Raw genomic sequence first — 57,671 nt, 5'->3', positions numbered from 1 at the left:
CCAGGCCATGGCGGCCGAGCAGGGCCCGAGCCTGTTGCAATCGAAGTGCATGGGGTGCCATACCCCCGAAGGCAACGACAACTACAGCCGCATCAGCCACCAGCGCAAGACCCCGGAAGGCTGGCTGATGAGCATCGCCCGCATGCAGGTGATGCATGGCCTGCAGATCAGCGACGATGACCGTCGCACCCTGGTCAAGTACTTGGCCGACAAGCAGGGCCTGGCGCCCAGCGAAACCGAAGGCGTGCGCTACGCCATGGAGCGCCGACTCAATACCGTCGAGCACTTCGATGACCAGACCAGCCAGATGTGCGGCCGCTGCCATTCTGGCGCGCGCGTTGCGCTGCAGCGCCGCCCGGCCAAGGAATGGGAGCACTTGGTCAACTTCCACCTCGGCCAATGGCCCTCCCTCGAATACCAGGCCCAGGCCCGCGACCGCGACTGGCTGGACATCGCCCTCACGCAGATGGTCCCGGCCCTGGCCAAGCGCTATCCCCTCGACAACCCGGCCTGGGCGCAATGGCTGAAGACCCGGCCCAAGGCCGATGGCCTGCCGGGCCAGTGGGCTTTCAGTGGGCACATGCTGGCCAAGGGCGATGTGCGTGGCGTGATGAGTGTGACCGCTGATAAAGACGACACCTTCAAGGTCGAGGTCAGGGGTACCTACGCCGACGGCACGCCATTCAACGGCAGCGGCTCGGCGATTCTCTACAACGGCTATGAGTGGCGTGGCAACGTCAAGGTGGGCGACAGCACTCTGCGCCAGGTGTTCGCAGCCTTGGACGGCGAGATGACGGGGCGCATGTTCGAGGCCGATCACGACGAGCGAGGCCTGGATTTCACCGCCGTGAAGGCGGGCAAGGCACGTCTGCTGGCGGTACAGCCGGCGTACATCAAGGCCGGCAGCGAAAGCGAGATCACGCTGGTCGGCAGCGACTTGTCCGGCAAGCCGGTGCTGGGGGCGGGGGTCGAGGTGACCGAAGTGCTGGAGTCCACACCGACCTTGGTGCGGGTCAAGGCTCGGGCTGCGGCCGATGCCGCACCGGGCCAGCGTGAGGTGGCCGTCGGCGCGCTCAAGGGCGCGAACCTGGCGGTCTACGACAAAGTCGAGGAGGTCAAGGTGGTGCCTGCCTTCTCCATCGCCCGCATCGGCGACAACGGCGGCTCCACGCCCAAGGTCCAGGGCCGCTTCGAGGCCGAGGCCTGGGGCAAGGACGCCAGCGGCAAGCCCCTACGCATCGGCTACCTGCCGGCCAGGTGGACGGTCGAGCCGTTCAACGAACGTGCCGACGAAGACGAGGACGTGAAATTCGCCGGCAAGATGCAGGCCGACGGCATCTTCATGCCGGCCGGCGCCGGCCCCAACCCCGAGCGCAAGATGATGACCAACAACGCCGGCAACCTGAAGGTCATCGCCGAACTCGAGGACGGTGGCCAGAAGGGTGAAGGCCACATGATCGTTACCGTGCAGCGCTGGAACAACCCGCCCTTGCCCTAAGGGGGCGGTTGTCGCGCATGCAATGAAAACGGGCTGAAGAATCATCGAGAGGTCGCCATGGGCGCACTATTGAACCTGGTCGAACGCAACCTGCACGAAGTGCAGGTCGATGCCGACCGCATGCTCTTCCATATTCCCAGCAGCTCGCTGTTCGCCGCCGACGCGGTGACCGGCGGCATCATCGATACCCTGCGCCAGCAGGGCTGCTCCGTCGAGGAACTGGTGCAGCGCCTGGGCCAGCGGTTCGCCGGGCAGGATATCGAGGACACCCTGCGCGAGCTGATCGCCCTGGAGCTGGTCAGCGACGGCTCGCCGCTGACGCCGGAGATCGCCCTGCGCAAGGTCGAGCGCACGGCGCTGAACACCGTGGTGCTCAACGTCAACACCGGCTGCAACCTGAGCTGCACCTATTGCTACAAGGAAGACCTGGACAAACCCTCGGCCGGCAAGAAGATGAGCGCGGCCACCGCCGAAGCCTCGGTGCAGATGCTGCTCGAGGAGTCGCCCGACGAGCAACGCTACAGCGTGGTGTTCTTCGGCGGCGAGCCGCTGTCCAACCGGCCGTTGATCGAGCACATGGTCGCCTACTGCGAACGTCTGTTCGCCGAGGCGGGCAAACAGGTCGAGTTCATCATGACCACCAATGCCACGCTGCTCACCGAGCAGATCGTCGACTGGCTCGATGCCCATCGCTTCGGCCTGTCGGTGAGCATCGACGGGCCCAAGACCGTGCATGATCGCAACCGCATCACCGTGGGCGGGCAGGGCACCTACGACGTAGTCCGGCGCAAGGTCGACATGCTGCTGTCGCGCTACCGCAGCCGCCCCGTCGGCGCCCGGGTCACCTTGACCCGGGGCATCACCGACGTGGAGACCATCTGGAACCACCTGTTCAACGAACTGGGCTTCGCCGAGGTGGGCTTTGCCCCGGTGACATCGGGCGACATGGCCAGCTTCAACCTGACCGGCGAGGAACTGGTGCAGGTTTTTTCCAACATGAAGGCCTTGGGCCGGCGTTACCTGGAGGCAGCGCTGGAACACCGCAGCATCGGTTTTTCCAACCTGCACCAGCTGATCACCGACATCCATGAAGGGCACAAGAAGGCCCTGCCCTGCGGCGCCGGGTTGAAGATGCTGGCCGTGGACCACGAAGGCGAGCTGAACCTGTGCCATCGCTTCACCGGCTCCAGCCTGCCGACCTTCGGCAACGTGCACCAGGGCGTCAAGCAGGCACAGCTCAACGACTTCCTGTCCCAGCGCCTTGACCGCAGCGGCACCGGCTGCGAAAGCTGCCGCATCCGCAACCTGTGCTCCGGCGGCTGCTACCACGAGAGCTATGCGCGCTACGGCGACCCCACCCACCCGACCTACCACTACTGCGAACTGATGCGCGACTGGGTGGACTTCGGCATCGAAGTCTACAGCCGCATCATGGCCGGCAACCCGGCCTTCATCGATCGCTACATCACCCCGCGGAAGGCGCATTGACATGAAGCACTTGAAGCCCCTGAACAACAAGGCCCGCATCCTTGACCAGGCCGCCGCCGAAGACCGTATCGAAGAGGTGGTGGCCATGAGCGCGGTGGCCGGCTGCACCGCCACCACCGATCCGGGCTGGGAAGTGGATGCCTTCGGTGGCGTCACCTCGCTCTGCCAACCCATGGAGGCCGACCTGTATGGCTGTTCCGACCCCTGCTGGTGGCCGGCCCAGGTGCCGGACATGATGAGCACCTACCAGGACTGGAACGCCCAGGCGACCAACTCCCAGGATGACTGGCGCAACCTCGGCACCGTGTTCCCGAAAGACAAATGACCGGCCCGACAAGAACGACAAGGGGAAACCGCATGAAAGCTGGATTCTGCGCACAGCTCGCGCTCACCGTCGCCGCCTGTGCCGGCGCCTGGATGGCCCAGGCCGCCGACACGGGGCCCGCCCTCAAGGCCGGCCACGAGTACCTGATCGCTACCAACTACCCGAACAACCTACATGTGGTGGACGTGGCCAGCGACTCGCTCTACAAGACCTGCCGCATGCCCGATGCTTTCGGCCCCGGCACGGCGATGATGGCGCCGGACAAACGCACCGCCTACGTGCTCAATAACCATTTCGGCGATATCTACGGCATCGACCTGGATACCTGTGGCACCACCTTCCACGCCAACCTGTCCAGTGTGCCCGGCGAAATCGGCCGTTCGATGTTCTCCTTCGCCATCAGCCCCGACGGCAAGGAGGTGTATGTCACGGTCAACCCGACCCAGCGCCTGAACGACCATTACGTGGTCAAGCCTCCGCGCCTGGAGGTGTTCCGCACGGCCGACGGCCTAGGCGCCAAGCCCGTGCGCAGCTTCCCCATGCCGCGCCAGGTCTACCTGATGCGCGCAGCCGACGATGGCAGCCTGTATGTCGCCGGGCCAGACATCTACAAGATGGACGTGAACACCGGCAAGTACGAGGTGGCGCTGGCGCTGCGCAACTGGAACCGCCCAGGCTACAGCGCCCCGGATGTACTGTATTTCTGGCCGCACCAGACGGGCCTGCACGAGTTCTCCATGCTCTACACCGTGGCCAGGTTCAAGGATGCCAAGCAGGACCCGAACGAAGCCGCGCTGCTGTATGGCTACCTGAGCGTGGACCTGAAGACCGGCAAGACCCACACCCAGGAGTTCGCCGACCTCACCGAGCTGTACTTCACCGGCCTGCGCTCGCCCAAGGACCCCAACCAGATGTACGGCGTGCTCAACCGCCTGGCGCGCTACGACATCAAGCAGCAGAAGCTGATCGAGGCCGCCAACCTGGACCACACTTACTACTGCGTGGCCTTCGACCGAGCTGGCAGCAAGCTGTACCTGGCCGGGACCTTCAACGACATCGCGGTGTTCGACCCGCAGACCCTGAAGAAGGTGAAGAACATCAAGCTGCCAGGGGGCGATATGGCCATCACCACCACACAGGTGTTCGTCCGGTAGTCCTGTGCAGGCAGTGCTGCCCTCATCGCGAGGCAAGCCCGCTGCCACATGGTCAGCGATGAACCTGTGGGAGCGGGGTACCCGCGAAGAGGTCGATCGATGAACGCCAGAACAAGAAGAGAGCACCCATGCCTCAGCCAAGCTACACCCAAGGCAATCCAGACAAAGCTTTGCTCAGCCAATGCATCGGCGACGCCTTCGACACCACCGTCGCCCGCTTCCCCGACCGTGAAGCCTTGGTCGTCCATCACCAAGGCCTGCGCTACACCTGGCGTACCCTGGCCGAGGCCGTCGATCGCCATGCACGGGCGCTGATGGCCTTGGGCGTGCAGGCCGGCGACCGCCTGGGTATCTGGGCGCCGAACTGCGCCCAGTGGTACATCACCCAGTTCGCCAGTGCCAAGCTCGGCGCGATCCTGGTCAATATCAACCCGGCCTACCGCAGCAGCGAGCTGGACTACGTTCTGGGCCAGTCGGGCTGTCGCTGGGTGATTTGTGCCGGTGCCTTCAAGACCTCCGACTACCACGCCATGCTGCTCGGCCTGGTGCCGGGGCTGCAGGACAGCCGCCCCGGCGAGCTCGAATGCGCGCGCCTGCCGGAACTGCGTGGGGTGGTCAGCCTGGCCGACGAGCCGCCGCGTGGGTTCCTGGCTTGGCAGGCGCTGCAGGTGCGTGCAGACGAAGTCAGCGGCCAGGCATTGGCCCAACGCCAGGCAGGGCTAGGGGTGAACGACCCGATCAACATCCAGTACACCTCCGGCACCACCGGTTTTCCCAAGGGTGCGACCCTCAGCCACCACAACATCCTCAACAATGGCTACATGGTCGGCGAAAGCCTGGGCCTGACCGAGCATGATCGCCTGGTGGTGCCGGTACCGCTGTATCACTGTTTCGGCATGGTCATGGCCAACCTGGGATGCCTGACCCACGGCAGCACCCTAATCTACCCCAACGATGCCTTCGATCCCTTGGCCACCCTGCGCGCCGTGGCCGAGGAAAAGGCCACGGCCCTCTATGGTGTGCCTACCATGTTCATCGCCGAACTTGACCACCCGCAGCGTGGCGACTTCGACCTGTCCAGCCTGCGCACCGGCATCATGGCCGGCGCCACCTGCCCGATCGAGGTGATGCGCCGGGTGATCGGCGAAATGCACATGGCTGAAGTGCAGATCGCCTACGGCATGACCGAGACCAGCCCGGTGTCGCTGCAGACCGGCCCGGCAGACGAACTGGAACTGCGCGTGACCACGGTGGGCCGTACCCAGCCACGGCTGGAGAGCAAAATCATCGATGCCGATGGCGCCACTGTGCCCCGCGGTGAGATCGGCGAGCTGTGCACCCGTGGCTACAGCGTGATGCTCGGCTACTGGAACAACCCCAAGGCCACCCTCGAGAGCATCGACAGCGAAGGCTGGATGCACACCGGGGACCTGGCGGTGATGGACGAGCACGGCTACGTGCGCATCGTCGGGCGCAGCAAAGACATGATCATCCGGGGCGGGGAGAACATCTACCCGCGGGAACTCGAGGAGTTCTTCTTCACCCACCCGGCAGTGGCCGATGTGCAGGTGGTCGGCATCCCTTGCAGCAAGTATGGCGAGGAGATCGTGGCCTGGATCCGCTTCCACCCTGGGCACACGGCCAGCGAGGACGAGCTGCGCGAGTGGGCAAAGGCACGCATCGCGCATTTCAAGGTGCCCAGGTATTTCCGCTTTGTCGATGAATTCCCCATGACGGTGACCGGCAAGGTGCAGAAGTTCAGGATGCGTGAGATCAGTATCTCGGAAATCGGCCGGTAAGTTGCGTAGTTCGTGCCAGCCCAATCGCGGGGCAATTCCGGTCCCACAGTATGTAACGTTGCGGTGAGCCTGTGGGAGCAGGATCTCGCGATTGGGGCGGCCCAGGCAGCTTATTCTTCCAGCCGTTCGGGGCAGTTGAAATTGCTCAATCTGGCATCGTCCTCGGCACACTCGTACCCCTGCACCGACCCGCGCAACAGCGCCTTCTGCAAACTGCGCTCGCCCTCCCGCCAGGCCTGCTCCAGCACGGGCAGCACCCTGCGCGGCAACACACTGAACATCGGCTGCCAATAGCCACCTTGGCGCACCATGGCCGGGCTGTCGTGCTCGACGGCCAAGCGCAGCAGGCCCTCGATCAATGCCCGGTCGACCAGGGGCGCATCGCAGGCCAGCAGAACCACCCACTCATGCCGCGCCACCGCGAGCCCGGCGATCACGCCGGCCAACGGCCCGGGGAAATCCGCCTCGGCATCGGACACCAACTGGTCGGCATAGCCCCGATAGGCCTCGTGGTTGCGATTGCAGGAAATCACCACATCGTCGCACAGCGGCCTCACCGCCCGTTGTACGTGCGCCACCAGCGGCTCGCCCCGCCAGGGCAGCAGGCCCTTGTCGCGGCCGCCCATGCGCTGGCCGCGACCGCCGGCAAGAATCAACGTGGAGCAAGGGGGCAGGGCAGTGGACATGAAAAAGGGTTCCAGGCAGTCGATGCCGGGAACCCTCCCATGTCAGGCCAGTGTTGTCCAGTCAGGCTTGGTGGGTCACCGTCTGGCTGTCCTTGGCTTGGCGTCGCCGGGCAAGGCGCATCACCACCACGAAGAACACTGGCACGAACACCACCGCCAGGGTGGCGCTGAGCATGCCGCCGATCACACCGGTGCCGATGGCCTGCTGGCTCGCCGAGCTCGCCCCGGTGGCGATCGCAAGCGGCACCACGCCGAGGATGAACGCCAGCGAGGTCATCACGATCGGCCGCAGGCGCAGGCGGGCGGCCTGTACGGCGGCGTCTACCGGGTCCTGGCCCTGGTCCACCAGGCTCTTGGCGAACTCGATGATCAGGATGGCGTTCTTCGCCGACAGGCCGATCAGGGTGATCAGGCCGACCTTGAAGAACACGTCGTTGGGCATGCCACGCAGGGTGACCGCCAGGACCGCTCCGAGCACGCCCAGGGGCACCACCAGCAACACGGCGGTGGGGATCGACCAGCTCTCGTACAACGCCGCCAGGCACAGGAATACGACCAACAGCGACAGGGCCATCAGCAAGGGGGCCTGGCTGCCGGACAGGCGCTCCTGCAGCGACAGGCCGGTCCACTCCAGGCCGGCGCCGGCCGGCAGCTGGTCGACCAGGCGCTGGATCTCGGCCATGGCCTCGCCGGAGCTGTAGCCGGCGGCGGGCTCGCCGGAAATCGACACCGCCGGGTAGCCGTTGTAGCGGGTCAGTTGCACCGGGCCGCTAACCCACCGGGCCTGGACGAAGGCGCCCAGGGGCACCATCTTGCCGCTGCTGTTGCGCACGTGGATCTTCAGCAGGTCTTCCACCTGGCTGCGCTGGTCGCCCTCGGCCTGCACCACCACCCGCTGCATGCGGCCCTGGTTGGGGAAGTCGTTGACGTAGTTGGAGCCCACGGCAGTATCGAGCACTGCGCCGATGTCGGCGAACGAGACACCCAGGGCATTGGCCTGGCGGCGGTCGATCTCCAGTTGCACCTGCGGGCTCTCGGCCAGCGAGGCCTCGCGCACGTTGACCAGCACCTTGCTCTTGCGGGCGTTGGCCAGCAGCTCGTCACGTGCCGCCATCAACGCCGCGTGGCCCATGCCGCCACGGTCCTGCAGGCGGAACTCGAAGCCGGTGGACTCGCCCAAGCCGTCGATCGGCGGCGGCAAGACCGAATAGGCCACCGCGTCCCTGAGCTGACTGAAGGCTGCGGTGGCCCGGTCGGCGATCGATTGCGCGCTGTCGTCGGCGCCGCGCTCGGACCAGTCCTTGAGCGTGGTGAACGCCAATGCTGCGTTCTGCCCGCTGCCCGAGAAGCTGAAACCCAGGATCAGTGTGGTGTTGCCAACGCCTGGCTCTTCGGCATTGTGCGCCTCGATCTGTGCGGCCACCTGCTCGGTGCGCATGCGGCTGGCCCCGGGCGGCAGCTGGATGTCGGTGATGGTATAGCCTTGGTCCTCGGTGGGCAGGAAGGCGGTCGGCAATTGGCTGAAGCCGTAGCCAAGCACCGCCAGCAGCGCCCCGTATACCAGCAGGTAGCGGCCGCTGCGCGCCAGGGCGTGTTCCACCCAGCGCTGATAGCCGTTGCTCATGCCCTCGAAGCGCCGGTTGAACCAGCCGAAGAAGCCCTTGCGCTCATGGTGCTCGCCCTTGGCCACCGGCTTGAGCAGGGTGGCGCACAGGGCAGGGGTCAGGCTCAGGGCGAGGAATGCCGAGAACAGGATCGACACCGCCATGGACACCGAGAACTGCTGGTAGATCACGCCCACCGAGCCTTTCATGAAGGCCATCGGCAGGAACACCGCCACCAGCACCAGGGTGATGCCGACGATGGCCCCGCTGATCTGGCCCATGGCCTTGCGCGTGGCCTGCTTGGGTGGCAGCCCTTCCTCGGCCATGATCCGCTCGACGTTTTCCACCACCACGATGGCGTCGTCCACCAGGATGCCGATGGCCAGGACCATGCCGAACAAGGTCAGCACGTTCACCGAGAAGCCCAGCGCCAGCATGGTGGCGAAGGTGCCCATCAGCGCCACCGGCACCACCAGGGTCGGGATCAGCGTATAACGCAGGTTCTGCAGGAACAGGAACATCACCGCGAATACCAGCAGCATGGCCTCGAACAGGGTGCTGATCACCTGCTGGATCGAGACCTTGACGAACGGCGAGGTGTCGTAGGGGATGTCATAGTGCACGCCCTCGGGGAAGTAGCCCGAGAGCTCCTCCATTTTGGCCCGCACCAGGGTCGCGGTCTCCATGGCATTGGCGCCGGGGGACAGTTGCACGCTGAAGGCAGTGGACGGCTTGCCGTTCAGGCGCGTGCCGTACTGGTATTCCTGGGCGCCGATCTCCACCCGGGCGACGTCGCCGATGGTCACCGTGGAGCCGTCGGGGTTGGCACGCAGGACGATCGCGGCGAACTCCTCGGGCGTGCTCAGCTGGCCCTTGACCACCACGTTGGCGGTGATTTCCTGGGTGCTGCGCCCCGGCAGGTCGCCGATGCTACCCGGAGCCACCTGGGCGTTCTGCGCGGCGATGGCCGCGGCCACATCGTTGGGCGTGAGGTTGAAGCCAATCAGCTTCTGCGGGTCTATCCACACCCGCATGGCGCGCTCGGAGCCATACAGCTGGGCCTTGCCCACGCCCTTCAAGCGGCGGATCTCGTTCATCACGTTGCGTGCGAGGATGTCCGAGAGGGCCGTCTCGTCGAGGCTGCCGTCCTCGGAGGTGAGGGTGGCCAGGAGCAGGAAGCCCGTGGACACTTTCTCCACCTGCAGGCCTTGCTGGGTCACCGGCCGGGGCAGGCGTGACTCGACCACCTTCAGGCGGTTCTGCACATCCACCTGGGCCAGGTCCGGGTGGGTGCCCGGCTCGAAGGTGGCGGTAATGGTCGCGCTGCCCAGGCTGCTCTGGGACTCGAAGTACAGCAGGTTGTCGGCACCGTTGAGCTCCTGCTCGATCAGGCTGACCACGCTTTCATCCATGGTCGCCGCCGAGGCGCCCGGGTAGACGGCGTAGATCTCCACCTGGGGAGGCGCCACGTTGGGGTACTGGGCCACCGGCAACTGCGGAATGGCCAAGGCCCCGGCCAGGAGAATGAACAGCGCGACCACCCAGGCGAACACCGGGCGGTCGATGAAGAACTGCGGCATGGATCAGGCCCTCACTGGCCGTTGTGCTGGACGATGGGCAGGCCATCCTGGGGCAGGGCGACCTGGACCTGGTCGCCGGCCTTGACGTGTTGCAGGCCCTCGATCACCACGCGCTCGCCGGGTGCCAGGCCCTCGCTGACGATCCAGCGGTCGCCCTGGGCGTTGCCGAGCACCACCTGGCGTTCGCTGATGCGTTGCTGTGGGTCGACGACCAGCACCTTCGGCACCCCGGCGCTATCGCGCAGGATGGCCCGCTGCGGCACGCTGATGCCTTTGGGTTGCAGGGCCTGCTCAAGGCGCACGCGCACGTAGCTGCCGGGCAACAGGTCCAAGTCCGGGTTGGGGAACTCGCTGCGCAGGGTGATCTGGTTGGTGCTCGGGTCGACGCTGATGTCGGAGAACAGCAGCTTGCCCGGTAGCGGGTAGGCGCTGCCGTCGTCCTGGATCAGCGTGGCCCGGGCCTGGTCCTGGCCGACCTGTTGCAGCTCGCCGGCGCGCATGGCACGGCGCAGGGCATTGAGATCGCGGGTCGACTGGGTGACGTCGGCATGGATCGGGTCCAATTGCTGGATGATCGCCAGCGCCGTGGTCTCGTTCTGGCCGACCAGCGCACCTTCGGTGACCAAGGCCCGGCCGATACGTCCGGAGATCGGCGCGGTGACCGTGGCATAGCCAAGGTTCAGGCGAGCCCGTTCAAGGGCGGCCTTGGCTTGCGCGACTTCGGCGTCGGCCTGCAGGAAGGTGGCCCGGGCGTTGTCGTATTCCTGGCGGCTGACCGCCTTGTCGTCGACCAGCTCGCGGTAGCGCTGTTCCTGCAGGCGGGCCTGGTACAGGTTGGCCTCGGCCTTGGCCAGGGTCGCGCGGGCGCTGTCGTGGTCGGCCTTGAACGGCGCAGGGTCGATCAGGAACAGCACGTCGCCCTGCTTGACGTCACTGCCCTCGCGATACACACGCTTGAGCACCACGCCGGCCACCCGGGCACGGACCTCTGCAGTACGGGGGGCGAGGATACGCCCACTGAGTTCGGTGCTGATGGCCAGGGGCTGGACCTGCACCGTTTCCACCCGCACCTGGGGCGCGGGCGCCTGTTCATCCTGGTCGGCGGCGTCGTCGCAACCGGCCAGCGACAAGGTCAGCAGCGCCAGGAGCGCCAGTGGGCGCAGGCGAAAGGGAAGGGAAATGGACATACGGATCTTCCAGAAATGACAGTGCCTATGCTAAGGCAGCCGCTGCGCGCCTGGCTGTGAAGCTCTGTAGGGCGAATGTGAAAAAGTGTAAGAATTGGCGTTGATCGTGCGTGGATTCTATATCCTGCCTCATCGCCAACCCTGTTCCTTCTTCACATCTATGCCGAACATTCTCCTGGTCGAAGACGACAGCGCCCTGTCCGAACTGATCGCCAGCTATCTGCAACGCAACGACTTCCATGTCCGGGTGATCGCCCGGGGCGACCATGTGCTGGAGGAGTTCCGCCGGCAACGGCCGGACCTGGTGGTGCTCGACCTCATGCTCCCCGGCCTGGACGGCTTGCAGGTGTGCAGGTTGCTGCGCCAGGAGTCGCAGACCTTGCCGATTCTCATGCTCACGGCCCGCGATGACAGCCATGACCAGGTACTGGGCCTGGAGATGGGCGCCGACGACTACGTCACCAAACCCTGCGAGCCGCGAGTGCTGCTCGCCCGAGTGCGCACCCTGTTGCGTCGCAGCAGTGTCAACGAGCCTCGGCTGGACAGCGACCTGATCCAGATCGGCGGGCTGCGCATCGACCTGGCTGAACGCGTGGTGACCTGGCGGGGCGACGAAGTGGAGTTGTCCAGCGGCGAGTACAACCTGCTGGTGGTGCTGGCGCGCAACGCCGGCGAGGTGCTCAGCCGCGACCGCATCCTCCAGCAACTGCGAGGCATCGAGTTCAACGGCACCGATCGTTCGGTGGACGTGGCGATCTCCAAGCTGCGGCGCAAATTCGACGACAACGCCGGCGAAGCCCGCAAGATCAAGACCGTCTGGGGCAAGGGCTACCTGTTCAGCCGGGTCGAGTGGGAGTACTGACACGTCATGCTCAAGATCCTGGTGCGCCTGTACCTGGTGATCATCGCCGCCTATGCCGGGGCGATCCTGTTCATACCCGACTCCATCGTCGCGCTGTTCCATGACCGTTTCATGGCCTACAACCTGGAGCAGACCAAGGGCGTGCAGTCGTTGATCGTCCGCCAGTTCCGCCAGGCACCGCCCGATCAATGGCCAGCGGTCGAGCAGCAATTGGCGCAGAGCTTCGCCCCCCTGGAGGTGAAGCTGCTGCCCATGGCCCAGGCGGGGCTTACGGTGCAGGAGCAGGCTCGCCTGGAACATGGCCTGAACGTGGTGCGTATCGGCGACTGGGGTTATTACGACACGGCCCTGGCCCCGCTGGACTCGCAATGGCTGGTGAGCCTGCACACCCCCCCCGACCCGATCGACATCAACCTGCTGTCCTGGGGCGTCACGGTGCTGATCGGTGCTGCCCTGCTGGGCTGCCTGCTGCTGTGGGTATGGCCGCATTGGCGCGACCTGGAGCGCCTGAAGGAAACCGCCAGGCGCCTGGGGCAGGGGCAGATGTCCGAACGCACGCACATCTCGCCACGCTCGAACATCGGTGAGCTGGCGGGGGTGTTCGACACCATGGCCAGCGACCTGGAGCGCCACGTCAACCAGCAGCGTGAGCTGCTCAACGCAGTGTCCCATGAGTTGCGCACCCCCTTGACCCGCCTGGACTTCGGCCTGGTGCTGCTGTTCGACGAAGTGCCACCGGCCAGCCGCAAGCGCCTGCTGGAACTGGTGGGGCATGTGCGCGAGCTGGATGAGCTGGTGCTGGAGCTGTTGTCCTACAGCCGCCTGCAGAATGCCGACCAGGCGCGTGAGCGGGTCGAGGTGTCGTTGCTGGAGCTGGTCGACAGTGTGCTGGGTGGGTTCGCCGAGGAGCTCGACGGCCGGGGTATTCAGTGGGAGGTGCGCGCCGAGCACAACCTGCCACGGTTCGTCCTGGACCCCAGGCTGACCGCCCGCGCGGTGCAGAACCTGGTGCGCAACGCCATGCGCTACTGCGATGAAAGCCTGCTGCTGCGCCTGCGCCGTGAGGACGATGGCGCCTGCCTGTTGACCGTGGAAGACGACGGCATCGGCATCCCGCCTGAGGAGCGTGAGCGGATCTTCCAGCCGTTCTACCGCCTCGACCGCAGCCGCGACCGCAACACTGGCGGCTTCGGGCTGGGGTTGGCGATCAGCCGCAGGGCCATCGAAGGGCAGGGCGGGTCCTTGACTGTGGCGCAGTCGGCCCTGGGGGGAGCGCAGTTCAGGATTCGCCTGCCGGCGGGATAGCCTGTAACGCCCCAATCGCGGGACAAGCCCGCTCCTACAGGGATTTCGCCGCGATCTGGGTGGAAGCTGGCGACAGCCTGCGATAGGCTGCAAAGCAGCCCCAAGCCTTCAAACGGTGGAACCCCTCCAGACTCAAGGGGCCGCTTTGCGGCCCATCGCAGGCTGCCGCCAGCCACAAAGGTTGCACGGCCCCAACGGGCTGTGCGGGGCTGTGGGAGCGGGCTTGTCCCGCGATAGACCCTCGCTCAATTCAACGGCAGCGCACGCGCCCAAGGCCGGTAGCGCAAGGCGAACACCGCTTCGGCATGGCATCCGCCCACCAGCGCCGGTTGCGCCGGCTCGGCGCGAAATGGCTGGCCCGGTGCGCTGATCTGGCGGAATGCCTCGCGCACGATGCCCACCCGGCAGGGCAGGGCCTGTTCATAGGCTTGGCGTACTTGCGCCGGCAGGCGACCGGTGCCCGCACCGTCCTGCCACCATACAGTCAAACCCAGCTCGGCCAACTGGCCCAGCCAGGCCGCGTTGACCCGCGGCGCCAGGTGCCCGGCGCTGAAGGCGCTCAGGTGCAACGGCTGGTCCAACTGCCGGTTGAAGGCCTGCAACTGACGATGCAGCGCGTCGCGGCGGCTGGCTTCGTGAAAATGCAGGTCGTCCAGCTCCAGGGGCAGGTACCAACCGGCGACGGGCAGGTCCCAGTGCTGGCGGACCTGGTTGTACTGGGTCAGGGCGCGGCCCAGTTGAGCCTTCCAATAGTTGGCCAGGCCTTCGCCATCGAGCTCTTCCAGACGTTGGTAGTAGGCCGGGTCCATATACAACCCCAGCACCAGTTCCAACCCCTGGGCCTGGGCTTCGCGCAAGCTGTTGGCCAGCCAGCCCTGGGCGCCGCCGAAGTCGCTGTCGCCGTAGGCGGTCCACTGCACGATGAGGGTCTTGCCTCCCTGGGCCTTGGTGTCCCGCCACACCTGTTGCCACTGGCTGGGCGTCACGGCAGCGTCGCGGTTGAGTGGCTGGTAGAACAGACGCTGGTCGGCCACGGCCGGCAGGCACAGGGCAAGCATGCAAATCATCAGAATCGTGCGCATCAGAAGGTCAACTCCACACCCAGCAGCACGCCATTGGCGCGCTCGTAGAGGTTGCCGCCCAGCGACTGCTGGTATTCGGCGCGTACTTTCAGCGAGCCGCGGTAGGCGTTGTAGCGGTCGTCGTCGAACCACCACTGCCAGCGTACGCCCACGCCCGTGCGCAGGTCCTGGCGCCAGTCATTGCTCGGGTCCTGGCTGGCGAACTCGAGGAAACCATAGGGCATGACCGTCTGTGGTGAGTTGCCAGGCAGTTTCCAAGCGTGGCCTTGCTGGTAGCGCGACAACCACGCATGGTCGCCGGCGCGGGTCCACCAGGCGGCATCCAGGTAGAGGAAACGCTCGTTCCATTGGTCCTCGTCCACTCGCCAGTCGTTGCGCCAATCGCCCTGGTCGAGGAACGAAGCGGTGGCCCGCAGCAGCAGGTCATTGCTCGATTCGGCATGGTGGCGCAGGTCGCCCCAGTTGCCGCCCACCTTGGCCGGGCTGAGCAGCTCCCCCAGGCTCAGCCCGGTGTAGTGGTCGCTATCGACCTGGCGCTGGTGATAGAGCTCGGCATACAGGTTGAGGTTGGCCTGGCCGAACGGCTTGTAGCGCAGGCCGACGCCGGTGCCCAGGCTCTGGGCGTAGTCGGTGCGGCTCTGACCGCCGAACAGCACGCGGCCATAGACCGACAGGGTGCTGCCATTGCGGCTGGGCTCTTCGCCCAGGGCATGGTCCCACATGGCGATCTGCACGTTCTGCGAACGGGCCCGGCGCTCGGTGCTGCGTGCCCCGTTCTCGAGGAATTTGTCGTTGGTCGAGGTACCAGCGGGCGACCAGGTGCTGGCCAGGGTGACCGTGTCCCGCCGCGACAGCGTTTCGTGGGCGCGGCGCTGGCGGTACTTGCGGGACTCGAGGCTGCCGTACTCGTCGTCACCGTCCACCAGGTTCTGTTCCACGTCGATGACTCGGCGCAGCTCACGGCGTGCCGCGGCGCTGTCCTCGGCTTCGTCGTAGCGCAGTGCCAGGGTCTCGCCCAGGCGGTAGTCCTCGGGGAAATCGCGGGTGGCCCGCTCCAGGTAGGGAATGGCGGCCCGGCGTTGCTGCCTGTCCGCCGAACCCGCCAGGCGCATGCCATAGTCGGCACGGTAGCGTGGCTGGTCGGGTGCCAGGCGCACGGCCTCGGCCAGCCAGGCCATGGCCTGGGCACTGTCGCCGGCTTGCTGTGCGGTGTTGGCCGCCGCGTAGTAGTGGTCGGCGCGGGGCGCATGGGCCAGGGCCTGGCGCTGGAATTCCAGGGCCTCGGCCGGGTTGCCCTGGCGCTGGGCGATGGCGGCGCCCAGGGCCCAGTCGTCGGCGCTCTGGTGGGCGGCTGCGTCCCAATGAGCACGGGCTGCGCTGGCATCGCCGGCATTGAGCGCGCCCTGGGCGGCGGTCATCCGCGCATTGTCGTTCCAGGCGTCGGCAGGCAGGTTGCGCCAGATAGGCGCGGCGGCTTCGGAATCGCCGGCAGCTTCCAGGGCATAGGCCAACGGCAGGCGGCTGCCCGGGTCGCCCAGGCGTTCGGCGGCCTGGTAGTAGACCACTGCCTGCCCGGGCTGGCCGGGCATGGCGCAGCGCCCCAGGGCGCGGTACTGGCCGGCCTCGGTGGGCGTGGGTACCGCCTGGCGCACGGCGTCGCATTGGCCGGCCTCGGCCAGTCGGCCCAGCAGCTGGGCACGGGTGCCAGCATCGACTCGGGGCACCAGGCCCAGCATACGCCGTGTATCCAGGGGCGCGTCGTTGCGAGCGTAGAGGTTGGCCAGGCGTTGCAGCAGGCTCGCTGTCAGGTGGCCCTGGCGGCGATCGTAGGCGGGTACCAGTAGCTGTCGGGCGCGCTCCGGGTGGCCTTGTTCGAGCAACAGATAGCTGGCCTGTTCGAGGGCGGCCAGGTCGCCGGTCTGGCGATAGCGCTGCTCCCATTGCGCGGCGGTGCGCGGCTGGGGCGGGGCAGGCGGGTCGCCATACAAGCGCTGCTTGAGCACCGCATGGGCATGCGGGTCGGCGCTGGCACTGCAGCCTGCGAACTGTTCTCGGGCCTGTTGCGGGTCGTGACGGGAAAGCCAGTCGACGGTTTCCAGGCAGGGCCGCTGCAGTTCGTTGCTGAGCGTGCGCACCAAGGCGGCGTCGTCGCCTTCACGGGCCAACTCCCACAATTGTCGGCGTTGTGCGGGCTGTTGCAACTGCTCGCTGGGCAGAGCCTGCAGCCAGCGTTGCGCCTGCTGGTTGTGGCCGACGGCGATGGCGCGGTTGGCCATGGCCAGGCGCGCCTCGTTGGCGGCCTTCTCGGACGGCGCGCTGGCCAGCAGCTTCTGCAGGCCTTGTTCGTCGATTTGCTGGATATAGGCATTGGCCAGGCGGTGCCAGTCTTGCACCGGCAAGGTGCCTTGCTCGGCCAGCGGCTGCAATTGCTCGATGGTTTCGCCCCAGTTGCGCAATTGCTCGGCGAGGTTGGCGCGGGTCAGGCGCAGGACCATGCCGTCGTCCCGCGGTGGTAGGTGGTTGAGCCAGTCCAGGGCGCGGGCAGCACCGCCGAACTTGGCCAGGCTCAGGCTATAGGCCTGCCACAGGCGCACCCGCTGGAGGCCTTCGCTGCTGGCGAGCCAGCCTTCGACCTGGCTGGCCGGTGGCGGGTCCTGCTCGATCCAGGTCAAGCGCAGCTCGAGCAAGGCATCGACATGCTCGGGGGTATCGTCGAGCTGCTCGGCGAGCGCCTCGGCCTCCTTGTAGCGGCGCTGGTGGGCCAGGGCCTGCATCAGCAGGGCCCTGGCTTCGTCGTTGTTGGGCACCCGCTGCAGCACGTGGCGGGTCAGGCGTTCGACTTCCTGCCAGTTGTCGCGCTGCGCTTCGCGGTAGCTGCGCTCCATGAACGGGTAGCTGCGAAAACGCTGGAAGTCGCTCATCGGCGCGGCCAGCGTGGGCAGGGAGGCGGTGCACAGCAACAGGCCAGTGAGGGTCAGGGAAAGACGGGGCTTCATGCCACCTCCCGGGTCAGGTCATAGGCGGCCTGCTGCTCGCTGGCCTGTTCGGCGAGGGCTTGCTGCAGCACGTCCTCGGTGATGATGCCGCGGGCGACCAGGTGCTGGCCCAGGGTCATGTGCTCGGGGTCGAAGTCGATCAGCGCCTGGTTGAACAGGGTCACCGGCACCATGCCGCGTACTTGCAGCAGGGCGCCGAGCATGACCAGGTGCACGCATACCCGTTCCAGCAGCGCGGCATCGTCCTGGTTGCGCTCCAGCACAGCGAGCATCTGCCGGGTTTCCTCCTTCTGCCATGGGCTGGGGTAGTGATGGTGCAGGCCTAGAGCGACCCGGCCCTGGGGCGCCAGGCGATTGCTGACCGGGCGCTTGAGCTGGCGGCTGATGACCCCGAGCGAGACCTGGCTGACCGGGCTTTCACTGGCCAGTACCAGGGTTTCGCCGTCCTCGGCGACCGGGAGTACGCCGTAGTGGGTAGCCAGGCGTCGGGGCAGCTGGGCGATCAGTTGCGGCGAAACCTTGAATGGGTTCAGGGGAGCCCAGGGCATGTCCATCTGCTCGGCCAGGGCCTCGACCAGCTGCTCGCTGGTGAGCCAACCGCGCAACAGCAGTTCGCGTCCCAGGCGACGGCGCACCGGGCTGGTGATCGCCTGTTGCAGCTGCTCGTCGGTGATCAGGCCCTTGGCTACCAGGCGCTGGCCCAGGGGGATGCGGGCGGGCGAGGCGATGGCAGGAAATTCATGGGTGGTCTTGTCCCAGGCCACGCGCCGCGAATCGCCCATTTCCATGACTTGGCGCAGGGCCCGCAGGTTGGCGAAGAAGTTGACGAAGTTGCTCCACATCATGCGCGGTGCCGACAACAGCCCTTCGCCGATGCCGTAGTAGCGGGTGACGAACCAGCCGCGCTGGAACAGACGATTGATCAGCAGCAGGCCGTTAAGCCAGAGCAAGGTGGACAGCAGCCAGCTGTCGCCCAGGATCGACATGAAACGCCACGACTCAGGGGCGATGGTGGTCACCAGCCAGATGGCCAGCAACACCAGCAGCAACAGGTTGACCAAAAAACTCAGCAGGTAGGCGAACAGCCCACGGCGGTCGCGCCAGAGGAAGTAGTTGAGCGCGCCCTTGCGGCTCCAGCCCAGGTTACTGGTGCCCTGGAACACGATGCCGACGATCCAGCGCGACTTCTGGCGAATGGCGTGTTGCCAGTCGCGCGGGAAGTGCTCGCGCACGCAGATCACCTGGGAGAACCGCCGGCTCATGCCCCAGCGCCATTCCTGCTTGAGGGCCAAGGCCGGGTCGGTGATGGAGTAGCGGGCGAAGATGCACTTCATGCCCTTGTGCTTGAGGCGAAAACCGATGTCGTAGTCTTCGGTCAGGCTCTGCACGTCGAAGGCGATGCCGTCGCCATCCTCGAGCAGGGCGCTGATGGCGCGGCGGCTGAAACAGGTGCCGACCCCGGCGCTGGGCACCTGGCCGGTCAATGCCTCGCGTACGATCACGTCCTTGCCGTGGTTCTCGGCGAACTCATCGACGTAGTGCCCGGCGGTGAAGCCTTTCCATTCCGGTGCATAGGGGTAGACCGGGATCTGGATCATGTCCTTGTTCGGCAGCAGGTAGTTGAACAGGCGCAGTTCCATGGGCGAGATCACGTCTTCGGCATCGTGCAGGATGAAACCGGCGAACTCGATGCGTGCGTCCTGCTGGAAGCGCAGGATCGCGTCGATGATGTTGTTCAGACAGTCGGCCTTGCTGGTAGGGCCGGGGCGCGCGCAGACCACCTTGTGCACGTTGGGGTAGTGCAGGCACACGGCATCGACGTCGGCCTGGGTCTGCGGGTCGTTTGGGTAGGTGCCGACGAAGATCTGGTAGTTCTCGTAGTCGATGGTCGAGGCGGCCAGGCGCGCCATCTCGCCGACCACGCCCACTTCGTTCCAGGCCGGGACCATGATCGCCAGGGGTTTTTCCGGTACTTCGAACAGGCGCTTCTCGTCGGCCGGCTCGAAGCGGTCGTAGATGCGAAAACGCCGGATCAGCTTGCGGCCCCAATAGCAGATGTCGATGAACAGGTCGTCCAGGCCCAGCAGGAACATCAGGCTGGCCAGGGCGATGGCGAGCAGCTTCAGGCCGAACAGCACATAGACGAGGAAGTCGACGAAGGCCAGGCTCATGCGTCGCCCCGCCCGACGGCTTGTTCATCGAACCAGCGGCTCAGGCGCTCGGCGATGCGCTCGCTGGCGTGGCCGTCACCGAAGGGGGTGTACACCCTGGCCATGCGTGCGTAGGCCTCGGGGTCATCGAGCAGCAGGCTGGTCTGGGCGACGATCTGATCGGTATCGGTGCCCACCAGCTTGACCGTGCCGCCCTTGAGCACCGCCGGGCGCTCGGTGACCTTGCGCAGTACCAGCACCGGCTTGCCCAGGGCGGGGGCTTCCTCCTGCACGCCGCCGGAGTCGGTGAGGATCACGTCGGCACGGTTCATCAACCAGACGAAATGCGGGTAGTCCTGGGGCGGTACCAGGTGGATGTTGCCACGCCCGGACAACACGCCGTAGACCGCCTGCTGGACCTGCGGATTCAGGTGTACCGGATAGACGAACTGCACGTGGGGGTAGCGCTCGCCCAACTGGGCCAGCGCCTTGCAGATGCGCTCGAAGCCCTGGCCGAAGTTCTCCCGGCGGTGGCCGGTGATGAGCACCATGCGCTGGTCGTTGTGCAGTACGGCCAGCGGCGAGTCGGCGGCAGGTTGCCAGTTCTGCGCGGCCAGGTGGTCGCGCATCCACAACAGGGCATCGATCACCGTGTTGCCGGTGACTTCGATCTGGTCGGGGTGCACGCCTTCGCGGATCAGGTTGGCATCCGAGTCGCGGGTAGGCGTGAAGTGCAGGTCGGCCAGTACGCCGGTCAGGCGACGGTTGGCTTCCTCAGGCCAGGGCTGCCTGAGATTGCCGGTGCGCAGGCCCGCCTCGACGTGGCCGATGGGAATCTGGCGGTGGAAGGCGGCGAGGGCTGCGATGGAACTGGTGGTGGTGTCGCCATGGACCAGGACGATCTGCGGCTTGACCTGTTCGTAGGCTTTGTCGAGCTTGTCCAGCAGGTCGCGGGACAGGCCGTTGAGGGTCTGGCTGTGGGTCATCACCTTGAGGTCCTGGTCGACGCCAAGGCCAAAGGCGGTCAGCACCTGCTCGAGCATTTCCCGGTGCTGACCGGTGGAGCAGATGTGCAGGTCGATCCCGGGCCATTGGCGCAACACGCGAGCCAGGGGGGCCATCTTGATCGCTTCAGGGCGGGTACCGAATACCATCATGACGGTATGTGCCATGGTTTGAATCCTCCGTTCTATTCCCTGGACGAAGTGACGCGCGCTGCAGCACGTCAAAGACAAGCAGTCAAATGTGGGGTTGTCCAATATCGACACGCGCCGACGCCAGACGTTCGGAGCGCAGCAGCATCCAGGAGAAGGGCGCGTATCAGCCCGATGCGCTGGAATGCCAGGGAAGGGTGGTCATATGCTGAAACGGTTATTCTAGTACGTTAGTGCGATTTTCTCTACGAGATGTATTACAAGCTTTTACTTGTAGCGTTCAGCTTGTAACTTTGTACGCTTTCTTACCAAGGAGCCGTTCATGCAAGGCAAGGCACGCAAGGTGGTCCAGGCCATCCTCTATGAAGTCATCGCCGTGGCTTGCGTAGCGCCGGCCCTGTCGCTGATGTTCGATGCGGGCATGGCCCATTCGACGGTGCTGTCGATCCTCATGTCGGCCATCGCCATGAGCTGGAACATGGGCTACAACTGGGCATTCGAACGTTGGGAGGCGCGCCAGGACAAGCGCAGCCGAACCTTCCTGCGCCGGCTGCTGCATGCCTTGGGCTTCGAAGGCGGGCTGGTGTTGATCCTGCTGCCGCTGGTGGCCTACTGGATGGATATCAGCCTGTGGGCGGCCTTGCTAACCAACCTGGCGTTGTTCCTGTTTTTCTTCGTTTATGCCTTCGTGTTCCAGTGGGGCTTCGACAAGGTCTTCGACGTTCCGGTTTCTGCCCAGGAGGCCCGAGAAGGTTCGCAGGGGTGTTGACTCGCTACCTGGCGGCAGGATAAGTTTCCTGCCCATGAACAGATTCCCGCAGCGTCGCGCCATCAGCATTATTACCGCCATTATTCGCTTGGCGGGCTAGCGCGTACGTGCACCGAACCCGCCCTGGAGGCGGGTTTTTTCTTTCCGGCTCCTGGGTACTTGAAACCATCAGGAGTCATCGATGACCAGCCTTAGCGTCAGCCTTCGTAGCACCTCGCCCCAGCAACTGCTGTCGGAGCAGGTTCGCCGCATTCTCAGTGCCCCTGTGTACGACCTGGCCATCGAGACGCCCCTGCAACCGGCCCCGGCGCTGTCGGCCGTCCTTGGCAACCAGGTGCTGCTCAAGCGCGAGGACTTGCAGCCGACCTTCTCGTTCAAGATCCGGGGTGCCTACACTCGCCTGTCGCGGCTGACCCCGGCGCAACGGGAACGGGGGGTGATCACCGCATCGGCGGGCAATCATGCCCAAGGCGTAGCGATGGCGGCATCGCACCTGGGAATACGCGCGACCATCGTCATGCCCACCACCACGCCGGAGCTCAAGGTCCAGGGCGTGCGCTCGCGCGGTGGCCATGTGGTGCTGCATGGCGAGAGCTTTCCCCATGCCCTGGCCCATGCCTTGCAACTGGCGGACAGCCAGAGCGCGACCTTCGTGCCGCCGTTCGACGACCCGGACGTGATCGCCGGCCAGGGCACGGTGGCCATGGAGATCCTGCGCCAGCACCCGGGCGCATTGGATGCGATCTTCGTCCCGGTCGGTGGCGGCGGGCTGGTCGCCGGCATCGCCGCCTACGTCAAGTACCTGCGCCCGGAGGTGAAGGTGATCGGGGTCGAGCCGGAGGACTCCAACTGCCTGCAAGCGGCCCTGGCTGCCGGCGAACGGGTGATCCTGCCGCAAGTGGGGTCGTTCGCCGATGGCGTCGCGGTGGCGCAGGTCGGTGCCCATTGCTTCGAGCTGTGCCGCCATTTCGTCGACGAAGTGGTGACGGTCAGCAGCGACGAACTGTGCGCCGCGATCAAGGACATCTACGACGACACCCGCTCGATCACCGAGCCGTCCGGCGCCCTGGCGGTGGCCGGGATCAAGAAGTACGTGGCCCGCGAAGGGGTTGGCGGACAGACGCTGGTGGCGATCGATTCCGGTGCCAACGTCAACTTCGACCGCCTGCGCCATGTGGCCGAGCGTGCCGAGCTGGGCGAGCAGCGCGAGGCGATCATCGCCGTGACCATTCCGGAGCGCCCGGGCAGCTTCCGGGCCTTCTGCCAGGCCCTGGGCAAGCGCCAGATCACCGAGTTCAACTATCGCTATTACCCCGGCAAGGAGGCGCGGCTGTTCGTCGGTGTGCAGACCCACCCACAACACGACCCGCGCCAGGCGTTGCTGGCCAGCCTGCGCGAGCAGGGCTACAACGTGCTCGACCTGACCGACAACGAGCTGGCCAAGCTGCATGTACGCCATACGGTAGGCGGGCATGCCGCGCCGGGGGCGCAGGAGCGGGTGCTGCGCTTCGAGTTCCCCGAACGGCCGGGAGCGTTGCTGGGCTTTCTCGAGCGGCTGGGCAAACGGTGGAACATCAGTTTGTTCCATTACCGCAACCATGGTGCGGCCGAGGCGCGGGTATTCGCGGCCCTGGAGGTGCCTGGCGAGGAGCTCGCCGGGTTGCCCCAGGCCCTGGACGAGATGGGCTATCGCTATTGGGACGAGACCGAGAACCCGGCTTACCGGTTGTTCCTGGGCTGAGTGTCGGGCAGGCTCGGCCCCATAGCAGGGCAAGCCCGTTCCCACAGGTTCGGTGGTGTTCGCTGACTGTGCGTTGCGCTGGGTCAATACTGTCCCGCGCCAGCAGGCGGATCCTCAAGGGTAGACAGACCTTCCAAGAGGATCCGGCCATGAGCAGCACCTTCTTCATCCCCGCCGTGAATATCATGGGCATCGACTGCCTTGACGAGGCGATGGCGGCCATCGCCGGCTACGGCCTGCGCAAGGCCCTGATCGTCACGGACCAGGGCCTGGCGAAAGCCGGCGTGGCCGAGCGTATTGCCGGCTTGCTGGCCGGGCGCGACATTGATTCGGTGATATTCGACGGCGCCAAGCCGAACCCGAGCATCGCCAACGTCGAGGCCGGGCTGGCCTTGTTGCAGCGTGAGCGTTGCGATTGCGTGGTGTCCCTTGGCGGCGGCTCGCCCCACGACTGCGCCAAGGGGATCGCCCTGTGCGCGACCAACGGTGGGCGGATCAGCGACTACGAAGGCGTCGACCGCTCCAGCAAACCGCAACTGCCGCTGATCGCCATCAATACCACCGCCGGCACCGCCAGCGAGATGACCCGCTTCTGCATCATCACCGACGAGGCGCGCCACGTGAAGATGGCCATCGTCGACCGCAATGTCACGCCGATCCTCTCGGTCAATGACCCGGCGCTGATGGTCGGCATGCCCAAGGGGCTGACCGCCGCCACCGGCATGGATGCCCTGACCCACGCCATCGAAGCCTACGTATCGACTGCCGCCACGCCGATCACCGACGCCTGCGCGCTCAAGGCCGTGTCCCTGATCAGCGCCAACCTGCGCCAGGCCGTGGTCGATGGCAACGACCTGCAGGCACGGGAGAACATGGCCTATGCCCAGTTCCTCGCCGGCATGGCGTTCAACAACGCATCCCTGGGCTACGTACATGCCATGGCGCACCAGCTGGGGGGCTTCTACGACCTGCCGCACGGGGTGTGCAACGCCATCCTGCTGCCCCATGTGCAACGTTTCAACGCCAAGGTCAGTGCCGCGCGCCTGCGCGATGTGGCCAAGGCCATGGGTGTGAAGGTGTGTGGGTTGGACGCAGAGCAGGGCGCAGGTACAGCGATTTCAGCCATCGAGCACCTGGCGGCGGCGATTGGCATTCCGGCCGGCCTGGCGGAGCTCGGGGTCAAGGTGGAGGACGTACCGGTGCTGGCGGCCAATGCTCTGAAGGATGCCTGTGGCTTGACCAACCCGCGGCCGGCGAACCAGGCAGAGATCGAGGCGATCTTCAAGGCGGCGTTCTAGCCAGGGCAGATGGTGTTCGGGCCAGGATGGGGTGGGCGGAAATCGCGTGCCGTGCGGGCGGCGCGCGATTTACCAATCCCGGGCCTCTCACGTCGAGCATAACGGCGGTCACCGCTCACGCATAAAGAACCCTGCCACATACTTGCGGAACGTCTCCAGGCTCTTGAAGTCGGCATAACGCTTGAAATTCTCTGCATCCGGTTCAGGGCCGATGGGTTGCGCCAGCAGGGACACCGACAGCACCCGGTCCTGGTCCGACGTGAGCACCAGTTCATCCATCACCTGGCCACCGATGACCGGCCGGCGCATCAGCACCTTGACGCCTTTGCCCGCCATCCAGTCGATCAGCGACACCAATGCCTTGAGCGGCTCGCGCTCTTCGTCGCGGTACACCGGGAACAGATGCCCGCGCGACAGCACCGGTACGCTGGCGACGTGGATCAGCTCATAGAAATGGCTGCCGGCGGTGGTTGGCGAATAGAGCGCCAGGGCCAGCAACGGCCCGCTGGTGCGGCCACCGTCCCAGAACAGATGGTGGCCCTGGAAGTCGAAGCCGTCCTCGGTGCGGGCGTTGAACAGCTTGCGCCCCTTGACCTGGTCGATGCAGTCGAGCAGCAGGCCATGACGGCGGTGGTTGCCGAAGGCCGTGGCGTCACGCAGGCGGGACTTGAGCATCATCATGTGCTTCATGTCCAGGCGGGTTTCCAGGTAGTTGCTCGCCGGTACCCGCTCCACCAGCGGGTAGCGACCGGCCACGCCGCGCAGGTCGGCGAACTGGGCCGTGAGGTCCTTCTTCAGGTGGGTGGCGTAGACGTTCAAGCCACTGGCTTCGATCCAGGTCAGCAGCAACGACAGCAAGCGTTGCTGTTCACGGCGCTCCGTCGTGGCGCCGGGGCCGCCGACACCCGCCCGATTGAAATCACCCAGCAGGCGCAGCGGGGTATCCGGCGGCAGCCAGGCGGCAGGCACGGCGGTTTGCTCGCTACGTTCGCCGGTTTCGCGCTCGACCTTGGTGAACGGGCAGCCGGGGGTATGCTCAGGGGTGTCCGGGTTGTTGCGCAGGAACAGGGTGCCGGTATTGCCGTTGAGGCTGACGTTGAGCACTGGCATGGCATCCCGGCGGCAGTCGCAGGCCAGCCACTGGTTGGCGCTGCGTACCTTCATCAGCCACTGGTTGGCCTGCAACAGGCGCGGGCCGGCGAGGGTACCGGAGGCAAAACCGACCAGCAGTTCCTCCTCGGCCGGGGTGAGGCTGCGCACCTGCGCAGCGTTCTTTTCGATGATTCGCATTCAGCAGCTCCAAGCTACGAGCCTCAAGCTTCCGGCAAAGTCAGGGCGCTTTCAACCCGAACGCCTGAAGCTCGCAGCTTGTGGTTCACTGGCCGCCGAACAGCTTGGCGGCGCGGGCGCGGATTTCCTCTGGGCTGAGGTCTTCCTTATGGGTGGAGACGAACCACAGGTTGCCGAACGGGTCCTTCAGCGTGCCGCTGCGGTCGCCGTAGAACTGGTCCTGCACCGGGCGCAGGGCCAGGGCGCCGGCGGCGACGGCCTGGTCGTAGATTTTGTCGCAGTTCTCGACATACAGGTGCAGGCCGACGGCAGTACCGCCCAGCGACTGGCTGGCGGTGAGCCCGCCTTCCATGTCACAGGGGTCCGCGAGCATCAGCGAGGAATCGCCGATCTTGAGCTCCGCATGGCCGATGCGGCCGTCGGGGCCTTCGAGACGGAACATCTCCACCGCACCAAAGGCCTGCTTGTAGAACTCGATGGCCTTTGCTGCGTCCTTGATGCCCAGGTAGGGCGTGATGCTGTGTTGTCCTTCGGGAACAGGTTTGACCGCCATTGCAAGGTTCCTCCTTCAGGTAAGGTCAGTACCGACCCGCCGCAGATATATCCGCGACAGGCTTCACGCATTTACCGAGGCTGTATGTTTGTACAGTTTCGGCAAATGCGCAAATGCCTTTTCCCTATTAGAGGCTGCTCGGCTAGAAGATGTAGTCGGTGGTCAGGAAACTCGACTGGCGGTTGCGGATGATCTCGCTGATCAGCGCCTTGTTGGCTTCCTGGAATTTGGTGGCCACCAGGGTGCGGATAGAGAACACACGCAGGGCGTCGTGTACCGACAAGGTGCCTTCGGCGCTGTTCTTGCGGCCGTTGAACGGGTAGGTGTCCGGGCCACGCTGGCACTGGGCGTTGATATTGATGCGGCCCACCTGGTTGGCGAAGGTATCGACCAGCATGCCGATGGTCTGCGGGTCGTTGCCGAACAGGCTCAACTGCTGGCCATAGTCGGAATCGAGCACATAGTCGATCACCGTCTGCAGGTCGCGGTAGGGCACCACCGGCACCAGCGGGCCGAACTGCTCCTCGTGGTAGACGCGCATGCTGGGCGCCACCGGGCAGAGCAGGGCCGGGTAGAAGAACGAGCCGCGGCTGGTGCCGCCTCCCTCGTTGAGCACGCGGGCACCCTTGGCCGTGGCGTCGGCCACCAGGCCGTCGAGGTAGTCGACCTTGCCGGGCTCGGGCAACGGGGTCAGGGCCACGCCCGGCTCCCAGGGCATGCCGGGCTTGAGCGCGGCGAGCTTGCGCTGGAACTTCTCGAGGAACGGCTCGACCACATCTTCGTGCACGAACAGGATCTTCAGCGCGGTGCAGCGTTGGCCGTTGAACGACAGGGCGCCGGTGACTGCTTCTTCGACGGCATTGTCCAGGTCCACCTGGGGCAGGACGATACCGGGGTTCTTGGCATCCAGGCCCAAGGCCGCACGCAGACGGTGCGGGCGTGGGTGCAGTTTCTTCAGGTCGCTGGCGGCCTTGTGGGTGCCGATGAAGGCGAATACGTCGATCTTGCCGCTGGCCATCAGGGCGCTGACCGTCTCGCGGCCACGGCCATAGATGACATTGATCACCCCTGGCGGGAAGCTGTCGCGGAAGGCTTCGAGCAACGGGTGGATCAGCAGCACGCCGAACTTGGCCGGTTTGAACACCACGGTGTTGCCCATGATCAGCGCCGGGATCAGGGTGGTGAAGGTCTCGTTGAGCGGGTAGTTGTACGGGCCCATGCACAGCGCGACGCCCAGCGGTGCGCGGCGGATCTGGCCGAGCGTGCCTTGCTCGAGTTCGAAGCGGCTCGACCGTCGGTCGAGGTCCTTGAGGGCATTGATGGTGTCGACGATATAGTCGCAGGTGCGGTCGAACTCTTTTTCCGAGTCCTTGAGGTTCTTGCCGATCTCCCACATCAGCAGCTTGACCACCGCCGTGCGCTGTTCGCGCATGCGCCCCAGGAAGGCTTCGACGTGCTGGATACGCTCGGCCACGCGCATCGTCGGCCAGGCGCCACGGCCCTTGTCGTAGGCCTGTACGGCGGCATCCAGGGCGGTGAGGGCAGTATCGGCGTCGAGCAGCGGGGCACTGCCGAGGATCACTTGCTGTTCGCTGTCGCCGTGCTTGAGCCAGACCGGGCTGCGTACCGTGGCCAACGGGCCGTCCCAACGCCTGAGCTGGCCACCGACCAGGTAGTCGCGTTGCTCCAGGGGTTCGCCCAGGCGCCAAGCCTCGGGGATAGCGTCGGGGGCGGGAAACAGCGAATCGAGCAGACGGTCCATGGGTACTGCACCTCGTTTGTTCTTGGGTAGGTGAATCGCTTCAGCTGCGAGCATGCACCCACTGGAAGAAAAACACCAGTCTGGCTCAAATTTGCCTTTGCCGGGCCGATACACAATTAATCGCCGCCGATTTCCGCCCAATGAAAACTCTCCACGTATCCCCTGACCAGCCGCCGTCCTGCAAAGGCAGGCTGCGGCGCACTGTGCACCGCTTGCTGCCGGTCGGCTTCGCCCTGGTGGGCATCGGCTTGTCCGTCGCGCTCGGGCACCTGGACATGCGCCGCGAGCAAAGCGAGCAGCTGGCCAACATTGCCGCACGCCTTTCCGGAGTGCGCAGCGCCCTGGAGGCGCAGCTGCGGGCGGCATTCGCCGAGGCCGAAGGCATCGCCCAGCTGATCTCCACCGATGGGCGAATCAGCCCTGGGCATTTCCACGGGATGGCTCAGGACGCGCTCGAGTCGGTGCCCTACATGCACCACATCGCCCTGGCACCGGACGATGTGATCAGCGCGGTCTATCCCGAGCAAGGCAACCAGTCGATCCTAGGCCTGGACTATCGTCGGCTGCCTGACCAGTTCCCCATGTTGCAGTCGGCCCGTGAGCACCGCGAGGCCGTGCTGGCCGGCCCGGTCGGCCTGTACCAGGGTGGGCGGGCATTGATCTATCGGCGGCCGGTGTTCGTCTCCGGCAAGCGAGGGGTGAAGCTCTATTGGGGCAATGTGTCGATCGTCGCCGATATCGACAGCCTGCTATGGGCCGCAGGCCTGCGCCCGGACATGGATATTCAGGTGGCGCTGCGCGGGGCGGACGGCAAGGGCACGGATGGTGCGCTGATCTGGGGCGATCCGCAGCTGTTCGACGACCCGCTGCTCAGCCAGCTGGTGACGGTGCCAGGAGGGCACTGGCAGATGGCCGCCGCGCCTCGCGATGGCTGGCCGGTGCTGGGCCTGTTCGCCTCGCCGCTGTTTCTTTTCGCCCTGACCTGCACGGGGCTGTTCAGCCTGTTCGTTGCCCAGCTCAACGGCAACCAGCGCCTGTTGCAGCAGCGCAACCGCGAGCTCCGCCAGTCCCAGGCGCAGCTCGAACGCCTGGCCCACTACGACACCATCACCGGCCTGCCCAATCGCGTGCTGTTCCAGAAACAGCTGGCAGAGGCCATTGCCAGGGACCATGGGCTGGCCGTGCTGATCCTCGATATCGACGGGTTCAAACAGGTCAACGATAGCCTGGGCCATCCGATGGGCGACCTGCTGCTGCAGCAGGCCACGGCGCGCTTCCTGCAGGAGCTGGACAGCGCCGACCGGCTCTGCCGCCTGGGCGGCGACGAGTTCGTGTTCATGCTTCAGGGCAGCCAGGGCCAGGTCAGCCACCAGGTATGCGCCTTGCTGCGCTGCCTGCAGCGGCCATTCGACCTCAACGGCAATGCCGCGCTGGTCACCGGCAGCATCGGCCTTGCCCGCTGCCCGCAGCATGGCGAGACGGTGGACAGCCTGCTGCGCCATGCCGACACCGCCATGTATGCGGCCAAGGAGGGCGGTCGCAATGCCTGGCGGCCTTATCACCCGGACATGACCGAGCGCCTGCAGCAGCGCCTGGAGCTGGAGCGCAACCTGCGCCGGGCCTTGCAGCATGACGAGTTCGAGTTGTGGTACCAGCCCAAGCTCGACCTGTTCAGTGGTCGCGTGGAAGGGGTGGAGGCATTGCTGCGCTGGCGTGACCCGGAACGCGGGCTGGTGTCGCCGGCCGAGTTCATCCCCCTGGCCGAACGCACCGGCCTGATCATTCCGTTGGGTGAGCGCGTGCTGGAGCTGGCCTGCGCCCAGTTGGCCGCCTGGCGCGCCGCCGACTGCCTGCCCGGGTCGATGGCGATCAACGTGGCGGCGTTGCAGATCGAGCGCAGCGACTATGTCACCAGCCTGGCCACGACCCTGGCCCGCTACGACCTGCCGGCGAGCCTGCTGGAAGTGGAGATCACCGAAAGCCTGCTGATGGAAAGCCAGCAGCAGGCCTGCGCAGTGCTCGCACAATTGCGGGCCATGGGTGTGGCCACGGCAGTGGATGACTTCGGTACCGGCTATTCGTCGCTGGCCTATCTGCGTGCCCTGCCCATCGATCACCTGAAGATCGACCGGGCGTTCATCAAGGACCTGCCAGGCGACGATGATGCCCAGGCGGTCGCCTGCGCGATCATCGACCTGGGCCACGCCCTGGGTTTTCGGATCACCGCCGAAGGTATCGAGACCCAGGCGCAATATGACTTCCTGCGCAACGCTGGGTGCGACCAGGGGCAGGGCTACCTGTTGGGGCGGCCGATGCCGGTGGAGGCGTTCTCGCGATGGCTGGCCGAACGTGGCGACAATCAGCGGCAAGGCCACCTGCACTGAATCTCAGGTAGCCTTCATCTACGATGCCGCATCGGGTATCGCAGCAGGTTGCTTGCCTCGCTTGTTCGCACCTTTTGCACGACCGTTACGCAGGTGCGGCTTCAGCCAATGCCAGCAACGCATGGCCAGGCCCAGGCAGATACCGTCGAGTCGCCAGCTGAAGCTGTTCAGGCGCCACTGTTCGACATGGTCGGTCATTCGCTCGTGCAATTGATGGCTGGAATTGTCCAGGCTCACCCTCGAAGCGTCCAGCCAGCGCCAGCCCTCGTCCAGGCCCCAGCGAAGCCACTCTTCGAGCAAGACCCGGCCGCTGCCCAGTTCATGGAATTCGGGCAGGAATGCCAGGTTGTAGTCGTAGAGCCGCCCATGTTCGAGCAGGCCCAGACGGTAACTGATGCATCGACCGTCCACTTCGTGCAGCACCACCCGTACCAGCCCATGCTCAGCCATGGCAGAAAGTCCCAGGTACATCCATTGTCGGCGTCGGTCTCCTGAAAAGATGCCGACGCCATCCTCGCCTTTCCAGCTGGCCTGCTCGACGCGGCTGAGGGCATCGAGTACTTCATTGATGGTCTCTACCGTCGGGGTGACCCGCCGTTCCCGTGCGCCACAGAGTGCAAGACGTTTGCGCGCACGGCGCAGCTTGTAACGTGGCGGGCCGCTTACTTCCTGACGATCGGATTCCTGGATACGGTGCGTCGGAACCTTGCAAGACAGCTGCCGTTCGAAGTGCGAGCTTGCCAAGGCCCACTGTCGCTGCCAGTCATCAAGCTCGCCTGCTAGCTCATTGAGCTGCAGCAGGGCATGGGGCAGCTTCTGGCGGATGGCCCGCAGGACGTGGTCGGCGAAGCTGGACGGAAGGTCGATAAGTAATGCGATGCGGTCGCTCAAGGGATAGCCAAGATGCCGGACCACAGGGACGCGCAGCAGGCCGAAACGCACCTGCTGTCGAACCAGCGGCAGGCACAGGCAGAGCCGGCCATCGCGATAGCCGAGCAAGATTTGCAATTGTTGGCCTGCGTCCAGGCTGGCCTCGGCGGCTTGCTGCCAGCCCAGGTGGTTGAACGGCGTGCTGCGGACTACCCGCAGCCGCAGGGCTTCATATTCGGCCGCCGGAAAATGCCCATCCAGCAGCGAGTCGCACCACCTCAGTTGCAAACCCACGGTCAGGACACCGTGAACGCAGCCGAAGGGGTTGCCGGTTTGCGCAACGGTTCGAGCCGTGATCCGGTGTAACGGGTTTCACGGAAGAACTTCCAGCGACCGAACAGACAGTGGACATGGGTAATACGGCCTTGCTCGTGGTAGTCCATGCGGATGTGCAGCTTCAGGGCGGGAATATTGCCTTCTTCGCAGACATCGACCACCTTGGTGCAGCCTTGGGCCGCCATGGCTTTCCACAAGGCCAGTTGCATGTCCACGGAAAGCTCGGTACCCCAGTACCTGCGGGTCAGCTCGCCGCCAAACTCGAAGAACTCGCCGGGCTGCACCGGGAACCAGCAGCCATAGTAATGCCTGTCGTGGTAATGGCGAGTGCTGCCCCAGATGAACCCTACGGTGTCGCCTTTCTCGTCCACGCACATCAGCCCCGTGTAGGCCTCGGCAATCAGCTCGCGCATGGCTTCGATGTAGTGGCCGAAGTAGCGTGTGAACGCTTGGACGTTGTGTACGGTGATGGGCAGGACTTGCACGGGTGGGTAGGGCTTGAGGTTGTGGGGCGGTACCGGGCTGACCAGGTCCCGCTCCATCCAGAGCAGTTCGCGGTGTTGGTAGATGTAGCGCTGGTATGCACTGGCGAGGCTGTTGCGCAGCCCCTTGCGCTTGATGCTGTTACGGATCTTGGTCAGCGTAGCCATGGTGTCCTCCCGACGTTGAGCGTGGTGCGTCTCATGACGCGGTCCAGGTAAGTGCGAAGAGTGTCTGACCGGGAAGCTGGAAACGGAGCTGGCCGTTTTCGCAGCTGAACGGTGCGTTGTCTTGTCGATCATGGGGGCCGAGCAACTCAAGGCGAGTCCGGGCGCAAGTTCCCAATGCAACCTCGACCTGCTGCAGCCGCTCAACCTTGTTCACCCCCAACAGGCTGCGCTGCCTGTCGTCGGCCATGGCCAGCGCATCGACCTCGAAGGCGTCGTTTTCCAGGCTCAGCACGGATGCCAGCCAATGACGCTGGATGAACTGCTGGGCCAGGCCTACCGGCTTGAGTACGAATCGGTCGTTGGCTTCCATGCGCACCATGCCCTTGGGCCATTCGGTTTCGTCGGCGACGTGGAACCAGTTGAGCAGGGTCAGCAGGCCATCGGCCGACGCATTGAAGACCACGGAACTCCACCAGACAGCGGCATAGTGGGTGTCCTGCTCATAGGGGCTCAGGCTTGATCCGCTGGACAGGTTGGTCTGGTCCAGCAGCAGCGCCTTGGTTGGACGACCTCTGCTGTCCAAACCGACCAGGGCCGCGGCCTGCCGCACGCTGTCGCGATAGGTGCGGGTGGCCAGGAGGTCGCGGACCATCCATTCGTGCCAGGCGAGTGCGTCGATCGTGCTGCCTTGCTCGCGGAGCAACCGGCGCGCCCAGTCAATGCCACGCCGCGACTTGCTGTCGTGAGTGAACGGGCCACCGAGCAGTCGCGAAGACGCTGGCATGGCAATTCTCACCCCGGCCTCACGTGCGCCGGGGAACGCCCGTACCTGTTCGGCCAGGCCCCGGAACAGGTTGCGATACGTGGTGTAGTCGGGGTAGTTCAGGTTGGGCTCGTCGGCGAAGCTCAAGTAATGCAGGCCTTTGCCGCCCAGCCTGGTCGTCGCGGCCAGCCAGGCATCCAGGCCCTTTTGCGTGGTCTGGTCGACGGCCAGGTCGGCGCGTCGCCCCGTAGCCGCGAGCAAAGTGATGTCCAGATTGATGGAGAAGCGCTGCTGGTAGAGCTGGCGCCAGGCATCCTCATGGGTGGGCCGCTCGGCCATGACATCGGTCATGCTGTAGAAACCGGCTGCCTGAGGGTGCAGGGCTGCCAGCACCTGATAGCTGGAGGGCGGTGGCATGGCATAGGGGAGTGCAACGCCCAGTGCGGGCGAGGGACCGAGCTTTCGCTCGTGCACCTGTAACTTCACATGACCTTCGGCTTGCACCAGGTCGACGAGATCCTGGCTGCGTTGGGCGAACAAGTTGGCCGTGCCGTCAAGCCAGAACGCCGCCTTGCCTCGACCCAGCAGGCGCAGCCGCCAGGTTTCGTCGCGATCGCTGGCCGGAAGCGGCTGGCGGTCGAACTGCCAATAGGCCGGGTGACGCTTCAGTTCGACCACCACCTTGCGCCCGTCACTGACGCGTTGGGCCTGGAGGCGGCGTATACCTGCATGGTACTTGCCTGCCAGCACGGCCTGCTCGCCGGCCTTGACTCGGAAATACAGTTCTACACCCGGCCCGACCTCGGCGCAGAAGTGTACCTTGGCCGGCGCGAACAGAGCTCGGGTAGTTCCTTGGTGCTTGATCTGGTAGCTGCGAAAACTGTACCCGGGGATCTCGAGCCGGTAGGGGCCGTCGTCCGGTCGCAGTTGCCAGGATTGGTCGCCACGCACCTGTTCGGCCGGAATCGGGCGGTCCCCCCGCAGCTGTCCTCGACCGTCGATCAGGTAGATACGTTCATTGTTGGCATCTGCTTGCCAGGCGGGTGACCAGCTCAGGCGCAGTTGGTCCTCCTGGCCGGGGATCAGGTACAGGCTGCCATCGCGGACGCCGTCCCATTTCAAATCGGCGGCCTGGGCCCATTGGCAAACCAGGAGGCAGAACATCAGCAGACACCTCATGCCGGCCTCCGTTGCAACATCTGCAGCAGCGGGGCGATGTCGCTGGGCAGGACCACCAAGGTATGGCGCAACAAGGTGCCGCTCAGTCGGCAGTACAGCACCAGCATCGCCAGGGCCACCGCGAGGTAGGCGCAGGACGAGGCGACCGCCGCACCGACGATGCCCCAGACCGGTATCAGAAGGACGTTGAGCGACAGGCTCAGCGCCGCGCCGGCGCCCATCATCAGTGACACCGTACCGGGGCGGTTCCGGCCCAACAGGTCCAGGCGCAGGATGCTCGCCTGGCATAGGCCCAGCAAACCCGGTAACAGGGCCAGCAGTGCAGGGTAGGCCGGTAGGTAGTCATCGCCGAACAACAGGCTGATCAACCAATGCCCGCACAAGGCCATTGCCAGGCAGGCACACAGCATCACGGTTGCGGTCAGGCGTAGAGCGAGCGGTGTCAGGCGCTGCATGTCGCTGTCCTGGCGCAGCAGACGCTTCATCAACGGCGTAGTGACCGCCTCGGGAATGACCAGCAACAATTCCGCCGCTGCACTGGCCATGGCGTAGTGGCCCAGAGCGGTGCTGCCAAGGAAGGCGCCGATGAGCAGGTAGTCGGCGCGCAGGATCAGTTGCTGGAACAGCACGTCGGGGTGACTCCTGCCGCCATAGGCCAGCAGTGCCCGCTGTCCGCTCCACTCCCAGCGCAGACGCAGGCGTTGTTCGCGAGCGAGCCAGTACAGGCCCAGCAGGACGACCAGGCCAAGACCTGCCAGCCAGCTGATCAAGGCGGCTTCGAGGGCTCGGTCGTGCCACATCCAGAACAGCCCGATGAACAGCAGTAACGGAAGCAGCGATTCGGCAAGGCGCAAGGCGTTGAAGGCATCGACGCCGCCGCTGGCATTGTGCAAAGTGAGCAAGCCGCTCTTGAGCACGGTGACAGGCACTGCCAACAGCAACAGCCAGATCAGCAGGCCGAGCTGGAGCGTCACGTCCAGTTGCGCGCCGAACGTCCGTACCAGGAAGATGCAGGCAAGGGTCAGCAGCCCGGCGAACAGACACCCGTAGAGCAGCACCTGGGTAAGCAGCAGGCCCATGTCGCCGCGCTTGGCGGCCCGGTAGCCGACGGCGCTGTTGAGCCCGCCGCAGGTGGCGGCTCCGATCAGCTCGGGGAGGGCGCTGAGCAAGGCGAACAGCCCGCGCTCGCTGGGGCCCAGAATCCTGGCGAGCAGCACGTTGCGCAACAGGCGCAGCACGATCATCGCCAACTTGGTGGCCACGCTCAGCAACATCTGGCGCAGATACGGGCTTCGGGTCATGGCCTGGCTCCGCGGCTCAGTCGCCAGGCCAGCAGGGAGGGGCTGCTGGCTGTGTGATGGCTGACGCCGATGCGCGGCAGCGCAAGCGGGTCATCGTGCCTGCTGCAGATGCCGGTACGCGTACTCAACGCGAACGGATAACCCTGTGCCGCGACACGGGCACGTACCCGTTGGTCATGGTCACCGTTGGGGTAGCAATACACCGGTAACGGCTCTCGGCAGCCATGAGCCAGCGCCGCGTGACTGCGCTTGAGTTCCTCCTCCAGGCGCTGGTCGTCGAGCCCAGGCAACAGTGCATGGCTTGCACCATGGGGGCCGAAGCGTACCAGGCCCGAGTCTTCCAGTTCGCGGACCTGTGGCCAGTCCATTGCCTGGGGCACGGACTCCGGCGGGCATGCATCGGTGAGGTGCTGCAGGGCAGCGTGGCTAAGGTATTTGAGGCTTTCGAGATAACCGGCCAGGACTTGGCTGCGCAGGTGCTGGTGGTTGGCCGCGAAATAGCCGGTGGGCAATGGATGGCCGAGCGCGTGCAATTGCCCGGCCAGGCGACGGCGGGCGGATTCGCCGTGGCTGCCCCACAAGGTTTCGCCGATGCTCTCCCACCAAAAGCGCTGGCTGCTGCCGATGTAGTCGGTGGAAAGAAAGATGCTCGCCGGTACGCCATGGCGGCGCAGCAGGGGGAACGCGTTGAGCGCATTGTCGCGCCAACCGTCATCGAAGGTCAGAGCCAGCTTGGGGCGAAGGCCCGTCTCGCCCTCGCGCCCGAGCAACGCCATCAGGCTCACACACTCGAAATGCCGTTTCAGCCAGCGCAGCAGCCTGTCCAGCGCCTGCATGCCGACGCACAATTCATTGCGATGCGGTAACGCTGCGCTGGCATCGTCGGGCAACACGCGATGGAGCATCAGGATCGTACCGCTCTCGCGCAACTGGGCGCGGTGGCTCGGTGATCTGAGGTACAGCCAACCACGGGCCTGCTTGAGAGGAGTCTTGATCGACATGGGCCTGGCTCATCGGTTCTGATCGGGATTCCATTGGGTGTAGCGTTGCCCGCGCAGGTATTGCCACAGCCCGACGGTCATGCCGGCCAAGGTGACCAGGGCGAACGCGGCCAGCCGGAATGGCCTGGGCAGGCGGCGGCGACGATCGAACAAGCCCACGACGGCAATGGCATAGCCACAGAGCTGGAGGGCGAGGGCGATTCGATAGGGCCCGGGTTCGATTGCCAGCCAGAGGTTGGCGAGCAGCAGGGGCAACAGCAAGACCGGCGCAAGCCGGCGGATCAGCTTGTGGCTGAGCAAGGCGATGGCATACAGCCCATGGCGCAACGGATTGAGCAGATCTCGCCGGGCCGCCAGGCTCAGCAGGCCGCCAACCGTTACCCGCTGGCGCCTGCGGAACTGTTTGTTGGCCTCGTCTACACCCTGGTCCAGCACCACGGCTTCCGGCACGTAGACGATTCGCTTGCCTGCCGCGGGTGCGCAGGTGCTGATGAAAAAGTCGTCGTTGACCTGGGCGGGAATCGCCTGATACAGCTCCCGTCGCAGGGCGAGCAAGGCGCCGTCAGCCGAAACCATGCACCCGGTCCGGTTTTCAAGGTTGCGCACCCAGGCCTCGTAATGGCGGTACAGGCTATCGCCCACGCTCAAGCCTTTGCCGGGGCGGGGAATGATCATATGGCCTGCCGTCGCACCGACGGTCGGATCGCTGAATGGGGCCAGAAGCAGGCCGAGTGTATCGTCCGCCCACTGGTTGTCTGCATCAGTGAATACCAGGATCTCGCCACGGCAGACACTTACGGCGTGGTTCAATGCCCCCTGCTTGCCCAGGCGAGGGAGGTCCAGTACACGCACGCAGGGGCCGGGTACGGCCCGGGCCAGCTCGACGGTGCGGTCCGTGGAGCCGTCGCTGGCGACCACTACCTGCAGTTCGGCTGCTGGATAGTGCTGGCGCAACACGCTGGCAAGCTTCTGCTGAATATGCCGTTGTTCGTTGTGCGCGGCGATCACCACGCTGACACGCAACGCAGGCAGAGGGGGATAGCGACGCTGTGGGAACAGCGGTGCAGCCAGGGCCAGCAGCAATGGGTAGCCAAGCCAGGCGTAGACCGGCAAGGCCAGGCAAGACCAGAAGATGACCTCAGCCACGGGCGGGCCTCCTTGTCTGAAGGTTGAACAGACTCAGGGCCAGGGCACCTCCCGCCAGGTGCAGGCGGATCCAGTGCAGGCCCCACAATTGCAGCAACAACAGCGAGTCTCCTTGCCTGAAGCCCTGGCGCAGGCTCAGGGCCAGGGCCGGCAGTGCGCCGAGCGCCAGCAATAGCAGGGCCTGGGAGGGGTGCCCCGCTCCGAGGGCCAGCAGGCTCGATCCATCCACCACCCACAAGGCCAGCGAAGACAGCGGAAAGCGCAGCAGACGCAGGTTTGGCCCATGCTGACGCAACAGTTGCAGATGGCTGCCTTGGCGCCACAATTCCTTGCGCAGCCACTCGCTCCAACTGTGTTCATAACCCCAATGCAGCACGCTCGGTTGCCTGGCCATCCGCAAGCGTGCACCTGCCTGTCGCAGGCGCAGCGTGAAGTCCCTGTCTTCGCCGGTTCGCAGCTGTTCGTCAAAACCGCCGACCCGTTCGTGCCAGCTTCGCAGCATCAGCAGGTTGGGCGCCGGCAGCCAGTTTCTGTCACGCAGGTGGTCATTGGCAGGCAGAGTGCGGCGTTGCCAGGCGCGGGCGTACCAGGGGGCCTTGCCTGGGGCGACGCAGCTCAGGGCCAGCACGTCGCCTTCCCCGTCGCGATACAACGCCATCAGTACCGTGAGCCAGTTTTGCGGCACTTCGATGTCGGCATCGAGAAATGCCAGCCAGTCCCCTTGGCTGGCCTCGGCCCCGCGGTTGCGCAAAGCACCGATGGTCACACCCGGAACGACCAGCACCTTGGCGCCCAGGCGTTGCGCGATAGCTGCACCACCGTCGCTGGAGCCGTTGTCCACGACAATCAACTCATGTGCCAGGCCACTGAATCGGGCTGCTCGCGCGACGGCCTGCAGGGTCCGTTCGATGTGCCGGGCTTCGTTGAACATCGGCACGATGATGCTGACCTTGGTCATCGTTCGGCCTCCACCCAGTCTCCCTGCTCGGCCTGGCGCACCAGCACGCTCGAGAGGCCCAGCATCATCCAAAGGAACTTGTGGCTCGGGGCACTGAGAAACATCAGGAACATCCCGATCGCCAGCATGCTCACGGTCAGGTGCGTCATCAGGTCGGCTCTGTCGAGGTTGCCCGAGCGGCGCCAGGCCGCGCGTGCCCTCCAGAGGTTGTGCAGGGCCAGCACGATCATGCCGATGAAGAGCAGAACGGCGGGTATGCCGACCTCCGTGACCAGTTCGAGATAGGTATTGTGGGCGCGCCGGTAGAGATCGGTGGTCTTGGCCTTGACGGGGGCGAAGGCCTTGGCGAAGCCCGTACTTGCATAATGCAGCGGGAAGGTGCCAGGCCCGGTACCGAGCAAGGGGTTCTGGCTGATCATCGTTTTGCCTACGACCAGGTAGGAGGCACGTCGCCCAAGCGATTCGTCCTGATGCGCATTGACGCCGGCCTTGAGCTGCGCCAGCGACTGGATGCGTTCGACATACCCCTTGGGCATGACCACTGCACCCAGGGGCAGAACAATGGCAAGGCCCAGCATGGCAAAGCCCAAGTGACGAGGCCGGATAGCCGACAGTCGTTCACGGTAGTTGTGCAGCAGGATGGCGAGGCTGATCAACAGGACGACCAGGCCGGAGCGAGACTCGGTCTTGGTCATACCGGCCAGCAGCAGCAGGCAGGCTGCGCCCCACAACAGTCTGGTCGGCCAGCGCCGCGCCTGGATCGCCAGCCACAAGGCCAGCGGGACTGCAATGCTGATCAACAGAGCGAAGGCGTTGGGGTCGAGCATGGCTGAGGCCCGTCCCTGCTCCTGGTACCGGGTGGAGAAGATCGCGAACAAACACGTGATGCAGACGCTGACCGTGATCAACCGGGCCCAGGTCGCCAGGTGAAGGTCGCGGCCCAACAGCAGCGTGATGACGAACACCACCAGCCCCACCAGCAGTTCGCGCAGGTAACCCAGCGATAGCGCCTGGTCCTCGCTGGTCCAGAGGCTGAGCAGGCACAGGGCGAGGAAGGGCAGCAGCAGGCGCCAGTGGCTACTGCCCAGGCGTTCCATCGGCATCCTGCGCACGGCCAGTTGCAGCCCAAGTACCAGCACCAGGCCGATACCGACCAGTTTGGCCAGCGAGACCTGGCCGTCTTTGAGCAGGCCTTCCAGAGGCACCAGCGCGGCAATGGCGAGCAGCCCCCAGGCTGGTTTGCGGTAGAGCAGCAGGGCCGCCGCCAGGCCAACCACGCCAGCGGGTGCGAGATAAGGATAGGGACTGGCCAGCAAGCCCAGGCACAGCAGGGCCGTGATGCCCACCAGCGACAAGGGGATGATCATAGGGCAACCTCCTTGACGGCACCTTGGTATACCCGGTGCCAGTGTTGTGCCAGGGTGGGCAGGTGAAAACGCTCGCGCTGGACCTGTCGGGCTCGTGCTGCCAGCTCCTGCGCCTGGCCGGCATCGAGCATCAAGGCTTCCAGGTGCCGGGCGATTTCACTGGCTGCCAGGGGGGCGGCCAGCAGCCCGCTGCGGCCATGTTCGATGACATCCGGAATCCCGCCCACGGCGAACGCGACCACGGGTACGCCGGCCTGCATCGCTTCGAGCAGGATCATGGGCGTGCCTTCGGTGCGGGAGCTGATTACCAGAGCGTCCAGGCGCGCCATCCAGTGGGCCATGTCGCGCTGGTAGCCGGGCAGCGTGATGCGCACACCAAGGCCGGCCGCATCGATGCGTGCCTGCAGTGCCGCGCGATCTGGCCCTTCGCCCAGCAACACGGCATCGACATGGCGGTGCTGCAGGCACAGGGGCACCAGTGCGTCGAGAAACAGGTCCGGGCCTTTTTCGCCCGAGAGGCGCCCCACATAACCGACCCGCCAGCGATCGGTGGCATGCCGCGCGGGCAGGGCGCGACACTCGGGCAGCCCATTGGGAATCACATCCAGCTTGGCGTCAGGGACACCCGCCTTGCGATGGATAGAGGCGATGCTTCGGGCCACGCACACCACTCGCCTGACCGTTGGGGTACGACACAGCTGAAGGCTCAACCAGGTATAGAGGCGTTGTTTGCGGCTGCGCGGCGTGAACCCGTGTTGGGTGCATACAAGTGGCAGGTCCCACAGCAAGGCGCCATACCAGCCATAGAGTTGGCCCTTGAAATTGTGGGTGTTGAGCAAGGGCCGCTCGCTGCGTTGCCTGCCCAGGTAGCGCAGCAGCGCGCCAAGCCCCCGGCACGCCACGCACTCGATATCGGCCGCCTGGAACCGTTCGATCAGCTCGGCCGGGCCATCGAGGAACAGCACTCGATGTCGGCCGGGGGTCGCCAGACAGTGGTCCAGAAGCATGCGCTCGGCGCCGTAGAACCCTCCACTGCTGAGCAAGTGGAGGATCACGGGCGCTTGTGTAGGCATGACGGCGTTCAATTGCGCACCCAATGGACGAGCCGTGGCAGCGTCCACGTCCGGTGCGGGTTGGGCAAGGCCGGGGTCTGGTCGTTGATCACCAGCAGCACGGGCAGGTCAAGCTCATGGCCGATCTGGGCCGGGTGCTTGAACCGGTGGTCGAAGAACTCTTTGACATAGACCATGGCGATTGCCAGCAGCAGGCCGGTGAGCATGCCCAGTGGAATGATCAGGCCAGGCTTGGGGAACGCAGGTGCGGAGGGTTCATAGGGCGCGCTGAGGATCCTGGCGTTGGACTGGCTGCCATCGAACAGGCCTTGGCCTCGGCTTTCCTCGTAGCGCTGGGCGTAGGTCGAAAACGCCTTGTGCAGGGCATCGATCTCGGTATCCAGCTGCCGAGTCTTGCTCTGGGTCTCCCGCAACTGGTCGATGCGCTCCTTGTATTGGGCGATGCGTTGCGTCTTCTGTTCGATGATTTGCGCGCTCACCGCCAGATCCTGGCGGCGCTCACGGATCCGGTTCTCGACGATCTTGAGGAACTGCGAGCGCAACTGCGCGATCTGCTGACGGGCCAGTTGCATCTGCTCCGCGCCTGGCTGGAACACCATGGCATCGGCGTTGTAACGGGCCAGCAGGATGGTCAGCTGTTCTCCGATCTGCTTGATCTCCCGATCCTCGAACGCGACATTGTCGACCGTGGTGGTGAAGGCGTATGGGAAGGCATAGTCGGCCATTCGAGCCTTGCCGGCCGAAGCCAGGCTCTGCTCGAGATAGTCCAGCCATCGACGGTTCTGCAGTTGCCGGTCGCGTTGCAGGTTCAACGCTTCCTCCTCGGTGTTGATCGCATTGAGGCGGAAGGTGATCTCTTCCTTGGGGTCGGAGGAGCCGGCGGCGGACAACAGCGCCATGCGCTGGCTTTCCAGGTCACCCAGGCGAGTCTGGTAATGCAGTTTCTTCTGCTGGTAGAAGGTCTCCGGCAGCTCGTTGGACTGCAGGTCCTGGCGGTTCTTCAGGTAGTTGTCGAGCAGTTTTGCGACGAACAAGGTGCCCAGCTTCGGGTCTTCGGCGCTGTACAGGATCGAAATGACGTTGGAGCCGGGCAGGGTTTCGACTTCCAGGTCCTTGATGGCCTGGTCGGTGAGGATATCGAGTACGGTATCGCGTGGTTGCGCCTCCGGCTGGGAGAACCAGCGACGCAGCGGTTCGACGAGCGCCTTGTCCAGCGGAGCGAACACAGTGCGTTGCAGCAGGCCCGGCTCGGTCGCGTAATGGCCTTGCTGGCGCAGTTGGTCGATGGTTTCGCGAATCAACGCAGGCGAACGCAGGATATTGCTCTCGGTCTCCATGTCGGCCAGTGACGGCGGGATGAACTGGTCGGCCTCCTGCGCCAATGCCGAATTGGTATCGCTCTGCGACAGCTTCTTCGACTGGACGATGACTTCGGCAGTGATGTCGTAGCGCTGAGTCAGCACCAGCGGTATCAGCACGGCGGCCAGAGCGAAGAGCAGGAACACCCGTTTCACCAGCCGGCGGTTGGCGAAGAAGATGCGAAAGAACTCATGGATATAGTTCTCTTTCGGTTGCGTGGTCATGCTGGTGGCTCCTGTCAGTCGCTGCTTTCTTTGTTGTCGACGCGGTAGCTGAAACTGAAACCGAAGCCCTGGAACAGGACCACATCGGCCAACTGCCGGGACAGCTCCGCGGCGCTGGCCAGGGTGGTCTTGGGCACGTAGAGCATGTCTTCCGGCTGCAGGTAGGCCAGGGCCTGGGTGCCGCCGGAAAGCGCCTTGTCCACGTCGTAGTTCACGGCATGTACGGTGTTGCCTTCGCGACGCATGATCACGACCGAGCCGAGCTTGGCTTTGAGGGTAGGGCCGCGGGCGAGGGTCAGAGCCTCCAGCACCGAGACCGGGCGGCGGATCTGGAAGGCGCCGGGTTGGCCGACTTCGCCGAGCACGTAGATTTCATTGGCGGCGGTGGACTTGAGCAGCACGTCCACCGTCATGCGTCCAGGCAGGCTGGCATAGCGCTCATTGAGATAGTCGCGCAGCTGGTTGACGGTCATGCCTTGCAAAGGGATGGAGCCGATCTCCGGAAACGTCGCACGTCCGTCGTTGCCTACGGTGATCTCCCGGCTCATGCCGGTCGAGGGGTGGGCCAGTGCGTTCTTGAGGTTGACTTCATCGGTCATGGGGCTGACGACCCGCACGGTGACCTGGTCGCGGTTGGGCTTGAACACCCGCTTGTCGTTGTAGGCCTGACGGATCGCGCTCTCGGCCTCGGCGGTGGTCATGCCTTCGACGCGCACCGCCGAGTTGGTGCTCGGAAGCGTGATGGTGCCGTCTGGCTGCACCAACTGGTTGCCATTGAGGCCGCTGGCAGCCATGAAGGTAAGGTCCAACGTGTCGCCGGACTGGATACGGTACATACCGGACGACCGATTGCTGACGTGGAAGATGACGTCCAGCACGTCCTGCGGTCGCAATACCTGCTCGCGGCGGGCGACTTCAGTGGCCTGGCTTTCGGCGGGTGGGGCCGTCATGATCTGTACCGGCATCTCGCGGTTCTGCTGGTTGGCGCAGCCAGCCAGGGCGAGCAGGCACAAGGCTATCGATGGATATCTCATGGCATTCATCCTGTGCGGCCTCTCAGAGGTTGTCGTACAGCCACTTGGGCATGTAGTACTTGCGCTTGTTGAATACGCTGCCGATCAGGCGGCCTCCGGCCTGGGCCAGGCGTTGCGCGGCAGCCTGGGCAACTTCCCAGCGGGTTTGCTCGGCGCAGACGACCAGGATCACCCCATCAACCAATGGGGCGATCGCCAGGCTGTCGGCGCTGGCATACACCGCTTCGCCATCGATGACTACGAAGCGGTAGTGAGCGCCCAGGTGGCGCAGCAGCGTGCGCAGGCTTTCGGGGTCGAAGTGCTCACGGTCGCGCTTCCAGGTCCCGGCAGGGAGGATGTCGAACGGATGTTCGGACAGTCGCACCACGCAGTCCTGGGCCAGGGGCGGGGTCTGCTGGTCGTACAGCAGGTCGGTGTAGCCGCGCAGCTTGCCCATGCCCAGTTGCTGGCTGAGGCTGTTGGCGCCTGGGCTGGCATCGATCAGCAGCACATTGCCGGTGGTCATGGCTGCCAATTGCCCGGCGAAGGCCAAGGCACTGGTACTGGTGCCGGTACCGGCGTTGGCCGCAGTCAGCAGCAGCGTTCGCTGCTCGAGGTCCAGTACCGTGGCGGTCAGGTTGGTCTCGCTAGCAGGGGCGATACTCAGGCTTCTCGAAGTGGAACCGTCCATCTCAACTTGCTCCATGGCCAGTGAACACTTTGAACGGTGTCTTGAAGAGGATCTTCAGATCCAGCAACAGGCTCTGTTCGTTGATGTAGCTAAGGTCCAGCTCTACGCGTTGGTCGAAATCGATGTCGCTGCGTCCCGATATCTGCCACAAGCCTGTCATGCCGGGATAAATGGACAGCCTTGCCAGGTGGTTGTCCTTGTAGCGGTAGGCATTGAACGAGGTGGGGCGGGGGCCGACCAGGCGCATGTCGCCGGTGACCACATTGATGAGGTTGGGCAATTCGTCGAGGCTGCTGCGGCGCAGCCAGCGGCCGATCGGCGTGATGCGCGGGTCGTTGTCGATCTTGAAGTCGATGGAGTCGCTTCCGTGCTTGTTCAGGTGGCGTACGGAGTCCTTCAGGGCCTCGGCATCGGCGACCATGGTGCGGAACTTGAACATGCCGAAGCCCCTTCCCCGGTATCCGGTGCGCTTTTGCACGAAAAGCACCGGGCCAGGACCCGACCGCTTCACCAGGAGGGCAAGCACCAGCAGCACAGGCGCCAGGGCGGTCAGCAGCCCAAGGGCGGCCAGGCACGAGAACACCCGATTGGTCCGCGAAAGGTTCCATGGGCGCCCGCCAGCACGACCGGTGATCCAGCCTTTGCCTTGTACATGGATGGCAGTGTCGATGCGCTGGCGATGCAATGGGTCCAGGCGTTTGTCCTGATACAGGTTGTGCAATTGCGCTTCGCTGGGTTGGCCGGTCATAACACCCTCCGCTGCTGTAGCTGTTGGTCCTGCGGATGCGGTTTTCTGGTCCATGAGGGGTAGTGCGCGCGGAACCATTCGACGAAGCGTCCGAGCCCTTCATCCAGCGAGACCTGGGGAACGAAACCTGTGAGTTGCGCCAGCGCGCTGGCGTCGGCGCTGGTGGCGAGCACATCGCCTGGCTGCAAGGGATGCAGCTCGACCACTGCCTTGCGTTGCAGATGGCGCTCGAGCAAGGCGAGGTAGTCGAGCAGCGCCACCGGCTGCTGACCACCGATATTGAGTAGCCTCCAGGGCGCTGAGCTGGTGCCAGGGTCGGGTGCATCGGCCCGCCAGTCGGCGTTTGCCGTCGGCGCCCGCGGGATCAGCCTCACCAGGCCTTCGATGATGTCGTCGATATAGGTAAAGTCGCGTCGGTGCTGGCCATGGTTGAACAACTGGACCGGCTTGCCCTCGATGATCGAGCGGGCGAACTGCATCGGCGACATGTCCGGTCGCCCCCACGGCCCATAGACGGTAAAGAAACGCAAGCCACTGCAAGGAATGCCGAACAGGTGGCTGTAGCAATGGGCCATGGCCTCGTTGGCTTTCTTGGTTGCCGCATAGAGCGACAGCGGGTGGTCCACCGAATCCTCGACCCGATACGGTAGGCGCAGGCTTGCGCCATATACCGAGCTGGACGAGGCATAGAGCAGATGGTGTACCGGATGATGCCGACAGCCCTCGAGCACGTTGAGAAAACCGTTCAGGTTGCTGTCGATATAGGCCTGGGGGTTGCGCAGCGAGTAGCGCACACCTGCCTGGGCCGCCAAGTGCACGACGACCTGCGGACGCTCCTGGGCAAACAGGCTGGCCATGCCCTCCCGGTCGCACAGGTCCATGCAGCGCAGGTCGAAATCGCCTGCCTGGTCGCGGACCCATTGCACACGCGCGTGCTTGAGCGCCGGGTCGTAATAACTGTTGAAGTTGTCCAGCCCGAGCACCTGATGGCCATCGCGCAACAGGCGCAGGCACGTATGCGCGCCGATGAACCCGGCGGCGCCGGTCACCAGGACTTTCATGGTCGCCCTTCCTGGGCCGGGACGGTGCGCAGGCCGATGCCGCTGTAGTGCAGGCCATGGGCCGCGACTTGTTCGGGGTTGTACAGGTTACGGCCATCGATGATCACCCGGGTGCGCAACTTGGTGGCCAGCAGGGCGAAGTCCACCACGCGGAAGTTCTTCCACTCGGTGCAGATCACCAGGGCATCGGTGTCCTGCAGCGTGTCGTCGCGTGTGGCGCACAGGTGCAGGTCGTCCCGGTAGCCGTAGAGCCGTCGGCATTCGTCCATGGCCTCCGGATCATAGGCACGCACCTTGGCACCCTCGGCCCAGAGGGACTCCATCAGGTAGCGGCTGGGTGCCTCGCGCATGTCATCGGTGTTCGGCTTGAAGGCCAGGCCCCAGAGAGCGATGGACTTGCCTGCAAGGTCGCCGCCCAGATGCTGCTTGAGCTTGGCGAACAGGATCCGCCGCTGCCGGTCATTGACCTCGCTGACGCTCTGCAGCAGGCGCAGAGGCATGCCGCTGTGCTCGGCCGTATGAAGCAGTGCCTTGATGTCCTTGGGGAAACACGATCCCCCAAAGCCACAGCCTGGGTAGATGAAGTGGTAGCCGATGCGCGGGTCGGAGCCGATACCCTTGCGCACCGCTTCGATATCCGCGCCGAGCTGCTCGCTGAGGTTGGCCAGTTCATTCATGAAGCTGATGCGTGTGGCCAGCATGGCATTGGCAGCATACTTGGTCAGTTCGGCACTGCGATTGTCCATGAACATCAGTTTTTCGTGGTTGCGGCAGAAGGGGGCATAGAGCTCCGTGAGCTGCGCGCTCGCGACCTCGTCATGGGTGCCGACGATGATGCGATCCGGGCGCATGCAGTCGGCCAGGGCGCTGCCTTCCTTGAGAAACTCGGGATTCGAGACGACCCGTACCTGCAGTTGGCCTTTGCCCAAGCGCTGCAATTCTTCCCGGGCCACGCGCAAGACTTGGTCGGCGGTCCCCACGGGAACCGTCGACTTGACGATCAGGGTGCGGTCGCTGGTCATCAGCATGGCGATCTGCCGGGTAACATCGAGTACATGGGTCAAGTCGGCAGAGCCGTCCTCGTCGGGCGGCGTGCCGACGGCGATGAAGATCAGCTCTGCATGGGCGACCGCATCGCTGGCCTGGGTGCTGAACAACAGCCGTCCTTGCTCGATGTTATCTTCAAGCAGGGCCGAGAGGCCGGGCTCGCTGATCGGGGGCACCCCTTGGCGGAGCTGATCGATCTTGTGCGCGTCGATATCGACGCACAGCACCCGATGACCGACATCCGCCAGGGCCGCGGCTTGTACCAGCCCGACGTAGCCAATGCCAAATACACTCACGTCCATGCCTGGCGCCTCGTGTGATCAGTAAGGAAGATGAAACAGGTGTGAAAGGGTATAGCGCAGCTGTCCGGCTTTGCGTCAAACGGATGGCACTAGCGCGTCCACTTAGCACATGTAATTGCGCGGCTAATTGCCATCAAGTCGTTCTCGATCCGAGAGTTAGCGCGTAAAGCTAGTGGTTTTTCGTTGCTGGAAGAATCCGATAAACGGCTGCATGTGGCGAAATACGTAGTCTCCAGCTAATAGATTCGTTTATGAAGACGCCTGCGGAGTGCCAAATTCAAGTGGGCGTCGATGCGTCATTATGTTGACGATTCGGGCTTGTGAAATGCGGTCCAGCTGCTACGGTTTGAGAAACACACGAAGGCGAGGCACGTGATGCGTGGGTGGATGAAGGCAGGCTTGCTGATCGCATATCTGGCAAGTTTTCATGAAAGCTATCGCGAACGCATCGAGGCATTGGGCTCGGGCCTGACCCTGGGCCTGTACCTGGGGCTATGGGTGGCGCTGGTCGCGGCCTTGCTGGCGTGCGCCTGGGTCCGTTCGGACAGGTTGCGCAGGACATGGGCGGTGGCCTTTGCGGCCAGTGCCGCATTCTTCGACGCCTATGCCGGCATCACCCATGCCTACCTGACCTACAGTGCCTTCGTCTCGCTGATCTATTCAGGCGGGTTCGTCCAGGAAGCGTTTGTCCAGTTTCATCAAGTGATCCTGGCTGCCGTGGGCCGTTCGCTGTTGGTACTGGCTGGTATCGGCCTGCGCCCGGGGCCGTGGCCACGCGTGCCGCGGCTATTGCCGGCGATCGCGCCGGTGCTGGGGTTGTGTGTGCTGACGGGCATTTTGTTCATGCGTGCGGGCGAAGGCGCTCGCGGCCTGCCGGTGATGTATACGCCACTGGCTTACCTGGGGCTGTTCGGCTATGAGTCGTTGGTCGATGGCGTCGGCCCTCGCCAGCCCGTTCGCCTTGATCGGTCCGGGCCGCCGATGGCCAGAAAGGTGGTACTGATCGTCGATGAAAGCGTCGCGGGCAATTACCTGGATGTGAACACGCCGGCCGGGATCACTAGCCATCTGGCCTCGCCGCAACCCGGTGTCGATATTCATGATTTCGGGTATGCCGCATCCATTGCCAACTGCAGTGCCGAGACCAACGTGACGTTGCGCTACGGTGGCACCCGAGCGGACTACCTGAGGATCAACTCGACGCAACCATCGATCTGGCAGTACGCCAAGGCAGCTGGAATGAGCACGGTCTACATTGATGCCCAACGTACGGGTGGTTATCTGCAGAACCTGATGACTGCAAAGGAAAAACAGGATATCGACCGGTTCATCCAGTTCGATGTTACCGCCGTGCTACAGCGGGACATGGCTGCGCTGCAAGCCCTGACGACCCAGCTCGCCGAGCCGACGTCACAGTTCATCATGATCAACAAGGTTGGTGCGCACTTTCCGGTCAATGACAAGTACCCGGACGCATACATGACGTACCGGCCTGTGCTGCCGCGTGGGCGTTTCACCGATGTGGCCGACACAGGCGAGCGTGAAGGTTTCGACGGACGCCCCCAGGCCTGGGTGCTCTACCGAAACAGCTACCGGAACACGCTGTCCTGGAACGTGGGCGAATTCTTCCGGCGCATGTTCGCGTCCGCAGACTTGTTGGGCCAAGCCGTGGTGATCTATACCTCCGATCACGGTCAGGACCTGCATGAGCGCGGTAACCCGGGCCTGAATACCCATTGCGGCAGCGACCCAGTCGCCGAGGAAGGGCTGGTTCCCCTGGTGCTGATCCAAGGCCGGCAGGTCGAATCACTCGATTGGCAAGCCCATATGGCGCAAAACCATGACGCTTCCAGCCACTACAACATTTTTCCGACATTGCTGCGCCTGATGGGATATGACGCAGACGCGGTGACGTCGATATACGGTCGATCATTGGACATGCCGACCCATGATCCCTTCACCTTCAATGCACGTTTCAACGCGCGGCTGGGGGCCAGGCCGGATTTCCGGCACATCGACCTAGGTCAGATCATGACACCTGACAAGGCGGTCGACATGGCCAGTACGACGACGCCCTGATGCCTATCGTGCCTTGGGCGCGCCTACACAGCGGGCAGGGGCGTATGCAACGCCCGGAACGCCTGCGCTTCTTCCACCAGCCAGTCATGCACCGCGCGGGCCCCCGGCTGGCTCAGGCCTCCGGGTGGGTAATGCAGCATGTAGCGCTTATGGTTGGCGATCGGCACGCCGAAAGGCACGATCAACGTGCCACGCTCCAGCTCGTCATTGAGCAGGGTACGCCGGGCGATGGCCACGCCCACACCGGCGATGGCCGCCTCGATGGTCAGGTGGTTGCGGTTGAAGGTGTGGCCGCGACGCACGTCCAGGCTGCCGGCACCGATGCCTTCGAGGTAGAACTCCCACTCGGCGTATTCCGAACTGCCACGCCAGGCGGTGATGTCGTGCAACAGCGGGTAGTGCACCAGGTCGGCCGGGCCGTGCAGGGGCGGGCGACCACGCAGCAAGGCCGGCGAGCACACCGGGAACACCTGCTCGTCCAGCAGCGGCGTGGAGAGCATGCCGGGGTAGCTGCCGTCATTGAGGTCGATGGCCAGGTCGAAGTCGTCCGGGTCCAGGGCTTGGTTGCTGTCCTCGGCCACCAGGCGCAGCTCGATGTCCGGGTAGCGTTGTTGGAAGCGTGGCAGGCGCGGCGTCAGCCATTTGGCCAGGAACGAGGGGATCGAACGCAGGCGTAGGGTGCCACGGATCTCGCCAGCATCCAGGCGCAGCAGTTCGGCCTCGATGCTGCCATAGGCCTCGGCCACGGTCTGCGCCAGGCGCTGGCCCTCGGCGCTCAGCTCCACCCCGCGGGCCCGGCGCAGGAACAGGCGATAGCCCAGGCGCTCTTCGAGCTGGCGCATCTGCTGACTGACCGCGCCCGGGGTGATGTGCAGCTCCTCGGCGCAGCGGGTGAACGACAGGTGCCGCGCCGCACAGGAAAACACGTTCAGCCAGACGAACATCTGGCCATTGAGTTGACGCCTCATGGTTTAGTACCGCTAAAGCCTTGCTTAGGAATTTTCGTTGGTCATTGCCAAAGATGCACGGCAGTATCGCGCAACTTCGCAATACCGTTCAATTTTTCCGGAGGAGCGGGCAGCAGCCATACAAGCTGTCAAGCTCAGGCATTAGCATGGCTATCAGTGTTTTCGATCTCTTCAAAATCGGCATCGGCCCGTCCAGTTCCCACACCGTAGGCCCGATGCGCGCGGCGGCAACCTTCGCCCAGACCCTGCGCGAGCGTGGTCTGTTGGCGCGGGTAGCCCGCGTCGAGGTGCGCCTGTACGGCTCGCTGTCGGCCACCGGCGTTGGTCACGCCACTGACCGCGCGTGCCTGCTGGGCCTGATGGGCCAGTGGCCGGACCGCATCGACCCGCACAGCATCGAGCCGCGTATAGCCCAGCTGATGCAGGAGCGTTGCCTGCTGCTCGATGGCAGCCACCCGCTGGCCTTCGAGTATGCCCGTGACATGTTGCTGCTCGACGAGAGTCTGCCGTATCACCCCAATGCCATGACCCTGGAAGCGATGGACGGGCAAGGCAGCCTGTTCAGCCAGACCTACTACTCCATCGGCGGCGGTTTCATCGTCGAACAGGGCGAGATCGATGCACCGAAGGACGATGCCGCCCAGGTCAGCCTGCCCTACGAGTTCGGCAGCGGTGCCGAGCTGCTGGCCCTGTGCAAGGCCCACCGGCTGAGCGTCAGCCAACTGATGATGGCCAACGAATGCGCCTGGCGGCCCGAGGCCGAGGTGCGCGCGGGGTTGCTGAAGATCTGGGGGGCCATGAAGGATTGCGTCGATAACGGCCTGCGCAACGAGGGCATCCTGCCGGGTGGCCTGCAGGTCAAGCGCCGCGCGGCCAAGCTGCACCGCAGCCTGCAGGAGCTGGGCAAGCCGAACGTGATCGGTTCGACCTTGAGCGCCATGGAATGGGTGAACCTGTTCGCCCTGGCGGTCAACGAAGAGAACGCCGCCGGTGGGCGCATGGTCACCGCGCCCACCAATGGTGCGGCGGGGATCATCCCGGCGGTGCTGCACTACTACATGAAATTCAACCCCAGCGCCTGCGACGACGATGTGGTCGCCTTCCTGCTGGCCGCCGCAGCGGTGGGCATCCTGTGCAAGAAGAACGCCTCCATTTCCGGTGCCGAGGTCGGCTGCCAGGGCGAGGTCGGCTCGGCCTGCTCGATGGCGGCGGCCGGCCTTGCCGAAGTACTCGGCGCCACGCCGCCGCAGTTGGAGAATGCCGCCGAAATCGCCCTGGAACACAACCTGGGCCTGACCTGCGACCCGGTCGGTGGCCTGGTGCAGGTGCCCTGCATCGAGCGCAACGCCATTGCCGCGGTCAAGGCGATCAATGCCGTGCAGATGGCCTTGCGCGGCGATGGTGAACATTTCATCTCCCTGGACCGGGTGATCCGCACCATGCGCGACACCGGCGCGGACATGCACGCGAACTACAAGGAGACCTCCCGCGGCGGCCTGGCCGTGGCCTTCGTGGAGTGCTGAGCCATCGAAACAATGCAACACCCGCTGTACCGAGCAACAAAAACAACTACAAGGCGATACCCATGACTGATGTACAAAACACCACGAGCATTCGTGCGGATTCGGCCGCCCCGGTTTCGACCGAGGGCACGACCAGCTGGAACCGGCACGACACCACTTGGGCCCTGGGGCTGTATGGCACGGCGATCGGGGCGGGGACCTTGTTCCTGCCGATCAATGCCGGCGTGGGAGGCTTCTGGCCGTTGCTGATCCTGGCCGTGCTGGCCTTCCCCATGACCTTCTACGCGCACCGGGCGTTGACCCGCTTCGTGCTGTCCGGCCGCAAAGGCGGCAGCGAGGACATCACCGAAGTGGTGGAAGAGCATTTCGGCACAGGTGCCGGCAAGCTCATCACGTTGCTGTACTTCTTCGCCATCTTCCCCATCCTGCTGGTCTACAGCGTGGCCCTGACCAACACCCTCACCAGCTTCCTGGAGCACCAACTGCAGATGACCGCTCCGCCGCGGGCGCTGTTGTCGCTGTTGCTGATCCTGGGCTTGATGGTCGTGGTGCGCTGCGGCCAGCAGATCATCGTCAAGACCATGAGCGTACTGGTCTATCCCTTCGTCGCCTCCTTGCTGCTGCTCGCCCTGAGCCTGATTCCCAACTGGAACGGCGCTTTCTTCGCCCAGGCCAATGAAGGGCTGGACGCATCGAAGCTGCTGCTGACCCTGTGGTTGGCGATACCGGTGATGGTGTTCTCGTTCAACCACTCGCCGATCATCTCGGCCTTCGCCGTGGACCAGAAGCACCGCTACGGTGCCGATGCCGACCGCAAGAGCGGCCGTACCCTGGCCACCGCCCACCTGATGATGGTGGTGACGGTGATGTTCTTCTGCTTCAGCTGCGTGCTGGCCTTGAGCCCGGGCGACCTGGCGGCGGCCAAGGCGCAGAACATCTCGATCCTGTCGTACCTGGCCAACCACTTCCAGACCCCGGTGATCGCCTTCGTCGCCCCGCTGATCGCCCTGGTGGCGATCACCAAGTCGTTCCTGGGCCATTACATCGGTGCCAGCGAAGGCTTCCAGGGCATGATCATCAAGAGCCTGCGCGGGCGCGGCAAGGCCTGGCCGGCCAAGCGCCTGGAGCGGGTGACGGCGTTATTCATGGTGCTGGCCTGCTGGTTGGTCGCGACGCTCAACCCGAGCATCCTCGGCCTGATCGAAAGCCTGGGCGGGCCGGTGATCGCCTGCCTGCTGTTCCTGATGCCGATGTATGCCGTGCACAAGGTGCCGAGCCTGCGCCAGTACTCGGGCAGGCTGTCGAACCTGTTCGTGGTGTTGGTAGGGCTGATCACCTTGTCGGCGATCGTCTATTCCTTCGTGGCTTGAGTGGGCGGGCAGGGCTGCTTCGCAGCCCTGTCGCCCCTGGCTCACTTGAGCAGCACACGCCGCTTGGTCAGCTCACCGTCATCGCCACCCGGCCAATGCAGCTCCACCAATACCTCCGTCTGGGTGCCGTCGAGCGACGGGCGGACCTGGAGCATGGCGAAATTCTTCGAGCCGGCCATGGCGTACCAGCGCTCGCAGACAATGTCGTTGATTCCGGGCATGCTGCCGCCTGCACTGATCGCCAGCTTCAGCACGCCTGGCGCCGGCATCCGGGAAATGGCGCTGGAGGTGACCTGGAACACCTTGGCGGTCGGGTAGCGCTTGTGCAGCAGGCGGAACACCGCGGCGCAATGCACGTCGCCACTGAGGAACACCACCGGTTTGCCACTGCCGCCCAGGGTCGCGAACACCTGGTCGAGCAGGTGCTTGCGCTCGGCCTGGTTGGTCTTGTGGTCCCATTCGTCCATGCAGTCGTCCTTGAACGAGCCGATGTCGGCGTAGTTGGTCACGGCATTGCGCCAATGCATGACCGGTACTGGCGATACCACGAACACCGCATCGGCAGCCTCGACCGCCGGGCTTTTCAGCCAGCTTGCGAAGCGCTTCATCTGCGCGCTGCCCAGCAGCTTGTACGGGTCGTCTGCCTCGACGTCGTGATGACCGCGCATGTCCAGTACATAGAAGGCCGAACGGCCCTGCTCGAAGGCGTAGTCCCACTGGCAGGCGTCGGGGTCGTTCAGGTCGATCGGCGTTGGCGGGTTGTGGCTGTGCTGGTACTCGTAGTACACCCGGCAGGCGGCACGCCACATCAGGTCGACGAGCATCTGGTTGGTCGCGGTGTGGTTACTGCTCTCGAACAGTAGGGCGATGCGCTTGCGCCGCTCGGCATTGGTCAACGAGCCCCAGCCGTCCATGATCTCGTGGTCGTCCCAGATCATGTACTGAGGCAGACGCTCGTAGATTTCCCGCTGGCTGGGCACATTCCAGTAGACCCGGTAGAACCAGCGGTAGAGGTTGCACAGGTAGCGCTCGATGCCGGGCTTGTCGTAGCCCTTGCCTTGCTTGTAGGCCTGCAGCAGTTCGTCCTTGTTGTCCTTTAGCCATTCCCAGATGTCCAGGAAACCGTTCTTCTTGTTGGTGTCCACGTACACCTGGTCGCCACCGCCGATGACGAAGGTGGCGCGCTGATCGGCCAGTTGCTGGTGCATCAGGGGCCAGGCTCCGGCGCTGCCGTCGGCGCTGATCGGATCGTGGCAGCTGTAGAAACCGAAGGTGAGGGTAGCAGGTGCCTGCGGCGGGGTGACGAAGAAGCGTGGGCGGTCGCCGCCGATCTCGGTGCGCCGGCCCACCTTGGCCGGGTCGCGTTCGTCGCTGATCAAGGCGTAGTAGTAGGTAGTGCCGGGTTTCAGCCCGTCGACATCGAACACCCCGGTCACGTCCGTCTCGAAGCTCAGCGTCTGGGCCTTGAGGTACACGGTCTTGATGCCCTGGCCCTTGAGGTACTGGGGCACGGGCAGGTCGCCCAGGCGAACCAGGTCGCCACGCAGTGGCTGGGCGCTCACCGCCAGGTACCAGGTCCCGGGGCGATACAGGCGTACCCACAGGCGAGTGCTGGTCGGTGTGGTGGCGCCGATCAGGGCGGCGCTGGAGAGTTTGGAATACTTGCTTTCGTTGGAGGTGGGGTCAAGCAGTGGCATGGGGCTCGTCCTGAGTGCGGATCACGGTCTACCGGCCATTAAAGACCGGGTTTGGCCGTTTCGCTTGCCCAGGGTGCCCCACGCCAGGGGCAGGGGCGTCAGCGGGCCTTGTCGCGCAGGGCGACGAAGCTGCGGCGCATGTCGCTGGCCCAGCCGTCGAGCACGGGCTTGACGTCCTCGAGGGTGAGCTTCTGGGTGTCGTTTTCCAGTTCCGTGCCGCTGCCCTTGCGCACCACCTGGGCCAGTACCTTCTGGTTGGCCCCATCCAGGAAGGCCGCTTCCACGGCGACCTTCACGTCCTGGTCGCGGCCGCCGGCAGCGGTGTTGACCGCCGCGATCACCAGCGCGATGGGGATTACCTCATAGGGCTTGAGGCCTTCGGTGCTGGTGGACACCGCCGTGATTGCCGGGCGTACCACGATGGTATTGGGCCCCGGAGCCTTGGCCAGGGTCAGCACGCTGCCCATCTCGCGGCGCATTGCCTCGTTGAAATAACGGGTGATCTGGCCTAGGGTCTGGGCCGAGATCACCTCGGTCGGTTGCGGCTTGGGGTAGAACTGGCTGGGTTCGATGAACACGTGGGTGTACTGGCTGGCCTTGACGTTCGGATCGATCCAGCGCATCACCGGCACGCCGGAGGCACTTTCCGCCGGCTGCAGGCGGCTGTAGTCCTTGAGGAAGCCGGAGTAGTCGCTGGGGTCGACGCGGTTGCTGGAGCAGGCGGCCAGCGCCAGCAGGGCGGCGCACAATAGGGTGACGCGGGGCAGTGCTTTCATGGGTTCGGCATCCTTGAGAGAGCGGCCAGAACAACGCTAGCAGGACATTGCGAGTTGGCCAGTGGCCATGTAGTTGAATAGCCATTCCTTGAACTGGCGAGCCGTTCGCCCCCATCTGCGAACGGGCCGTCGACATCAGCCCAACACCTCCCGCAGCCGATACCACAGCATCCCCAGGGCCAGCAGTGGCGAGCGCAGGGCCTTGCCGCCGGGGAAGGTCAGGTGCGGCACGGCGCTGAACACGTCGAGCCCATGGCTGTGGCCCACGGCGATGGACTCGGCCAGCAATCGTGCGGTCCAGTGGGTGACGTTCAGGCCATGGCCGGAGTAGCCCTGGGCGTAATAGACATTGGGGTGCTGGCTCAGCCGGCCGACCTGGGGAAAGCGGTTGGCGGTGATGCCGATCATCCCACCCCACTGGTAGTCGATGCGCACATCGCCCAGCTGCGGGAACACTTTGAGCACCTTGGGCCGCATGTAGGCGGCGATGTCCTTCGGATCGCGACCGGAATAGTGGCAGGCGCCGCCGAACAGCAGACGGCGGTCGGCGGTCAGGCGGTAGTAGTCAAGACCCACTTTCTGGTCGCACAGGGCCATGTTCTGCGGGATCAGCGCATGCGCCACGCGTTCGGGCAACGGCTCGGTGGCCACCACGTAGCTGCCGGCGGGCAGCACCTTGCCGCTCAGGCGCGGCTCCAGCTCATCCAAGTGAGCATTGCAGCCCAGCACCAGGCTCTGGACCCGGACCTTGCCGCGGGCACAGTGCAGGGTCACGGTAGGGCCATGTTCGATGCGCTGCACCGGGCTCTGCTCGAAGATCCGTACCCCCAGCTGCGCGGCGGCGCGGGCCTCGCCCTGGACCAGGTCCAACGGGTGCAGGTGGCCCGAGCCCATGTCCACCAGGCCGCCGGCGTACTGGTCGCTGGCGACCACCTCGTGGATTCGCTCCGGGCCCACTAGGCGGGTCTCGTGGCGGTAGCCGAGCGCGGCCAGGTCGTCCTGTTCGTTCTTGAAGGCGGCGAACTGCGCCGAGGTGTTGGCCAGTTCGCAGAAGCCCCAGCGCAGGTCGCATTCGATGCCATAGCGGGCGATGCGCTCGGCGACCAGCTCGACCGAGTCGATGCCGGCCTGCTTGAGGTAGCGCACGCCGTCCTGGCCGACGTAGCGGGCAAAGCCGCTGACGTCGTGGCCGATTCCGCGGATCAGTTGCCCGCCGTTGCGCCCGCTGGCGCCCCAGCCGATGCGCCGGGCCTCCAGCAGGATCACCGAGAGCCCGCGCTCGGCCAGTTCAAGGGCGGTGTTGACGCCCGTCAGGCCGCCACCGACCACGCAGACATCGGCGCAAAGCTCGCCCTCGAGCGCGGGGTAGGGCGTGCTGTGGCGCGCCGTGGCGGCGTAGTAGGACGCGGTGTGTTGGGTAGTGTGCATGACGGGCTCGGCTCAACGGTTGGACTTGATATCGCTCCAGGAGCGGGTCATCAGGCGCATGATCTTCGGGCTCT

General features: G+C 64.9%; 44 protein-coding genes (2 of these 44 only partly in view). 14 read left to right on the top strand and 30 right to left on the bottom strand.

The window, feature by feature from the left end; all coding sequences use genetic code 11:
- From peaA to AC1MHZ_RS17505, 5 genes are all read left to right on the top strand, one after another.
- Positions 1-1,498: the 3' portion of a quinohemoprotein amine dehydrogenase subunit alpha gene (gene peaA / locus AC1MHZ_RS17525; protein WP_084858965.1), read on the top strand. The gene continues 68 nt to the left of window position 1, outside the view; the window shows 1,498 of its 1,566 coding nt (coding positions 69-1,566); the start codon falls outside the window, past its left edge; the stop codon is at positions 1,496-1,498.
- Between the two features lie 57 nt (positions 1,499-1,555).
- Complete coding sequence (peaB, locus tag AC1MHZ_RS17520; protein ID WP_084858964.1) at positions 1,556-2,986, top strand: quinohemoprotein amine dehydrogenase maturation protein; 1,431 nt, start codon at positions 1,556-1,558, stop codon at positions 2,984-2,986.
- Between the two features lies 1 nt (position 2,987).
- On the top strand, positions 2,988-3,311 hold the full coding sequence (qhpC, locus tag AC1MHZ_RS17515) for a quinohemoprotein amine dehydrogenase subunit gamma (RefSeq protein ID WP_084858963.1): 324 nt from the start codon (positions 2,988-2,990) through the stop codon (positions 3,309-3,311).
- Positions 3,312-3,343: 32 nt separating this feature from the next.
- On the top strand, positions 3,344-4,465 hold the full coding sequence (gene peaD / locus AC1MHZ_RS17510) for a quinohemoprotein amine dehydrogenase subunit beta (RefSeq protein WP_084858962.1): 1,122 nt from the start codon (positions 3,344-3,346) through the stop codon (positions 4,463-4,465).
- A gap of 128 nt (positions 4,466-4,593) precedes the next feature.
- Positions 4,594-6,264 carry a fatty acid CoA ligase family protein gene (locus AC1MHZ_RS17505; protein WP_084858961.1) on the top strand — a complete coding sequence of 557 codons (1,671 nt, stop codon included), beginning with the start codon at positions 4,594-4,596 and terminating at the stop codon, positions 6,262-6,264.
- Between the two features lie 110 nt (positions 6,265-6,374).
- Here AC1MHZ_RS17505 and mobA read toward each other — a convergent pair whose 3' ends face one another.
- From mobA to AC1MHZ_RS17490, 3 genes are all read right to left on the bottom strand, one after another.
- A complete protein-coding gene (gene mobA / locus AC1MHZ_RS17500; protein WP_482966719.1) occupies positions 6,375-6,950 on the bottom strand; it encodes a molybdenum cofactor guanylyltransferase MobA in 576 nt (191 codons plus the stop codon).
- A 61-nt stretch (positions 6,951-7,011) separates the two neighbouring features.
- Positions 7,012-10,134: an efflux RND transporter permease subunit gene (locus AC1MHZ_RS17495; RefSeq protein ID WP_084858959.1), complete on the bottom strand. Its 3,123-nt coding sequence runs from the start codon at positions 10,132-10,134 to the stop codon at positions 7,012-7,014.
- A gap of 11 nt (positions 10,135-10,145) precedes the next feature.
- Positions 10,146-11,321, bottom strand: a complete 1,176-nt coding sequence (locus AC1MHZ_RS17490) for an efflux RND transporter periplasmic adaptor subunit (protein WP_324812372.1) — start codon at positions 11,319-11,321, stop codon at positions 10,146-10,148.
- Between the two features lie 160 nt (positions 11,322-11,481).
- Here AC1MHZ_RS17490 and AC1MHZ_RS17485 point away from each other — a divergent pair, with 160 nt between their 5' ends.
- Both AC1MHZ_RS17485 and AC1MHZ_RS17480 read left to right on the top strand, forming a co-directional pair.
- Positions 11,482-12,183, top strand: a complete 702-nt coding sequence (locus AC1MHZ_RS17485) for a response regulator transcription factor (protein ID WP_324812369.1) — start codon at positions 11,482-11,484, stop codon at positions 12,181-12,183.
- 6 nt (positions 12,184-12,189) lie between these two features.
- Complete coding sequence (locus AC1MHZ_RS17480) at positions 12,190-13,488, top strand: ATP-binding protein (protein WP_084858956.1); 1,299 nt, start codon at positions 12,190-12,192, stop codon at positions 13,486-13,488.
- 245 nt (positions 13,489-13,733) lie between these two features.
- Here the strand turns inward: AC1MHZ_RS17480 and AC1MHZ_RS17475 are convergent, their stop codons facing one another.
- From AC1MHZ_RS17475 to wecB, 4 genes are read right to left on the bottom strand one after another with little or no spacing between them, the layout of a single operon-like run.
- The gene (locus tag AC1MHZ_RS17475; protein ID WP_482966718.1) at positions 13,734-14,570 is read right to left on the bottom strand and encodes a DUF4434 family protein; all 837 of its coding nucleotides are present in this window, start codon (positions 14,568-14,570) and stop codon (positions 13,734-13,736) included.
- Positions 14,570-17,566: a phage receptor gene (locus AC1MHZ_RS17470; protein WP_482966717.1), complete on the bottom strand. Its 2,997-nt coding sequence runs from the start codon at positions 17,564-17,566 to the stop codon at positions 14,570-14,572. The genes AC1MHZ_RS17475 and AC1MHZ_RS17470 overlap by 1 nt, the downstream gene beginning before the upstream one ends.
- Complete coding sequence (gene nfrB / locus AC1MHZ_RS17465; RefSeq protein ID WP_465002199.1) at positions 17,563-19,737, bottom strand: cyclic di-3',5'-guanylate-activated glycosyltransferase NfrB; 2,175 nt, start codon at positions 19,735-19,737, stop codon at positions 17,563-17,565. Before nfrB ends, AC1MHZ_RS17470 begins: the two co-directional genes overlap by 4 nt.
- On the bottom strand, positions 19,734-20,888 hold the full coding sequence (wecB, locus tag AC1MHZ_RS17460; protein ID WP_324812353.1) for a non-hydrolyzing UDP-N-acetylglucosamine 2-epimerase: 1,155 nt from the start codon (positions 20,886-20,888) through the stop codon (positions 19,734-19,736). Before wecB ends, nfrB begins: the two co-directional genes overlap by 4 nt.
- A 304-nt stretch (positions 20,889-21,192) precedes the next feature.
- Here wecB and AC1MHZ_RS17455 point away from each other — a divergent pair, with 304 nt between their 5' ends.
- The 3 genes from AC1MHZ_RS17455 (at position 21,193) to yiaY (ending at position 24,678) form a co-directional block, all read left to right on the top strand.
- Positions 21,193-21,639: a PACE efflux transporter gene (locus AC1MHZ_RS17455; protein WP_084858952.1), complete on the top strand. Its 447-nt coding sequence runs from the start codon at positions 21,193-21,195 to the stop codon at positions 21,637-21,639.
- A gap of 181 nt (positions 21,640-21,820) precedes the next feature.
- A complete protein-coding gene (ilvA, locus tag AC1MHZ_RS17450; RefSeq protein ID WP_482966716.1) occupies positions 21,821-23,380 on the top strand; it encodes a threonine ammonia-lyase, biosynthetic in 1,560 nt (519 codons plus the stop codon).
- Positions 23,381-23,529: 149 nt separating this feature from the next.
- Positions 23,530-24,678 (top strand): L-threonine dehydrogenase, encoded by a 1,149-nt coding sequence (gene yiaY / locus AC1MHZ_RS17445; RefSeq protein ID WP_084858950.1) that lies wholly within the window; start codon positions 23,530-23,532, stop codon positions 24,676-24,678.
- Positions 24,679-24,786: 108 nt separating this feature from the next.
- Here yiaY and AC1MHZ_RS17440 read toward each other — a convergent pair whose 3' ends face one another.
- The 3 genes from AC1MHZ_RS17440 to AC1MHZ_RS17430 form a co-directional block, all read right to left on the bottom strand.
- Positions 24,787-25,968 carry a hypothetical protein gene (locus tag AC1MHZ_RS17440; protein WP_368828993.1) on the bottom strand — a complete coding sequence of 394 codons (1,182 nt, stop codon included), beginning with the start codon at positions 25,966-25,968 and terminating at the stop codon, positions 24,787-24,789.
- An 85-nt stretch (positions 25,969-26,053) separates the two neighbouring features.
- Positions 26,054-26,521 (bottom strand): VOC family protein, encoded by a 468-nt coding sequence (locus tag AC1MHZ_RS17435; RefSeq protein WP_084858948.1) that lies wholly within the window; start codon positions 26,519-26,521, stop codon positions 26,054-26,056.
- 142 nt (positions 26,522-26,663) lie between these two features.
- Entirely contained in the window at positions 26,664-28,283 is a 1,620-nt protein-coding gene (locus AC1MHZ_RS17430; RefSeq protein ID WP_482966715.1) for an NADP-dependent glyceraldehyde-3-phosphate dehydrogenase, read from the bottom strand.
- Positions 28,284-28,423: 140 nt separating this feature from the next.
- On the opposite strand from AC1MHZ_RS17430, the gene AC1MHZ_RS17425 reads away from it, so the two are divergent.
- Complete coding sequence (locus tag AC1MHZ_RS17425; RefSeq protein WP_482966714.1) at positions 28,424-30,667, top strand: putative bifunctional diguanylate cyclase/phosphodiesterase; 2,244 nt, start codon at positions 28,424-28,426, stop codon at positions 30,665-30,667.
- A gap of 18 nt (positions 30,668-30,685) precedes the next feature.
- Here AC1MHZ_RS17425 and AC1MHZ_RS17420 read toward each other — a convergent pair whose 3' ends face one another.
- From AC1MHZ_RS17420 to AC1MHZ_RS17350, 15 genes are read right to left on the bottom strand one after another with little or no spacing between them, the layout of a single operon-like run.
- Positions 30,686-31,831, bottom strand: coding sequence for a GNAT family N-acetyltransferase (locus AC1MHZ_RS17420; protein ID WP_482966713.1), 1,146 nt, complete (start codon positions 31,829-31,831; stop codon positions 30,686-30,688).
- Positions 31,832-31,833: 2 nt separating this feature from the next.
- A complete protein-coding gene (locus AC1MHZ_RS17415) occupies positions 31,834-32,523 on the bottom strand; it encodes a GNAT family N-acetyltransferase (RefSeq protein ID WP_482966712.1) in 690 nt (229 codons plus the stop codon).
- A gap of 31 nt (positions 32,524-32,554) precedes the next feature.
- The gene (locus tag AC1MHZ_RS17410; RefSeq protein WP_482966711.1) at positions 32,555-34,450 is read right to left on the bottom strand and encodes a hypothetical protein; all 1,896 of its coding nucleotides are present in this window, start codon (positions 34,448-34,450) and stop codon (positions 32,555-32,557) included.
- An 11-nt stretch (positions 34,451-34,461) separates the two neighbouring features.
- On the bottom strand, positions 34,462-35,766 hold the full coding sequence (locus AC1MHZ_RS17405) for an oligosaccharide flippase family protein (protein WP_482966710.1): 1,305 nt from the start codon (positions 35,764-35,766) through the stop codon (positions 34,462-34,464).
- Positions 35,763-36,767, bottom strand: coding sequence for a polysaccharide deacetylase family protein (locus AC1MHZ_RS17400; RefSeq protein ID WP_482966709.1), 1,005 nt, complete (start codon positions 36,765-36,767; stop codon positions 35,763-35,765). Before AC1MHZ_RS17400 ends, AC1MHZ_RS17405 begins: the two co-directional genes overlap by 4 nt.
- 9 nt (positions 36,768-36,776) lie before the next feature.
- Positions 36,777-37,913 (bottom strand): glycosyltransferase, encoded by a 1,137-nt coding sequence (locus AC1MHZ_RS17395; protein ID WP_482966708.1) that lies wholly within the window; start codon positions 37,911-37,913, stop codon positions 36,777-36,779.
- Positions 37,906-38,871, bottom strand: coding sequence for a glycosyltransferase family 2 protein (locus AC1MHZ_RS17390; RefSeq protein WP_482966707.1), 966 nt, complete (start codon positions 38,869-38,871; stop codon positions 37,906-37,908). Before AC1MHZ_RS17390 ends, AC1MHZ_RS17395 begins: the two co-directional genes overlap by 8 nt.
- Positions 38,868-40,238, bottom strand: coding sequence for an O-antigen ligase family protein (locus AC1MHZ_RS17385; RefSeq protein ID WP_482966706.1), 1,371 nt, complete (start codon positions 40,236-40,238; stop codon positions 38,868-38,870). The genes AC1MHZ_RS17390 and AC1MHZ_RS17385 overlap by 4 nt, the downstream gene beginning before the upstream one ends.
- Positions 40,235-41,311 (bottom strand): glycosyltransferase family 4 protein, encoded by a 1,077-nt coding sequence (locus tag AC1MHZ_RS17380; protein WP_482966705.1) that lies wholly within the window; start codon positions 41,309-41,311, stop codon positions 40,235-40,237. Before AC1MHZ_RS17380 ends, AC1MHZ_RS17385 begins: the two co-directional genes overlap by 4 nt.
- A gap of 8 nt (positions 41,312-41,319) precedes the next feature.
- Entirely contained in the window at positions 41,320-42,894 is a 1,575-nt protein-coding gene (locus AC1MHZ_RS17375) for a GumC family protein (RefSeq protein ID WP_482966704.1), read from the bottom strand.
- A 14-nt stretch (positions 42,895-42,908) separates the two neighbouring features.
- Positions 42,909-43,928, bottom strand: coding sequence for a polysaccharide biosynthesis/export family protein (locus tag AC1MHZ_RS17370; protein ID WP_480463614.1), 1,020 nt, complete (start codon positions 43,926-43,928; stop codon positions 42,909-42,911).
- A gap of 22 nt (positions 43,929-43,950) precedes the next feature.
- Complete coding sequence (locus AC1MHZ_RS17365; protein WP_482966703.1) at positions 43,951-44,598, bottom strand: CpsD/CapB family tyrosine-protein kinase; 648 nt, start codon at positions 44,596-44,598, stop codon at positions 43,951-43,953.
- 1 nt (position 44,599) lies between these two features.
- The gene (locus AC1MHZ_RS17360; RefSeq protein WP_482966702.1) at positions 44,600-45,346 is read right to left on the bottom strand and encodes a sugar transferase; all 747 of its coding nucleotides are present in this window, start codon (positions 45,344-45,346) and stop codon (positions 44,600-44,602) included.
- Positions 45,343-46,407, bottom strand: a complete 1,065-nt coding sequence (locus AC1MHZ_RS17355) for an NAD-dependent epimerase/dehydratase family protein (protein ID WP_482966701.1) — start codon at positions 46,405-46,407, stop codon at positions 45,343-45,345. The genes AC1MHZ_RS17360 and AC1MHZ_RS17355 overlap by 4 nt, the downstream gene beginning before the upstream one ends.
- Positions 46,404-47,756 carry a UDP-glucose dehydrogenase family protein gene (locus AC1MHZ_RS17350; RefSeq protein WP_482966700.1) on the bottom strand — a complete coding sequence of 451 codons (1,353 nt, stop codon included), beginning with the start codon at positions 47,754-47,756 and terminating at the stop codon, positions 46,404-46,406. The genes AC1MHZ_RS17355 and AC1MHZ_RS17350 overlap by 4 nt, the downstream gene beginning before the upstream one ends.
- A gap of 375 nt (positions 47,757-48,131) precedes the next feature.
- Here AC1MHZ_RS17350 and AC1MHZ_RS17345 point away from each other — a divergent pair, with 375 nt between their 5' ends.
- Positions 48,132-49,835: a sulfatase-like hydrolase/transferase gene (locus tag AC1MHZ_RS17345; RefSeq protein WP_482966699.1), complete on the top strand. Its 1,704-nt coding sequence runs from the start codon at positions 48,132-48,134 to the stop codon at positions 49,833-49,835.
- A 23-nt stretch (positions 49,836-49,858) separates the two neighbouring features.
- Here AC1MHZ_RS17345 and AC1MHZ_RS17340 read toward each other — a convergent pair whose 3' ends face one another.
- Positions 49,859-50,803, bottom strand: a complete 945-nt coding sequence (locus AC1MHZ_RS17340) for a LysR substrate-binding domain-containing protein (RefSeq protein WP_482966698.1) — start codon at positions 50,801-50,803, stop codon at positions 49,859-49,861.
- Positions 50,804-50,949: 146 nt separating this feature from the next.
- Between AC1MHZ_RS17340 and AC1MHZ_RS17335 the strand changes: the two genes are divergently transcribed.
- Positions 50,950-52,326, top strand: coding sequence for an L-serine ammonia-lyase (locus AC1MHZ_RS17335; RefSeq protein WP_084858931.1), 1,377 nt, complete (start codon positions 50,950-50,952; stop codon positions 52,324-52,326).
- Between the two features lie 62 nt (positions 52,327-52,388).
- Positions 52,389-53,696 (top strand): serine/threonine transporter, encoded by a 1,308-nt coding sequence (locus AC1MHZ_RS17330; protein ID WP_482966697.1) that lies wholly within the window; start codon positions 52,389-52,391, stop codon positions 53,694-53,696.
- Between the two features lie 41 nt (positions 53,697-53,737).
- On the opposite strand, the gene AC1MHZ_RS17325 is transcribed toward AC1MHZ_RS17330, so the two are convergent.
- The 4 genes from AC1MHZ_RS17325 to AC1MHZ_RS17310 all read right to left on the bottom strand — a co-directional run.
- A complete protein-coding gene (locus AC1MHZ_RS17325; protein ID WP_084858929.1) occupies positions 53,738-55,393 on the bottom strand; it encodes an alkaline phosphatase D family protein in 1,656 nt (551 codons plus the stop codon).
- 98 nt (positions 55,394-55,491) lie between these two features.
- Complete coding sequence (locus tag AC1MHZ_RS17320; RefSeq protein WP_465002206.1) at positions 55,492-56,169, bottom strand: DUF3313 domain-containing protein; 678 nt, start codon at positions 56,167-56,169, stop codon at positions 55,492-55,494.
- A gap of 135 nt (positions 56,170-56,304) precedes the next feature.
- A complete protein-coding gene (locus tag AC1MHZ_RS17315) occupies positions 56,305-57,597 on the bottom strand; it encodes an NAD(P)/FAD-dependent oxidoreductase (protein ID WP_482966696.1) in 1,293 nt (430 codons plus the stop codon).
- A gap of 12 nt (positions 57,598-57,609) precedes the next feature.
- A protein-coding gene (locus AC1MHZ_RS17310) for a polyamine ABC transporter substrate-binding protein (RefSeq protein ID WP_324812287.1) crosses the window boundary here: on the bottom strand, positions 57,610-57,671 show its 3' portion. 1,027 nt of this gene lie beyond the right edge of the window; 62 of the gene's 1,089 nt are visible here — the last part of the coding sequence; its start codon lies off the right edge, out of view; the stop codon is at positions 57,610-57,612.

It is taken from the genome of Pseudomonas sp. FA-1, assembly GCF_056856075.1.
Note: the sequence above shows the minus strand (reverse complement) of the source record. Positions and strands in the feature narration are given on the sequence as shown.

Coding starts and splice junctions, on each gene's coding strand:
- peaB (WP_084858964.1), top strand. CDS start 1,556: ATGGGCGCACTATTGAACCTGGTCGAACGCAACCTGCACGAAGTGCAG.
- qhpC (WP_084858963.1), top strand. CDS start 2,988: ATGAAGCACTTGAAGCCCCTGAACAACAAGGCCCGCATCCTTGACCAG.
- peaD (WP_084858962.1), top strand. CDS start 3,344: ATGAAAGCTGGATTCTGCGCACAGCTCGCGCTCACCGTCGCCGCCTGT.
- AC1MHZ_RS17505 (WP_084858961.1), top strand. CDS start 4,594: ATGCCTCAGCCAAGCTACACCCAAGGCAATCCAGACAAAGCTTTGCTC.
- mobA (WP_482966719.1), bottom strand. CDS start 6,950: ATGTCCACTGCCCTGCCCCCTTGCTCCACGTTGATTCTTGCCGGCGGT.
- AC1MHZ_RS17495 (WP_084858959.1), bottom strand. CDS start 10,134: ATGCCGCAGTTCTTCATCGACCGCCCGGTGTTCGCCTGGGTGGTCGCG.
- AC1MHZ_RS17490 (WP_324812372.1), bottom strand. CDS start 11,321: ATGTCCATTTCCCTTCCCTTTCGCCTGCGCCCACTGGCGCTCCTGGCG.
- AC1MHZ_RS17485 (WP_324812369.1), top strand. CDS start 11,482: ATGCCGAACATTCTCCTGGTCGAAGACGACAGCGCCCTGTCCGAACTG.
- AC1MHZ_RS17480 (WP_084858956.1), top strand. CDS start 12,190: ATGCTCAAGATCCTGGTGCGCCTGTACCTGGTGATCATCGCCGCCTAT.
- AC1MHZ_RS17475 (WP_482966718.1), bottom strand. CDS start 14,570: ATGCGCACGATTCTGATGATTTGCATGCTTGCCCTGTGCCTGCCGGCC.
- AC1MHZ_RS17470 (WP_482966717.1), bottom strand. CDS start 17,566: ATGAAGCCCCGTCTTTCCCTGACCCTCACTGGCCTGTTGCTGTGCACC.
- nfrB (WP_465002199.1), bottom strand. CDS start 19,737: ATGAGCCTGGCCTTCGTCGACTTCCTCGTCTATGTGCTGTTCGGCCTG.
- wecB (WP_324812353.1), bottom strand. CDS start 20,888: ATGGCACATACCGTCATGATGGTATTCGGTACCCGCCCTGAAGCGATC.
- AC1MHZ_RS17455 (WP_084858952.1), top strand. CDS start 21,193: ATGCAAGGCAAGGCACGCAAGGTGGTCCAGGCCATCCTCTATGAAGTC.
- ilvA (WP_482966716.1), top strand. CDS start 21,821: ATGACCAGCCTTAGCGTCAGCCTTCGTAGCACCTCGCCCCAGCAACTG.
- yiaY (WP_084858950.1), top strand. CDS start 23,530: ATGAGCAGCACCTTCTTCATCCCCGCCGTGAATATCATGGGCATCGAC.
- AC1MHZ_RS17440 (WP_368828993.1), bottom strand. CDS start 25,968: ATGCGAATCATCGAAAAGAACGCTGCGCAGGTGCGCAGCCTCACCCCG.
- AC1MHZ_RS17435 (WP_084858948.1), bottom strand. CDS start 26,521: ATGGCGGTCAAACCTGTTCCCGAAGGACAACACAGCATCACGCCCTAC.
- AC1MHZ_RS17430 (WP_482966715.1), bottom strand. CDS start 28,283: ATGGACCGTCTGCTCGATTCGCTGTTTCCCGCCCCCGACGCTATCCCC.
- AC1MHZ_RS17425 (WP_482966714.1), top strand. CDS start 28,424: ATGAAAACTCTCCACGTATCCCCTGACCAGCCGCCGTCCTGCAAAGGC.
- AC1MHZ_RS17415 (WP_482966712.1), bottom strand. CDS start 32,523: ATGGCTACGCTGACCAAGATCCGTAACAGCATCAAGCGCAAGGGGCTG.
- AC1MHZ_RS17410 (WP_482966711.1), bottom strand. CDS start 34,450: ATGTTCTGCCTCCTGGTTTGCCAATGGGCCCAGGCCGCCGATTTGAAA.
- AC1MHZ_RS17405 (WP_482966710.1), bottom strand. CDS start 35,766: ATGACCCGAAGCCCGTATCTGCGCCAGATGTTGCTGAGCGTGGCCACC.
- AC1MHZ_RS17400 (WP_482966709.1), bottom strand. CDS start 36,767: ATGTCGATCAAGACTCCTCTCAAGCAGGCCCGTGGTTGGCTGTACCTC.
- AC1MHZ_RS17390 (WP_482966707.1), bottom strand. CDS start 38,871: ATGACCAAGGTCAGCATCATCGTGCCGATGTTCAACGAAGCCCGGCAC.
- AC1MHZ_RS17385 (WP_482966706.1), bottom strand. CDS start 40,238: ATGATCATCCCCTTGTCGCTGGTGGGCATCACGGCCCTGCTGTGCCTG.
- AC1MHZ_RS17380 (WP_482966705.1), bottom strand. CDS start 41,311: ATGCCTACACAAGCGCCCGTGATCCTCCACTTGCTCAGCAGTGGAGGG.
- AC1MHZ_RS17375 (WP_482966704.1), bottom strand. CDS start 42,894: ATGACCACGCAACCGAAAGAGAACTATATCCATGAGTTCTTTCGCATC.
- AC1MHZ_RS17370 (WP_480463614.1), bottom strand. CDS start 43,928: ATGAGATATCCATCGATAGCCTTGTGCCTGCTCGCCCTGGCTGGCTGC.
- AC1MHZ_RS17365 (WP_482966703.1), bottom strand. CDS start 44,598: ATGGACGGTTCCACTTCGAGAAGCCTGAGTATCGCCCCTGCTAGCGAG.
- AC1MHZ_RS17360 (WP_482966702.1), bottom strand. CDS start 45,346: ATGACCGGCCAACCCAGCGAAGCGCAATTGCACAACCTGTATCAGGAC.
- AC1MHZ_RS17355 (WP_482966701.1), bottom strand. CDS start 46,407: ATGAAAGTCCTGGTGACCGGCGCCGCCGGGTTCATCGGCGCGCATACG.
- AC1MHZ_RS17350 (WP_482966700.1), bottom strand. CDS start 47,756: ATGGACGTGAGTGTATTTGGCATTGGCTACGTCGGGCTGGTACAAGCC.
- AC1MHZ_RS17345 (WP_482966699.1), top strand. CDS start 48,132: ATGCGTGGGTGGATGAAGGCAGGCTTGCTGATCGCATATCTGGCAAGT.
- AC1MHZ_RS17340 (WP_482966698.1), bottom strand. CDS start 50,803: ATGAGGCGTCAACTCAATGGCCAGATGTTCGTCTGGCTGAACGTGTTT.
- AC1MHZ_RS17335 (WP_084858931.1), top strand. CDS start 50,950: ATGGCTATCAGTGTTTTCGATCTCTTCAAAATCGGCATCGGCCCGTCC.
- AC1MHZ_RS17330 (WP_482966697.1), top strand. CDS start 52,389: ATGACTGATGTACAAAACACCACGAGCATTCGTGCGGATTCGGCCGCC.
- AC1MHZ_RS17325 (WP_084858929.1), bottom strand. CDS start 55,393: ATGCCACTGCTTGACCCCACCTCCAACGAAAGCAAGTATTCCAAACTC.
- AC1MHZ_RS17320 (WP_465002206.1), bottom strand. CDS start 56,169: ATGAAAGCACTGCCCCGCGTCACCCTATTGTGCGCCGCCCTGCTGGCG.
- AC1MHZ_RS17315 (WP_482966696.1), bottom strand. CDS start 57,597: ATGCACACTACCCAACACACCGCGTCCTACTACGCCGCCACGGCGCGC.